Genomic DNA, 42,499 nt, shown 5'->3' with positions numbered 1-42,499 from the left:
CCAGCTAAACCGCCGGCCCCGCAAGCGCCTCGACTGGCAGACACCAGCCGAGGCACTCGACCAACTACTATCCGAACAAGCAGCATAGAGCCGTGTTGCGCTAGCCTCTTGGATCCGCCTGCGGGTTTCCTCTCCATAACGGTGTTCAATTGCGGGAGAAGGCGGCGCGGACCGAGTCCTCGGTGAGGCCGTAATCGGCGAGCGCGTAGGTGTGGTTGGGACGGCGGGCGCCGCTGCGGCTGGCATCGTGCATGGCCGACATCGCCTGCCGCGCATCGTCGGTCAGCTCCAGCCCGAAGGAGTCGTAGATGTTCCCGACGGTGCCGAGCGGATCCGCCACGAGGTCGCGGTAGTCGACGTCGACGAACTGGGAGCCGCGGCCGGCGGCGGTGTGCCGGGCGCGGGACTCGTCGAAGGCCGCGAGCCCGCGCGACCAGGTGTCCAGCTGGTCGGCGCCGATCGTGGCACCGGTGAACGCCGTCGACCAGCCCTCGGTCGCGTGCTCGGCGAGTGAACAGACCGACGCGATGATCGTCCCGGCGGGTCGGTGGCACTGCACGATCAGCGCGTCGGGGTACACCTCGAGCACGGCGTCGAGCGCGAACAGGTGGCTGGGATTCTTGAGCACCCACCGCTTTTCGGGATCGTTCATGCCGATCAGCTGCAGATTCCGCTTGTGCCGACGGTACGCCGGGGTCCAGTCCTGCTCGGCCAGCCAGGCCGCGTACGACGGGACGTGTGCGAGGCACTCGTAGGAGACGGAGTGCACCGACTGGCGCAGCAGCTGCCAGCACTCCTCGACCTCGGAGGCCGACATGTAGTGCAGGCCCATGAATTCGGGGTGCTCGGTGTGGTGCTGCGCGTACTGCTCGTCGAGCATGCGATACACGGGGTTCTCCGCCCAGGTCTCCCGCGGTGGCCGCGGCTGCGGCACCTCCGCCAGCCACATCTGCAGGCCCTGGTTGCCCGGGTCGGCGTCGAGCAGCCGGTGCAGCGCGGTGGTGCCGGACCGCGGCAGACCGGTGACGAAGATCGGTCGCTCGACGGGGGTCTCGGCGGCCCCGGGGTTTGCGGCGAATGCGGCCTCGCTGATCAGCCGCGCCGAGAGCGCCCCGCGCAGGAACACCCGCGAGATCTTCGACCCGAACTCGGTGAGTCCGGCCTCGTCGCGGTAGGCGTCGAGCAGCACCTGCAGTGCCTCGCGGTAGCCGTCCGACGGGTCGCCGAAGTCCGTGAGGCCGGTGCGGCGGATCGCCGATGCGTGCAGGTCGTCGACCGTACCGACGGTCGTGGTGTCAGACATGGAACTCTCCGCAGTTGACGTCGAGCGTCTGGCCGGTGATGCCGGACGCCGTGGGGGAGGCGAGGAACAGGACGGCCGAGGCCACCTCGTCCTCGGTGGGCAGGCGCCGCAGGTCCGAGTTCTTCGCCGCGTCGGCGTAGTCCTCCTCGACCGTGACGCCCTTCGTGCCGGCGCGGTACTCGAAGTAGGCCTTGAGGGTGTCGCCCCAGATCCAGCCGGGTACCACGGAATTGATCCGCACCCCCTCCGGGCCGAGCTCGGTGGCGAGGGACTGCGCGAGCGCGAGCTGCGCGGTCTTGCCGGCCTTGTAGCCGCCGTACCGCAGGTCCGAGTGGCGGATCACCATCGAATTGACGTTCACCACGGCGCCGCCGCCGTCCGCCGACGCCGTGGCGAGGTCCTCCCGGAAGGCGAGGGTGGTCCGCAGGGCGCCGAGCGCCATCAGGTTCACGCTCTCGAGGATGTGCGCCGGGTCGGTCTTCACCAGCCGCTGCATGGAGGGATAGGTGAAGGCGTTGTTGACCACGGCGTCCACCCTGCCGAAGCGATCGCGGACCTGTGCGGCCAGTGCGGCCAGGGACTCCTCGTCGGTGATGTCGGCGACGACGGGGACGGCACCGTCGACCTGCGCCGCGAGGGCCTCGAGCCGTTCGAGGTTCCGGGCGACCACGACGACCCGGGAACCCTCGTCGGCGAACCGTCGGGCCAGGGTGGCGCCGAGCGCCGGCCCCGCGCCCGCGATGACCACGACCCGCTCCTGCAATCCGAACCCGGGCATCAGCCCACCATCCTCTCTCCGACGAGCCGCTGGCGGTCCGCGATCCGGTTCCGCCACGCCTCCGGTTCGATCCTGTTCTGTGCGTGGAAGGGCAGGTGCTGCGCGACCTCGGCGAGGGCCACGACCTGCGCGACCGGGCCATCGGTGGCGGTCAGCGCGGCATCGGTGCGCTGCCAGCGGAACTGCAGGTACCCCCGGCGGTGCCCGAGCGTCTCGATCCAGTTGGTCACGCCGGGATCGTTCTCGGACACCACGATCCGGATCATTCCGTCCGGATCCACCTGCGCCTGACTGCCGTTGAGCGAGGTCTGGTGGTGGATGTAGTCGAGCGAGATGTACCAGAGGCTGCCGAGCTGGAACCCCAGGTACGGCGCGTCGCCGCGCGGAACGGTGATGACGAGCGCCTGGTCCTCGGCGAGATCGTAGTGGCCGACCGACGAGAACTGGGTGGCCAGGCCGCCGGGCGTGAGCCGCGGAGCCGTCAGGGTGTTCACCGGCAGCGGGTCGTAGAACCACTTCGGGAACTGCAGCCAGGTCTTCACGCGGTTGACGAGCTGCTTGCCGGCGGCGGCGTAGCGCTTGGCCATGAGCTCTGCGGTGACGGGCGCCGGGGCGGTGCCGGCCGTGTCGGTGCGGGCGATGGCGAAGGTGCTGCGCTGCGCGGACCAGTCGTCGAAAACCTCACGGATCACCAACTGCGCCTTACCCGGAGGGAGCCGGTAGTAGTCGGGGCCCGGCTCGCCGGGCCCGAAACGGACCGAGAACCGGCCGTCCGCGTCGATGGTCAGCTCGCGGTCGTCGAACGCGACGGTGCTCGCCGGCACGTTGTCGTCGGTGTACTCGCCGCCTCCGAGTACCTGGAAGCTGATGTCGGCGGTGGTGCCGCGACGTCCGGTGACGACGTACTCGTGCGCGCCGTCGACGCGGGCTCCGAAGTACATCGTGTCCGGATTGTCGAGGCCCATCTTGGTGAACGGCCCCGTGCCGCTGAGGAGGAACGGGTGATCCTTGTCGAAGTGGAAGGCCCCGTGCACGCAGGCGGCCACGCCCTGCGCGAGGTACTGCAGCCCCTCGAGCAGGTCTGCCTCCGTCTCGATGTGCGGGGCCGCGGCCACGAGGGACTCGGCCTCGGTGATCGCCGCCGTGAGCGGATCGCTGTACATCTCACCTCCGGTAGTGGTACAAATATGGACCAATGCGGTAGAACCTGTTTCAGACCGTAGGCGGACCGATCGTCGAGTGTCAAGGAGTGCGGATGACGAATGTGGAGCGGGCGTCGGAGGACGGCGCCCCGGCGGCCGGGCGCACGTCGCCGCCCGCGGGGCGCGTGGTCGCGGTCCTGGAGTTCCTGGCCGGTCACGAGAAGGAGCGGTTCGGGCTCTCCGAGCTGGCCCGTCGGGTGGGCCTGAGCAAGCCGACCTGCCTCGGCATCGCGACGACCCTGGTCGAGGCCGGGTATCTGCTGCGTGACGAGCGGGACAAGACCTACCGGCTGGGCCCGGCGCTGATCCCCCTCGGCCGCGCGGCCCGCACCTCACTGCGCGCGGACCCCGCGGGCGGCGACATCCTGGCCGGCCTCTGGGAGGCCTTCGGACATCCGGTCTCGCTCTCCGGCGTCGTCGGGGACCGGGTGACGGTGCTCGACGTGGCCGTCGACCCGGGGCGCCCGGCGATGGTCAAGGTCGGCGACAGCTACCCGTTCACGCCGCCGATCGGGCTGATGTACGTGCTCTGGGACCGGACGGGGCGGCTCGAACGGTGGTTGGCCCGGGACCGGATCCGGGCCGACGGTGACCGGCTCGCGCGGGTGATCGAGGCGTGCCGGGCGGACGGCTATCTCGTGGAGCTCCTCACCCCCGCGGGGCAGCAGCTCTATCGCCTCATGGCCGGCGTTCCGGGCGACATCCCGGCGGAGCTGCGGGCCCTGCTCGGCGAAGTGGTGGCCGGCATCGGCGACCGCGTCCACCTGCGATCCGAGGCGGATGCGCCGGGGGAGAGGCGGAACGTCAGCGTGATCTCCGCGCCCGTCTACGACGCGGACGGCGCGCAGGCGATGGTCGCGAGCCTCTACGTGAGCGACGAGCTCGACGAGCGCGCGATCGACGAGCGCGCCTCGGCGCTGATCGCCGCCGCCGACCGGGTGACCGTCCGGATCGGGGGACGCAAGCCGGGACGGTGACGGTGCGGTCGGTCGCCGGCCGGCGCGGCGGCGGTGTTGACAGTGTGTGAGAACACGTTCTACTCTCCGAGTATCAGAAATGGACCAATGCGGTCCAAATATGAACCGGAGGAGCGCATGTCGTCACCGACGCCCACGACCGCCCGCGACACGGCCGGTCCCGAAGCGCCGCCGGAGGCGGTGGATCACCTGCGACGGCTCGAGGCCGAAGCGGTCCACATCTTCCGCGAGGTGGCGGCCACCTTCGAGCACCCCGTCCTGCTGTTCTCGGGCGGCAAGGACTCGGTGGTCATGCTGCACCTCGCGGCGAAGGCCTTCTGGCCCGCCGCGATCCCGTTCCCGGTGATGCACATCGACACCGGTCACAACTTCGACGAGGTGCTCGCCTTCCGCGACGCGATGGCCGACCGGATGGGGCTGCGCCTCGTGGTCGGGAGCGTGCAGGACGACATCGATTCCGGCGCCGTCGTCGAGGAGACCGGGCCCGGTGCGACCCGGAACCGGCTGCAGACCGCGACATTGCTGCGCAGCATCGGCGAGCACGGCTTCGACGCCGCGTTCGGCGGCGCGCGCCGCGACGAGGACAAGGCGCGGGCCAAGGAGCGGATCTTCAGCTTCCGGGATCGCTTCGGGCAGTGGGATCCCCGCGCCCAGCGGCCCGAGCTGTGGAACATCTTCAACGGCCTGCACGCCAAGGGCGAGCACATCCGCGTGTTCCCGCTGTCGAACTGGACCGAGCTGGACATCTGGCAGTACATCGCCGCCGAGGCGATCGCGCTGCCCCCGCTGTACTACGCGCACGAGCGCGAGGTGGTCGAGCGCGACGGGATGCTGCTCTCGACGGGTCCGCTCGTCGCGGCGCGGCCCGGCGAGACCGTCGAGGTCCGGACGGTGCGGTTCCGCACCGTCGGCGATGCGACGTGCACCGGCGCCGTCGAGTCCCTCGCCGCCACCCCCGAGGCGGTCGTCGCCGAGGTGGCCGCGACCCGGATCACCGAGCGCGGCGCCACTCGTGCCGACGACCGGATCTCGGAGGCGGGCATGGAGGACAGGAAGAAAGAGGGGTACTTCTGATGGAGATCCTGCGCATCGCGACGGCCGGCAGTGTGGACGACGGGAAGTCGACCCTCATCGGGCGCCTGCTCTACGAGTCGAAATCCGTTCTGGAGGACCAGCTCAGCGCCGTCGCGGCGACGACGCGGGCCCGCGGCGAGGAGGGCGTGGATCTCGCGCTGCTCACCGACGGTCTGCGCGCCGAGCGGGAACAGGGCATCACGATCGACGTGGCCCACCGCTACTTCGCCACGGCCACACGCAAGTTCATCCTCGCCGATACCCCCGGACACGAGCAGTACACCCGCAACATGGTGACCGGCGCCTCGACCGCCGACGTGGCACTGATCCTCGTCGACGCCCGGCACGGGCTGACCCGGCAGTCCCGCCGGCACACCTTCCTCACCTCGCTACTCGGCGTGGAGCACGTGGTGCTGTGCGTGAACAAGATGGACCTCGTCGACTGGGACCGCGGCCGGTTCGACGCCATCCGCGCCGAGTTCGCGGAGTTCGCCGCCAAGCTCGAGGTGCACGACGTGGAGGCGATCCCCGTCTCGGCGCTGTTGGGCGACAACGTGACCGAGCGGTCGCCGAACACCCCCTGGTACGACGGGCCGTCGCTGCTCTACCACTTGGAGAACGTGCACGTGGTCAGCGATCGCAACCTCATCGACGCGCGCCTGCCGGTGCAGTACGTGATCCGGCCCCGCGACAGCGACTTCCGGGGCGTCGCGGGCACCGTCGCCTCCGGGGCGTTCGCCGTCGGAGACGAGGTGGTGGCGCTCCCGTCGGGATTCACCACGACGGTGACCGAGCTATACCGGCCCGGCGGCGCGGCCGCGGACCGCCTGGAGGCGGGCGAGGCCGCGTGCGTGCGCCTGGCCGACCACCTCGACGTGGGTCGCGGCGACGTCCTGTGCCGGCCCGCGAACCGGCCGCAGTCCGCGAGCGACCTGGACACCACGATCTGCTGGTTCTCCGACACCGCGCGACTGTCCGTCGGCGCGGAGTACCGGATGCTGCACGCGCACTCCTCGGATCTGGTGCGGGTCGAGGCGCTGGACTACCGGCTCGACACCAGCACGCTGCACCGCGATCAGGACGCGGCCGAGCTCGGGCTCAACGACATCGGGCGGGTGCAGCTCGTCGCCCGCCGGCCCGTGCTGTTCGACCCGTATCGCCGCAACGGCACCATGGGCAGTTTCGTGCTGGTGCACCCGCAGACCAACGAGACGGTGGCCGCGGGGATGATCTCGGGGCCGACCCTCAAGGCCAGCGCCGTGGTCTGGCACGGCGCGGCCGTGACGCGCGAGGAGCGCGCGACCCGGGGCGGCACCGTCTGGCTGACGGGGCTCTCGGCGTCGGGCAAGTCGACGGTGGCGTGCGAGCTCGAGCGGCTCTTCGTCGCCCGGGGGATCCCCGCCTACCGGCTCGACGGTGACAACCTGCGGCACGGCCTCAACGCCGACCTCGGTTTCTCCGCCGCGGACCGGGCCGAGAACGTGCGCCGGGTGGGCGCCGTCGCCCAGTTGCTCGCGGACGCGGGCACCGTCGCCGTCGCGTCGCTGATCAGCCCCTACCGGGAGGATCGCGACCGGATCCGGGCCCAGCACGAGGAGGCGGGCCTGCCCTTCCTGGAGGTCTTCGTCGACACGCCCATCGACCTGTGCGCCGAGCGCGACCCCAAGGGCATGTACGCCAAGGCCCGGGCGGGCGAGATCGCCGACTTCACCGGCGTGAGCGCACCGTACGAGGTGCCGGAGCGACCCGAACTGGTGCTGCGTCCCGAGGACGGTGAGCCCGCGGAACAAGCGCGGACGGTGCTCGATCGCTGGCTGAAACTTCGGCGGTGAATCACCCGTCTAAACTGGGCTGGTGCACGTAGACACGGTGACCCACGCCGCCTCCACGCCCGATGTCGACCAGCCGTACCGCGAGCTCGGACTCAAGGACGACGAGTACCAGCGGATCCGCGAGATCCTCGGTCGGCGTCCCACCGACGCCGAGCTCGCCATGTACTCGGTGATGTGGTCCGAGCACTGCTCCTACAAGAGCTCGAAGGTGCACCTGCGCTACTTCGGCGAGACGACCACCGACGAGATGCGCTCGACCATGCTCGCGGGTATCGGCGAGAACGCGGGCGTCGTGGACATCGGCGACGGCTGGGCCGTCACCTTCAAGGTCGAGTCGCACAACCACCCGTCGTACGTGGAGCCCTACCAGGGCGCCGCGACCGGCGTCGGCGGCATCGTCCGCGACATCATGGCCATGGGCGCCCGCCCCATCGCCGTCATGGACCAGCTGCGCTTCGGCCCGGCCGATGCGCCCGACACCCGGCGCGTGCTCGACGGGGTGGTGCGCGGCGTGGGCGGCTACGGCAACTCCCTCGGCCTGCCCAACGTGGGCGGCGAGACCGTCTTCGACTCCTCGTACGCCGGCAACCCGCTGGTCAATGCGCTGTGCGCCGGCGTGCTGCGCACCGAGGACCTGCACCTGGCCTTCGCCTCGGGGAAGGGCAACAAGATCATCCTGTTCGGCGCCCGCACCGGCCTCGACGGCATCGGCGGCGTGTCCGTGCTGGCGTCGGAGAGCTTCGACGCGGATGAGAAGCCCAAGAAGCTGCCCTCGGTGCAGGTGGGCGACCCGTTCATGGAGAAGGTGCTCATCGAGTGCTGTCTGGACCTCTACCGCGAGAAGCTCGTGGTCGGCATCCAGGACCTCGGCGGAGCGGGCCTGTCCTGCGCCACCTCCGAGCTGGCCGCTGCCGGTGACGGCGGCATGTTCATCGACCTCGACCAGGTCGCCTGCCGCGCGCAGGGCATGAGCGCCGCGGAGATCCTCTCGTCCGAGTCGCAGGAGCGCATGTGCGCCGTGGTGACCCCGGAGAACGTCGACGCCTTCATGGCCGTCTGCGCCAAGTGGGACGTGCTGGCCACCGTGATCGGCGAGGTCACCGACGGTGAGCACCTCGTGATCGCGTGGAACGGCGAGACCGTCGTGGACGCCCCCGCCCGCACCATCGCCCACGAGGGCCCGGTCTACGAGCGCCCCGTCGAGCGTCCCGCGTTCATGGACGCGCTCATCGCCGACACCACCGCCGGCCTGCGCCGCCCCGCCTCCGACGACGAGCTGCGGGCCACCGCGCTGAAGCTGCTCGCCTCGCCCGCGCTGTGCTCGCGCCGATTCATCACCGAGCAGTACGACCGGTACGTGCGCGGCAACACCGTGCTCGCCGAGCACGCCGACGGCGGCGTCATCCGCATCGACGAGAGCACGCAGCGCGGCATCGCCCTCTCGACCGACGCGTCGGGCCGCTACACCTACCTCGATCCGTACGAGGGCGGCCGGCTCGCGCTCGCCGAGGCCTACCGCAATGTCGCCGTCACCGGCGCCACCCCGAAGGCGGTCACCGACTGCCTCAACTTCGGCTCGCCGGAGGATCCGGGCGTGATGTGGCAGTTCCAGCAGGCCGTGCACGGCATCGCCGACGGCTGCGTCGAGCTCGGCATCCCCGTGACCGGTGGCAATGTCAGCTTCTACAACCAGACCGGCTCCACCGCGATCCTGCCGACGCCCGTCATCGGCGTGCTCGGCGTGATCGACGATGTGCGGCGCCGCATCCCGACGGGGCTCGGCACCGAGCCCGGCGAGACGCTCTACCTGCTCGGCGACACCCGCGACGAGTTCGACGGCTCGATCTGGGCGCAGGTCGAGCACGATCACCTCGGCGGCGTGCCGCCGAAGGTGGACCTCGGCCGGGAGAAGCTGCTCGCCGACGTCCTGACCGCCGCGTCGCGCGACGGCCTCGTCTCCGCCGCGCACGACCTCTCCGAGGGCGGCCTGTGGCAGACCGTCGTCGAGGCCGCGCTCGCGGGTGAGACCGGCTGCCGGCTGCTGCTCCCCGAGGGATCCGACCCGTTCGTGCAGCTGTTCTCGGAGTCGGCGGGACGGGTCCTCGTCGCCGTGCCGCGCACCGAGGAGACGCGGTTCGCGGCGATGTGCAACGCCCGGGAACTGCCGGCCGTCCGCATCGGGGTGGTCGACCAGGGCAGCGACTCGGTCGAGGTCCAGGGCCGGTTCAGCGTGACGCTGGCCGACCTGCGCGCCGCGCACGAGGGCACCCTGCCCGCACTGTTCGGCTGATGGCGGCACCGTCGGGCGAGAACACGGAAGCGGCCGCGCCCGCCGGCCCCGGCCTCCACGCGGGCCTGCGCGCCCGGCACCTGATCATGATGAGCCTCGGCTCCGCGATCGGCGCCGGGCTGTTCGTGGGCTCGGGCAAGGGCATCGCGGCGGCCGGCCCGGCGGTGCTCATCGCCTACGCTGTGGCGGGCCTCGTCGTGATCGCCGTGATGCGGATGCTCGGCGAGATGGTCGCGGCGGACCCGAATCCCGGAGCGTTCTCCTACTACGCCGGGCGGGCGCTGGGTCCCGGGGCGGGCTTCGCGGTCGGCTGGCTGTGGTGGGTGCAGCTGTGCCTCGTCGTGGCCGCCGAGGCCGTCGCCGCCGCGGCGATCCTGAACGGGCTGCTGCCCGGCGGACCGCCGGTGTGGGTATGGGCGCTGGTCTTCATGGTCGCGCTGACCGGGCTGAATCTGTCCGGGGTCCGCGGCTTCGGCGAGTTCGAGTTCTGGTTCTCGCTGATCAAGGTCGTGTTCGTGGGCCTCTTCCTCGTCGTCGGGGTGGGCTTTCTGCTGGGGTGGACCTCGGCCCCGTCGCCCGGGGTGAGCAATCTGTCGGACTTCGCGCCCCACGGCATCAGCGGGGTCGTCGCGGCTCTCCTGGTGGTCGCCTTCGCCTTCGGCGGCATCGAGATCGTGGCCGTCGCGGCGGCCGAGACGCGGGACCCGGAGCGCACCGTCGGGCGGGCCATCCGCGCCACGGTGTGGCGGATCCTCATCTTCTACGTGGGTAGCGTGGCCGTCATCCTGCTCGCGCTGCCGTGGAACGACCCCGCGGTCGCCGCGAAGCCCTTCGTCGCCGTCCTCGACGCCGCGGGGCTGCCGGCAGTGGGCACGACGCTCGGCGCGGTCATCGTGATCGCGCTGCTCAGCTCTCTCAACGCGAACGTCTACGGCAGCTCGCGGATGCTCTACTCCCTGGCCGAGCGCGGCATGGCACCCGCCGCGGCGGGGCGGGCGAACTCCTCGGGGGTACCCGTCCTCGCGGTCCTCGCGAGCTCCCTGATCGGGTTCCTGGCGGTGCCCGCGACGTACCTCTGGGGCTCCGAGGTGCTCGACCGCCTCCTGGCCGTCGTCGGGTCCACATTGATCGTCACCTGGCTCGCCACCGTCGCCTCGCAGATCGTGCTGCGTCGCCGCGCCGAGCGCGACGGTACCCGGCTGCCGCTGCGGATGTGGGCCTACCCGTACCTGTCGTGGGCGGTTCTCGTGGTGCTGCTGGGCATCGTGGTGCTGGCCGTCCTCAACGACGATGTCCGTGATCAGGTGCTCTCGACCGCCGTCGTGGTGCTGGTGCTCTGGGGCTTCGGGACGCTGCACGCGCGCCGTCAGGCCCGGCGGGCCTCCTTGGAGCGGTAGAGCCCGGTGTCGGCGGCGGCGATCAGCCCCTCGACGGTGCTCGTCGCCGCCGATGCGACGGTCGTGCCGATACTCGCGCCGATCGCGATCGGCGGACCGTCGATCACCTCGATCGGCCGACGCAGCGTCCGATGGACCAACTGCGCGACATCGCGCGGCTGGAACGGCGACGCGACCAGGACGGCGAACTCGTCGCCACCGACACGGTAGAGCCGCCCGGTTCCGCCCAGTGCTTCCTCCATCCGGCGGGCCACGGCGGCGAGCAGCGCATCGCCGCCGGAGTGTCCGAGCTGGTCGTTGATCCGTTTGAAACCGTCGAGGTCGATGAGGCAGAACCCCGCGGGCGCGGGCAGGGACTGCAGGTCCGCGGTGAGGGAGCGACGGTTAGGCAGGCCGGTGAGCGCATCGTGATGGGCGAGGTGATCGAGCGTCACCTGCCGGGCGTGCAGCTCGGTCACGTCGTGGCCGACCCCGACGATCATCGCCGGACTTCCTTCGCGCACCGGCGTGCGGCTGGTCGCCCAGCGGACCACGCCCCGCCGGTCCCCGATCAGCACGCCGTGCGCCTCGAGGAACACCGTCGCCTTCTCCTCGTCGACGAGGGCCAGCGTGCGCAATGCACGCGCGACCTCGTCCGGATCGTCGGACAGGAGGGGCAGGATCACGTCCTCGCCGGCGCCTCCCATCCGCGCGCGGTTCGCCTCGATGAGATCTCGCATGATCGGGCTCGCGGAGAGCACCACGCCCTGCTCATCGGCGACGAAGACCGCGAGTCGCGCGTGGTCGAACATCATCCGCAGGCGCGCCTCGGCCTGGCGCTCACCCTCCTCGGCGGACCGTCGGGCCCGTTGGGTGGCGCGGTGCACCACGGCCTGCCCGTCGATGATCCGCCCGGTCAGGGCCTCGGCGTAGCCGGCCGCGTACTCCGCGAGGATCAGCGCGCTGCGGCGCCGCGCCTCCGCCGAGGGTTCCCGCGACAGCGCGTCCGGAAGCGCGGCGATCGCCCGGCCGCCCGCGGCGGCGCCCTCGGGCGCGGTGATCTGCAGCGATACCAGCAGACTGCCGACATCGCGGCCCACGGCCGGGTCGAATTCGTCGGCACCGAGCGCGGAGATCATGCGCTGGAAGGCGGTGAGCAGCTCCGCGCGGACCGTCGACACCGGCAGCGGCAGGTAGACATCGTCGGCGATCGCCATCAGGAACTCGTCCACGAGCAGTGCCACGACGGATTCGCCGCGGGCGAGGAACCCCAGTGGCGACGACGAGTGCGGCATTGCCCCTCCTCGTCGACCGACTGCGGTCCCATACTACGCGTGCGATCGGCTAGATTCTTACATCGATGATGGATTCTCAAGCGGGATCGAATTGCACGGCTGTACCGGAAATGCTCGACATGGACAGGCCCAACGGCTCCCGCCTGTACGACTACTTCCTCGGCGGCACGAGCTACCTCCCCGTCGACCGGCAGGCGGGGGAGGAGATCGCCCGAGCTGCGCCGCACTGGGCGCTCGGTGCCCGCCTCACGAGGACCTTCGCGCGCCGCGCGGTGCAGACGATGGCGGCCGCCGGGGTCGACCAGTTCCTCGATCTCGGTTCGGGCATCGGCTCGGGCGGTTCCGTCCATCGACTGGCCCGTCTCGTGAACCCCGATGCCCGCGTCGTCTACATCCACCAGGAGCCGATCGCCTACGAGCTCACGCGTGAACTGATCGGCGACGATCCGTCCGCCGCTGTACTCAAACTCGCCATCAGCGACCCGGACGCCGTCCTGAACGATCCGGTCACGCGCGAGCTGATCGATTTCGACCGTCCCGTCGGTGTGCTCGTGGTGGGCGGCTTCGTCTTCGTCCCCGACGAGGCCGGGCCGGCGGACCTGCTGCGCCGCTACCGCGAGGCCCTGGCGCCGGGCAGCTATCTCGGGTTGTCCCAGGTCTCCGACGATTCCGCGCACGACGAGGTCTCCGCCGAGCTGGACTGGGTGCGAAACAGGTACGCGTCGGTGGCGTCCCCGCTGTACGTGCGCCCACGTTCGGAGATCATGTCGTGGTTCGACGGGATGGAGCTCGTCGAACCGGGTCTGGTGCGCCTCGGCCGGTGGCGTCCCGAGTTCCCGCTGACGGAGGCGCAGGCGCACTGCGACTACGGCTACGTGGGGCTCGCCCGGGTCGTCTGATCGCTGCCGGTCACCGCGGGGCGATCGGTAGGGTCGTCACGATCCGGTCCGACGGGGTGGCCGCGCCGCCAGGTCGCTCGATCGAGATGCCGAAGGACTCCGCGCCGTCGATCGATGTGACGGCCGCCGTCGTCGTCGGGCGCACGTCGGCCTGCGTCATCGTGCCGCGGGAGCGGGCGCCGCCGCCCGGGTCCATCAGCCACATCTGGTAGACGGTGCCGTCTCGCGGCGGCGGAACGTCGTTCATCAGGACCACGCCGGCGTTGCGCTCGCGGGAGTAGATGAACGAGATCGTCGCATCGCCGACCCGCGCCTGGGTGGTCCGGGCGTCGGGCGCCGCGAGCACGATCTCCGTCTCCGACGGTGCCCGCCCGTCCTGTCCGGCGAGGACGGAGCGGCCGAGGACCACGCCGGTCGCGACTGCGACCACCACGACCGCGGCCGCAGCGGCCGCCCGGAGCGCGATCCGGGACGCGCTGCGCCGGCGCAGCGGCGTGACGCCCGGATTCTCGACGAGCCGGGCCAGGACCCGTTCGAAGACCTCCGCGGGCGGCTCGACCCCGTGCTGGGCGGCCTGCGCCGCCATGGTCTCGCGCACCGCGTCGACGCGGGCGTCGAACTCCTCGCGCACGTCGGCGGCGGCCGCATCGCGCGCCGCCTCCACGCCGGCCCGTTCGCCGGGGTCGAGGGCGTGCAGCGCGTAGACCTCCGCGTCGTCGAGGAGCGCGTCTTCGCTCCCGGTCCCTCCGGGCGCGTCGGTCATGGCAGCACTCCGAGGGGGTCGAGGCACCGGCGCAGGCGCGCGATGCCGTCGCGGATCCGGCTCTTCACCGTGGCGAGCGGGGCATCCAGCCGCTCCGAGACCTCGCGGTAGGTGTGGCCGCCGTAGTAGGCCATGGTGAGGGCGTCGCGCTGCGGTCCGCTCAAGGTGTCGAGGCAGTCGACGACGGCGCCGGAGTCCTCCCGCCGCTCGCTGGTCTCGGCCACCACGTCGTGCGGGCGCTGGAAACTCGCCTGGGCGAAGCTGTTCTCGCGGTCCCCGCGGGAGCGTTCTGCGCGCACCCGGTCGACTGACCGGCGGTGCGCGATCGTCACGAGCCAGGACTCGGCCGAGCCGCGGGCGGCGTCGAAATCGGCGGCCTTGCGCCACGCCTCGAGGTACACCTCCTGCGCGACCTCCTCGCCGTAACCGCGGTCGCCGATCACCCGCAGCGCCGTGCCGAAGACCAGGCGACCGGTACGCTCGTACAGTTCGCGGAAGGCCCCGAGGTCACCGGCGGCGGTGCGTTCGAGCAGGTCATCGGCCTCGGTTCGCGCACGAGTCATCGGGGTGCCTCCTTCGTCCCGCGGTACGTTACCGGTTCCCGGCGCACGGGACCGGATTCCGCCCCCGACCGCGGGACGGCACACCGTCAGGGGAGCGCACACAGCGGCGCCATCCGCTCGAATCCCCCGATGGCCGGCGTGCTCAGGATCGTGCACACGGTGTGGCCGAGCCGCTCCGCGGCCGTGCAGGCGATCGCGGCGGAGCGGATCATCGGTTCTCCCCTCGAGGAGGTCTGGGGACGAAGAAGGACGTGCGGTCGGCGTACGCGGCCCAGCCGGGGCGGTCGCTCATGAAGCGCTCCAGGAGCCGGGCACCCGTGGCGTGCACCAAGAAGTAGGTCATCAGGACGGGGGAGAGCACGGTCAGCACACCCGGCCAGGCGCTGGCCGCGATGAGCCAGATCCCCCACCAGGTGCACGAGTCGCCGAAGTAGTTGGGGTGCCGGGTCCAGGCCCACAGGCCGCGGTCCATGATCAGCCCGCGGTGCGCCGGATCGGCCTTGAAGGCGCGGAGCTGATGGTCGCCGACGGCCTCGAAGCCGATCCCGGTGAGCACGAGGAGGAGTCCCGCCGCCAGGACGACGGTCCACGGGCCCGTCGTCGGCCCGGCGGTGGCAGAGACCTGCACGGGGAGTGAGACGAACCACTGGGCCGCGCCCTGGACGGCGAAGACCTTGCGGATCACGGTCCCGGTGCCGCCGCCCGCCCGGTCCAGCATGTCGGTGTAGCGCGGGTCCTCGCCCTTGCCCGCGGATTTCACCCACATGTGCCAGGACAGGCGCACACCCCACACCGATACGAGCGCGGCGAGGAGGAGGGCGCGCGTGGAATCGCCGCCCCCCAGTGTCGCCGCGATCCACGCGACGGCCACGATGCCCGCGCCCCAGGCGACGTCGACCACGTTGTACCGGCCGATGCGGTGCCCCACGACGAACGTGATCGCCTGGACCGCGGCGAGGGCCGCGAGCGAGACGACCGTGACCAGTAGGAAGTTGCTCATCGGGTCGCCTCCGGCGCGAGTACGATCTGCTGCACGTCGAGGTAGCCCGACCGGAACCCGGCCTCGCTGTAGGCGAGGTAGAACTCCCACAGCCGCCGGAACTCCGGCGCGTCCGCCGGCGGCGGCAGGCTGTCGGGTTCGGCGAGGAAGCGCTCGCGCCACAGACGCAGCGTCTCCGCGTAGTGCGGGCCGAAGCGGTGCCGGGCGCGGACGCTGAGGCCGGCGGTTCCGGCGGCGGCGACGACGGCCTCGGTGGAGGGCAGCATCCCGCCGGGGAAGACGTACTTCTGGATCCACGTGTACGTGCGCAGTGTGGCGAGCATCCGGTCGTGCGGCATCGTGATCGCCTGCAACGCGATCCGGCCGTGCGGCGCGACGAGCCGGGCCAGCGTCCCGAAGTACTCGTCCCAGTGCGCGGCGCCGACGGCCTCGATCATCTCGACGGAGACGACCGCGTCGTACTCCCCGTCGACGCGGCGGTAGTCGAGCAGGTCCACTTGCACCCGATCGGCGAGTCCGGCCGCGGCTATCCGCTCCACGGCGAGGGCCCGCTGCTCGGTCGACAGCGTCAGTGAGCGGACCGTCGCACCCCGTGCCGCCGCGCGCAGGCAGAGCTCGCCCCAGCCGGTCCCGATCTCCAGCAGGCGCGTGCCGGGACCGACGCCCGCGGCGTCGAGGAGACGGTCGATCTTGACGTGCTGCGCCTCCGTCAGCGCCGCCCAATGCGGTTCGCCCGCGTCCCCGGCGCGGGTCGTGCCGGGCTCGTCGTCGGGGATCTCCACCCGGGAGAACAGCGCGCTCGAGTAGGTGAGGGTGTCGTCGAGGAACTCCGCGAACAGCTCGTTGGAGAGGTCGTAGTGGTGGGAGACGTTGTCCCGCACGTTGTCGGGCGTGCCGATCTCGGTGCGGGGCCGGGCGGTGGCGGCGAGACGCCGCAGCGACTGCAGCCATCGTGGCACCAGCTCGGGCATGCGTTCCGCGAGGGCGGTGAGTGCCGCGACCGGGTCCGGCGAGTCCCACTCGCCGGCCACGTAGGCCTCGCCGAAGCCGATGAGCCGAGACGTTCCGATCCTGCGGTGCACGGCGTCGGGGTGATGGAGGACGATCGCCGGGCCCGCGGGGACGGGATCGCCGGCGGTTGTGAGGGCGACGCCGCTCCGCCCGACGGCGCGCGCGAGCAGGATGCGGGCCGCGCGGCCGAGGACGCGAGCGCGGAGCCCGGTGGGGACGGGGGCGCCGCAGAGGCCGGCGCGGGAGCTGCGGGGTGCGAGTTCGACGGTCACGGGTGCGCTTTCTGTTCGGTGGTGTCGGGACGGGGGACGAGCGGCAGGCCGGAGGCCCACAATCGGATGCCGTGCCGACGGATCCGGACGGCGACGAGGAGCGGCACGAGCGGGGCGCGCAGCTGCGCCAGGAGGATTCGTCCCGGCGTGGGCGTCCGGCGGGTGCCGCGCCACTCGGCCGTGAAGGGTGCCCGCCCCGGTCGTTCGAGCACGATGTCGATGGCGAGACCGTCGTCCGGTTCGGGCATCCGGAGCCGGTACACGCCGTCCACCGGGTGGAACGGAGACACGTAGAACTCCTTGGCGACCGACGCGCCGGCCTGCGCCCCGGGGCCCAGTACGTACGCGTGCCGCCCGCCGTAGGTGTTGTGCACCTCGGCGACGATCGCGCACACGTCCCCGGCGGCGTCGTGGCACCAGAAGACCGTCAGCGGGTCGAAGACGTAGCCCAGGCAGCGCGCGTTGAGGAGCGCGGTGATCGTGCCGCCGGGAACGTCGACGCCGTTGTCGCGCAAGGTCTCCTCGACCCTGCCGCGCAGGGTATCGGCACCGTCGGCGACGGGGGACAGGTGGTCGGCCGCTCGGAAGGAGACCAGCGGGCGCAGCCACCGCGGCACGGTCGGCGGGGCGTCGACGTCGATCAACCAGCTCGCGCTCCGGTGCCGGAAGCCGTGCTCGACCGGCGAGCGCCGTAGGTGCGCGATCTCGGTGTCGTACATCGCGGGCGGGCGGGTCACGGCGCGACCCCGGCCACGCGGCGGGCCGCGCGCAGGCCCGACGCCGCGCCGTCCTCGTGGAAGCCCCAGCCGTGGTAGGCCCCCGCGAACGCCAGCCCCGGTCCGGAGATCTCGTCCAGGCGCCGGGCCGCGGCCACCGACTCCGAGGTGAAGGCGGGATGCTCGTAGGGCAGCTCGGCGAGCACCCGCGCGGGGTCGACGAGGTCCGCGCCCCCGAGCGTCACCAGCGCGGTCTCGCGGCCGCGCGGCAGGCCCATGAGGCGGGTCAGGTCGTAGGTCACCGAGACCGGCCGCCCGTCGCCGGTGGCGAGGTAGTTCCACGAACCGCGGGCGTTCTCGGTGCGCGGCAGTAGCGAGGTGTCCGTGTGCAACAGAGCGGGATTCGGCGTGTACCGGATCGTACTCAGCAGCTCGCGCTCGAGTGCGGTCGGCCGGTCGAGGAGCGCCAGCGCCTGATGGGGGTGAACCGCGACCACGGCACCGTCGAACTCCTCCGCGGCCCCGGCGTCGTCGACGACCCGCACGCCCCGATCCGTCCGGGTGAGAGCGCGGACCCCGGTACCGGTCCGCACGTCGCCGACGCCCGCAGCGACCTTCTCGACGTACCGGGCTGACCCTCCGACGACGGTGCGCCACTGCAGCGACCGGCCGACGGTGAGCATGCCGTGGTTGTCGAGGAACCGGAACAGATGCCGGGCCGGGTAGGCGTCGACCTCGTCGGGCGGGCACGACCACACTGCCGCCACCAGCGGGCGGAGGAAGCCCTCCACGAGGCGCTCACTGAAGTCCTCGCGCAGGACGAACGCGCCGAGCGGCAGGTCCGCGGCGTCGCCGTGGAGGTGGTGGCGGGCGCGACGGTGGAACCGCGGCACCTCCGCGAGCAGCCGCAGGTGGACGGTGTCGATCAGGTGACGCGGCGTGGGGAGGAGGCCGCGGATCCCCTTGCCGCCGGCGAACTCGACGCCGCGCGCGTCGTCGCGGATCGACATGCTCATCTCGGCGTCTCGCGTGGCGACGCCGAGTTCCTCGAACAAGCCGCACAGCACGGGGTAGGTGTGGTCGTTGTGCACGATGAACCCGGAGTCCACCTGCACCGGATCGTCGAACCCGAGGTCGACCGTGTGGGTGTGGGCGTGCCCGCCCAGTCGGATGTCCCGCTCGTACAGCGTGACCAGCGCCGACCGGCTCAGCTCGTGAGCGGCGACGAGCCCACTGACCCCGCTACCGATCACCGCGAAGCGCTTGTTCGCATCGTTCATGCCCGTCATTCGGAGCCGCGGCGCCGCCGGATGGGAACGGGTGCGGAGAGATTTCCCACCGTGTGCGAGCGATGCGTCGCGGTTAGCGTGGAGCCATGGGAATACACGGATCCGCAGTCGTGGACGCTCCCGTCGGCGAGGTCTTCGACTGGTTCTCCCGCCCCGGCGCGTTCGCCCGCCTCCAGGCGCCCTGGCTGCCGATGCGGCTCCGGTCGCAGGCGACGTCGCTCGCCGACGGGGTGACGGTGATCGACCTACCCGGCGGCCTGCAGTGGCGCGCGGCGCACGACCCGTCGGAGTACGTGGCCGGGCGGCGGTTCGTCGACGAGGTCTCCGTGGACGGCGCCCGGTCCCTGCCCGCGGGCCTGTTCCCGTGGCGGCACTTCCACGGCTTCGAGCCCGTCGACGCGACCCGCACCCGGGTGACCGACGACGTGCACACCCCCGTGCCCGAACGCCTGTTGTCCGAGGTCATCGCGTTCCGCTACCGGCGTCTCGCCGGGGACCTCGCCGCGCACCGTCGGGCCTCGGACGCCGGCCTGCGGCCGTCAACGGTCGCCGTGACCGGCGCGTCCGGCCTGGTCGGAACGGACCTGGTCGCTTTCCTCAGCACGGGCGGGCACCGGGTGCTGCGCCTGGTCCGCGGCGAACCGCAGTCCGACGGCGAACGTCGCTGGGACCCTGCCGCGCCGGACCCCGCCGCGCTGGACGGCGTGGACGCCGTTGTCCACCTCGCCGGGGCGAGCATCGCCGGACGGTTCACTCCCGCGCACAAGGAACGGATCACGGAAAGCCGGATCGAGCCGACCCGGCTGCTGGCCCGCGCCGCAGCCCGGGCCGGCGTGCCCGCCTTCGTCAGTGCGTCCGCCGTCGGCTGGTACGGGCGCGACCGGGGCGACGAGATCCTCACCGAGGAGGCGACGGCGCCCGCGGAACCCGACTTCCTCGCCGACGTGGTGCGCCGGTGGGAGGCCGCCGCGCACGACGGGGCCGGCGATGGGACCCGCGTGGTCACGGTCCGCACGGGGATCGTCCAGGCGCCGCAGGGCGGGACGCTCAAGCTGCTGCTGCCGCTGTTCCGCGCGGGCCTCGGCGGTCGGCTCGGCGACGGCCGCCAGTGGCAGCCGTGGGTGAGCATCGACGACCTCATCGACGTCTACCACCGCGCTCTGTGGGACACCGGCATTTCGGGGCCCGTCAACGCCGTCGCGCCCGGCGTCGTCCGCAATGCCGCGTACACGGGCGCTCTCGGCCGGGCCGTGCACCGGCCGACCCTGCTGCCGGTCCCGGCGTTCGGTCCGGCGCTCCTCCTGGGGCGCGAGGGCGCGGACGACCTCGCCTTCGCCTCTCAGCGGGTGCGTCCCGCCGTGCTGGAGGAATGCGGCCACACCTTCCGGTACCCCGCGGTCGACGACGCGTTGGCGCACCTGCTCGGCGGCTGAGCGCGTACCGTCGGGTCGACCGAGCCGACGAGGAGGACCGATGACCACGACCCCCGGAGCGCCGGCCGCGGAGCTCGCCCGCCTGCAGGCGGCTGGCACCGCGACCGAGGCCCTCGCGCTCTACGACGCGCTCCCGGCCGTGCAGGTGGCCGACATCCTCGGTGACTGGCGCGGCGAGGGCCTCGACACCGGCCACCCCATGGACGGGCTGCTCGAGCTGTACGGCTGGCACGGCAAGCGCTTCGCCTCCGTGAACGACGTGCAGCCGCTCGTCTTCGACGGTCCGCGCGGCCCCTACCCGGTCAACCCCGCCGCCATGCCGCTGGGCGCGGCCATGCGGGTCCCGCGGGCACTGCTCACTGCGACGGCGCCGCTGGCCCGCCGCGGACTGCGACTCGTGCGCACCGCGAAACCCCGTGCGCGGCTGCGAATGATGGAGCACCGCGGTGTCGTCACTGCGACGATGAGCTACGACGCGCTGCCCATCAACGACCACTTCCGCCGCGTGGACGACGTGACCCTGCTGGGAGTCATGGACCTGCGCGACGTGCCGCCCTTCTTCTTCGTGCTGCGCCGATGAGCGCGCGATGAGACCCGAAGAACTCGATATCGTCCGACTTCTCATCCCGTTGCCTGAGCACTGCTTGTCCGACGCGCGACGGATTCAGACCTCCCAGAGGTGCACGGGCCTCCCCTCGTGCATGAGCTGGACGTAGTCGGTGAGCATGCCGCGCAGCGCCTGATGCCGGGTCTCGCCCGCCTCCTCGCGCGCGGCCACCGCGGCGCGCTGCCAGCTCGAACCGGTCTGCCGGGTGATGCAGCGGCCCTCGAGGACCTGCATGTACCGCTCCCGCGAACGGGAGCCCACACCGTAGGCCTTCAGCCCCTCGTCCATGAGCGGCAGCAAGCGACGCAGGACCAGCTCGTCGGGCCGGATCCAGCCGACGTTCGGCCAGTACAGGCCGGCGTCGAAGGCGTCGCGCGCGCCGGAATGCAGGTTCTCCGTCGCGGCGTCGAAGCTCATCTGCGTCCAGATCGGGCGGTCGGCCTCCACCAGCGCCCGGACCACGCCGTAGTAGAAGGCGGCGTTCGCCATGGTGTCCACGACCGTGGGGCCCGCGGGCAGCACACGGTTCTCGACGCGCAGGTGGGCATGGCCGTCGACGACGTCGTAGACGGGGCGGTTCCAGCGGTAGACGGTGCCGTTGTGCATCCGCAGCTCGGGCAGCTCGGGGGATTCGCCGCGCGAGACCACCTCGAGCGGGTCGACATCGCTGCACACGGGCAGCAGCGCCGGGAAGTAGCGGGTGTTCTCCTCGAACAGGTCGAAGGTGGAGGTGATCCACCGTTCGCCGAACCACACGCGCGGCCGCACCCCCTGGTTGCGCAGCTCGATCGGGCGGGTGTCGGTGGCCTGCTCGAACAGCGGGATGCGCGTCTCGTGCCACAGCGCCTTGCCGGCGAGGAAGGGCGAGTTCGCGGCGATCGCGACCTGCACGCCGGCGATCGCCTGCGCCGCGTTCCAGTGCGCCGCGAAGTCCTCCGGCGCCACCCGCAGGTGCAGCTGCAGCGAGGTGCACGCCGCCTCGGGCAGGATCGTGTCGGAGGTGATGTCGAGGCGCTCGCCCACGACGGCGCCGGGGAGCGGCGCGCCCTCGATGTCGATCTCGATGTCCTCGCCGCGGGCGGCGAAGACCTGCTCGTTGAGCAGGTCGTAGCGCGGGTTCGCCGAGAACCACTGCTCGCCGAAGTGCTCCTCATCGAGCGTGGGGAGCATGCCGATCATCACCAGGTTGGAGCCCGCCGAGTGGGCGCGATCGTCCGCGCGGTTGAGCGAATCCCGCAGTGAATCCTCGAGATTGAGCGTGTTCTGGTCCACGAAGGGGCGCGGCGCCACGTTGATCTCGATGTTGAACTGGCCCAGCTCGGTCTGGAAGTCGGGGTCGGCGATGGCCGCCAGCGCGTCCGCGTTCGCCATCGCGGGCTCCATCTCGTCGTCGACGAGGTTCAGCTCGACCTCCATGCCGAGCAGCGGCTCGGGCGGCGCACCGTCGTCCATGAACAGACCCTCGGCGAGCATGCGGGCGATGGCGTCCGTTCCGCGCTGGACCTGGCGACGGAACCGCATGCGGTCCTCGCGCGTGAACACCCTGGCATCGACATCGGCACCCATGGTTCGCAGCTTGGCAGAACCGTCGCGGCATGCGGGTGGAATCGGGACATCCCGGAACCGCACTTCGCGATCGCAACAGGCTTCGCTAGAGTGTGGACACCGACAGTGTTCTTCGACACTGCAAACATGCTAGGAGCTCACGTGCGCACTCTTCGTAACACGCTCGCCGTCGGCACGGCCGTCGTCGCCCTCGTCGCCCCGGCGGCCGTCGCCACGGCGGACCCCGCCGGTGCGCCGACGACCCCCATCGACCAGCTGCTGCTCGCCGATGGTGAGTTCCCGGCCGGCTACGAGGTGATGCCCTTCTCGGTCGCCGACCGGCTCGAGATGATCGCGCCGCTCAACCAGTTCCAGAGCAAGGTCAAGGTCACGCCGGCGGAGTGCGCTCCCAAGGTGTCCGCGCTGCAGCAGCACGCCAGCGACCTCCCGATGGTCAGCGCGTTCAGCGACCGCACCACGACCGGACTCGTCGAGGTGCTCTCCGCCAAGCCGGCCGCGGTCAACGCCGCCGCGCTGCAGAACTGCAGCAACGTCAAGGTCGAGCTGCAGCCGTCCGAGCAGGTCCCGGCCAAGGCGCTCATCAACATCAAGATCTCGCAGGTCTCCGTGGCGGGCGTCCCCGCCGGAACCACCGTCATCGCGACGCAGGGCACCGGCACCGTCACCATCAACGGCAAGGACGGCAAGCCCGGCAAGGAGCGCGCCGTCAACGTCAACCAGATCGAGGGCGTCAACCAGGTTCGCGGCTACACCGTCGTGGTGACCGCCTCCGGTTCGCAGGGCGGCCGCCTCGACCGGGCCGGCTTCGCGCAGACCCTGACCAAGGCGGTCGACAAGGTGCGCACCGCGAAGTAGCACGCAGCGAGTTCGACAGTGCGCATGGGGAATATACTATCCTTGACGGCGAATCGTTCGTCGACCACAGGATGCCCCATGCGCACTTTCCGTCGTCCCACCCTCACCGCGGCCGCCCTCGCCGCTGCCGCCGTGCTGGCCGCCCCCGGCGTCGCGTCCGCCGACCCGGGGACGCCCTCCACCCCGGCCGCGCAGCTACTGCTCGTGCAGGGCGAGTTCCCGGCGGGATACCGAGTCGAGAACGTCTCCGCGAGAGAGTTCGGCGACATCAGCGCGACCGTGGGCGACTCCCTCTCCGCCGCCACGGTGACGCCCGCGCAGTGCATGCCCGTGATCTCGCGCGGCGCGGTCCAACGCGCCGCGGGCACGCCCATGGTGGTCGCGCTGAACGAGGCGAAGCGGACCGGCATCTCGGAGCTGCTGACGCGCAACCGGATCGACAACGCGACCGCCATCCCCGCGGGCTGCGAATCGGTGCACATGGAGTTCCCCGTGCGGTCCGGGGCCGCCGAGGGGCGCGCAGTGATGGACGTCCGGAGCAGCGTGGTCAGCCTGCCCGGGGCTCCGTCGGGCGCGAAGACGGTGCTCGCGCGCTCGACCGGCACCGTGACCGTCCAGGGCAAGGCCCACACCATTGACCAGGAGCAGATCATCGGCGCCCAGCAGGTGCGCGGCTACGGCGTGCTGCTCGTCGGTTCGGCCACGGGCGACGGTGGCCCGGTCACCGTCGACCGCACCGGTTTCGCCCAGGCGCTCACGGCCGCCACGAACAAGGTGCGCGCCGCGAAGTAGCGCTGATCGGGGCGGCGGCTACTCGGCGGCCCAGCGGGTCACCCCCGCGACGACGGTGCGCCGGACCTGAGCGGTGAGCAGCGAGTCGGGACCCGCGGCGAACGGGTCGGTGTCGAGCACGACGAAGTCGGCGGCGAGCCCCGTCGCCAGCACGCCGGCCTCGTGCTCCCAGCGGCACGCGTAGGCGGCGTCGCGGGTGGCGTGGCCCAGCGCCTCCGCGAGCGGAAGCGCGTACTGCGGGAGGTTCGGCGGCAGCGTCGGGTCGATCGCCGAGCGGCGCGTCGAGGCGATGAACAGGTTCGGCAGCGGCGGGTGGGGCGCGGTCGGGGCGTCGGAGCCGAACGCGAGCCGGGCGCCGGCCGCAGTGATCTCGGGCCACGGGTATCCGCGTTCGCAGCGGTGATCGCCGAGGTTCGCGCGCCAGGTCGCCTGGATCGCGGGATCGGCGTGCACGGGCTGCATCGAGGCCACCACGCCGAGCGCGGCCAGCCGGGCGATGCTGTCCTCACCGACCACCTCGAGGTGCTCGAGGCGGTGCCGCCGATCGCGCGGGCCGTTCGCGGCGATCGCGCGCTCGACCGCGGTGAGCGCGATGTCGGAGGCGGCGTCGCCGATGGCGTGCATCGCGACCTGCAGTCCGGCCGCGTCGGCCGCCCGAACCACGGGTTCCAGTTCGGCGAGCGGCCAGATCGGACCGGGGTGGGATCCGTCGGCGAAGGGCGCGCGCATGGCCGCCGTACAACTGTCGATCACCCCGTCGACCATGATCTTGATCCCGGTGATGCGGACCGGCCCGTCCTGCAGTCGTGCCGCGTGCGCCGCGGCCACCCGGACCTGCTCCAGGTCGCGGTCCGTGTCGCCGGACGGGACGATGAGCCAGTGCGCGGCGACCCGGATCGCCGGGCCGTCGACCGTCGCCCGCTCGAGGGCCGCGAGGTCCTCGGCGCGCATCGCCATGTCGACGGCACCCGTCACTCCGGTCCGCAGATAGGCGTCGATCGCGGTCCGCAGCGCCGCGTCGCGATCGGCGTCGGTGACCTGCGCGGCGAGGAAGTCGCTCGCGAGGCCCAGTGCCGCCATCTCGAGGAGCAGTCCGGTCGCGGCCCCATCGGCGTCGCGGACGATGGTCCCGCCCACGGGATCGGGCGTGCCGGCGTCGATGCCCAACTCGGCCAGGGCCGCGCTGTTCACCCACATCGAGTGCATGTCGTTCGAGTGGAGGTAGACGGGCCGGTCCGGGACCGCATCGTCGAGCAGGTGTCGATCGGGCGCGCGGCCCGCCAGCGGCTCGAGCAGCCAACCCCCACCGGTCAGCCGCGCCGCGTCCGAGTGCTCGGCGGCGAAGGCCCGCAACCGATCCCGGAGGTCGGTTGCGTCCCGTACGTCCAGCAGGTCCAGGTTGCTCAGGGACGTCCCCATCTCGACGAGGTGGGTGTGCGCATCGATGAACCCGGGGAGCACCAGGGCCCCGCCCAGGTCCACGACCTCGGCACCCGGCGCGAGGGCGAGGGCACCGTCGTCCGTGCCGACGTAGGCCAGGCGGGCCCCGTCGACCAGGAGGGACTGCGCGTGCGGGTTCGCGGGGTCGACGGTGACCACCCGCCCGTTCCGGTAGTGGATCACCGTGTCGCCTCCTTCGCGGTCGCGCGACGGCCCGGCAGGCCGTAGATCAGGTGCGTGAGCAGCAGGTACAGCCCGGCGGCGACGATCATGCCGACGGGTAGCGACAGGTCGATCCCGCCGAGGGCGGTCGCGATCGGGCCGCTGAACTCGACGGTGTGCGAGGCCAACAGGGCGAGACCGGCCGCGGCGAGCACCGATACCGCGCCCGCGACGTTCACCCCGCCGGTGTACCAGAACGCCGATCGGTGCGACTCGTCGCTGAGGGCCATGCCGTCGTAGCGGTTGCGGCGGATCAGGATGTCGGCGACGTACACCGCCATGATCGGGCCGACGAGCACGACCAGCATCGACAGGGCGCTGCTGACCGCGCCGAGGAAGTCGGAGACGAGCAGCGCGTACAGCGTCAGGAGCGCGGCGATGACGCCGGTCGCGGCGACCGCGCGCGCCCGGGTGGTGCGCACGCCGACCGACTGCAGCGCGAGGCCGGCGCTGTAGGAGGTGAGCGCGTTGTTGCAGACGGTGCTGATGATGACCGCGGTGAGGAAGATCGGGATGAGCCACGACGGGAGCAGCGACGTGATCCCCTTCTGCGGGTCCGACATGTCGACCGCGGTCGCGGCGAGCGCGCCGGTGGACACGAGGAGGAAGCCGGGGAGGGCGCTGCCCACTGCGGTGGCGACGGCCACGGACAGGGGATTGGTGTCGGCGGGGAGGTACCGCGCGAAGTCGGAGCTGATCGTGTACGACAGCGGGCTCGCGGCCACCAGCGTGACGCCGCCGAAGATCGCGATCCACAGGTCGAAGCCGCGCAGTGGCGTCGGCTGGGCGAAACCGAGGTCGGCGTGCGCGACGATGAAGCCCGCCGCGACCACGAAGACGACACCCAGGACCAGGGACAGCAGCGGGTAGAGGCGGCTGATCATGCCCTGACCGAAGATCGCGACCGTCACCGTCGCGGTGGCGATCACCGAGATGACCACGAGCTTGACCGGGATGTTCACGGCGAGCCCGAAGTGCTGCAGCAGTGCATATCCCACGGCCGCGGCGGCGGCCCAGTTGATCGCGATGTAGCAGACCGAGACGAACCAGCCGTTGACCGCGATCGCGACGCGGTTGCCGCGCACGCCGTACATGGCTCGGGTGGTGACCTGGCTGGGGGTGCCGGACGCGGGCCCGGGAACCGCGACGATGCCGGTCACGATCGCGAACAGGGTGCCCGCGAGGGCCACCGCGACGGCCTGCCACAGCTCCAGGCCCATGAGGACCAGCGCGGCGCCGACCACGAAGGCCAGGTAGCTGATGTTGGGCGCGCACCACAGCAGGAAGAGGTCGCGGGCACGGCCGTGCCGCTCGGCATCCGGGATGACGTCGATGCCGTGGGTCTCGACCCGGGGCTGGTTGGCGGGCGCGGGCGCGACGGCCGTGTCGTCGGGAAACGGCGGGGTGGATGTCATCGGGCCTCCAGGGATCGGTCGCGTCGTGAGGGCGGTGACGCGGTGTGGCGTGGATCACGCTAGGTGCCCAAAACGATTTGGACAAGATGTCGGGAAAGTGGATTCCGGGGGGCTAGCCTGCGTCCATGAGCAGACGACCCCGGATCGCGGATGTCGCGCGGCGCGCCGGCGTCTCGGTGACCACGGTCTCGCACACCTTCAGCGGGAACGGCGTCGTCGCTGCGGCGACGCGCGAGCGGGTCCAGGCGGCCGCGCACGAGCTCGGCTACCGGCCCGACGTGCTCGCCCAGGGGCTACGGCGCAACCGCTTGACCGTGTTGGCCCTGGTCGCGCGCCCGCTCGACCGGATCTCGCCGGATCAGCTGCACGGCGTCGACTACTTCCTCCGGTTCGCGGGCGCCGCCGCGATCTCCGCGCTCGACGCCGGTTACTGCCTCATGCTCGTCGGTGATCCCGCCCGGGACGACGCCCCCTCGGCCGCGCTCGCCGCCGAGGGGATCCTGCTCACCGAACCGATTCTGGGAGACCCGCTGATCGCCCTGTGCGAACGTATCGGGACGCCGTGCGTCACCGTCGGACTGCCGCCGCGCGAGGACGGGACCTGGGACGACGACGCGCCCGGCCATGTCGGGATCGAGACCGAGCGGATCACCGTCGACGTGCTCGACCACCTCGCCGCCGCCGGCAGCCGGGCGATCGCGTTCCTGGCCGCCGACGAGCAGGACGAGTGGTCGCTGCGGTCCATCGAGGTCTACCGCCGCTGGTGCTCCGATCGGGGCGTGCCCGAGCGGGTGGTGCTGCACGCCGACGCGGTCGGCGCGGAGGCCGGTCGAGACGCCGTGGACCGGTGGTTCCCGCCGGGCGCCGTCCCCGGTGCCGACGGTGTCCCCGACGCCCTGTTCTGCCTCGCCGCCGCGCCGGCGGTCGGTGCGGCGGAGCGGCTGCGCGAGCGCGGCCTGGCGGTTCCCGGCGCCGTGCGGATCGCGGTGGGCTCGGACGCGGAGGAGGCGCGCGCGGCGGAACTCACCGCGGTCGACCTTCAGCCGGAGGAACTCGCCCGGCGAGCGGTCACGACGCTGGTGGCGATGCTGCGCGGCACCGACGTGCCCGTTCTGTCCAGCGGCGTCGGCCGGCTCGTGGTGCGCGGTTCGACGGTGCGCGGTTCGACGGCGCGCTGAGCCGCACCTACAGCCGCAGGATCGGTAGGTGCCGGGCGATCTCGCCGGCCCGGGAGCCGCTCGCCGCCAGGTCGGCGGCCGCGGTGGCCCCGTCGACGGTGACCAGCCCCGTCGCGAGCCGCAGCCAGACCCGCGGGGAGCACTCGACGACGTTCGGTGGTGTGCCGCGCGTGTGCCGCGGGCCTTCGATGCACTGGACGGCGACGAAGGGCGGCACGCGGACCTCCACCGACCCGCCGGGGGCGTCCTGTGCCAGCGTGCGCGCGGTCGATCGGACCGCTGCGGCGATCGAGGCGCGCGGCGGCGCGGGGGCGTCGTCGTCGGAGATCCAGTCGCGCACGGCGAGCACCGCCGCGCGCATCTCCGCGGGGTCGATCGTCTTCGCCATCACACCGTCCTTCCGGAAGAAACCTACTCGCCGATTCGTTCCAGGTACCGAATCGGTCCTACAATCGAACGAGGCCCGCCCCCCAGCCAGCCCCAGGAGTAGCCGTGCAGCAGCTTCCGCTCACCGTCGTCGATGCCACCGCCCCTCCCCTCGATGACGGGCAGGAGCGCGAGCCCCGGGAGGAGTGCGGCGTCTTCGGCGTCTGGGCCACCGGTGAGGACGTGGCGAAGCTCTCGTACTACGGCCTGTACGCCCTGCAGCACCGCGGCCAGGAGGCCGCGGGCATCGCGGTCGGTGACGGCCAGCAGGTGCTGGTGTTCAAGGACCTGGGCCTCGTGAGCCAGGTGTTCGACGAGCAGACGCTCAGTTCGATGCCCGGCCACGTGGCGATCGGCCACTGCCGCTACTCGACCACCGGCTCCACCACCTGGGAGAACAGCCAGCCGATCTTCCGCACCACCAACGCCGGCAACGGCGTGGCGCTCGGCCACAACGGCAACCTGGTCAACACCGCCGAGCTGGCGGAGCGCGCGGCCGAGCTCGGCGTGGCCGGCGGCCGGAACGCCGCCACCTCCGACTCGGACATCCTGACGGCGCTGCTGGCCCACGCCGCGGCCGACCGCACCTTGGAGCAGGCCGCGATGGAGCTGCTGCCCACGGTGCGCGGCGCCTTCTGCCTGACCTTCATGGATGAGCACACGCTGTACGCGGCGCGCGATCCGCACGGCGTCCGCCCGCTGTCGCTCGGTCGGCTGGACCGCGGCTGGGTCGTCGCGTCCGAGACCGCCGCGTTCGACATCGTCGGCGCGTCCTTCGTGCGCGATATCGAGCCGGGCGAGCTGCTCGCCATCGACGAGGACGGCGTGCGGTCGACCCGCTTCGCCCAGCCGACGCCGAAGACCTGCATCTTCGAGTACGTCTACCTGGCCCGCCCCGACTCGGTGATCCAGGGCCGGTCCGTGCACTCGACCCGCGTCGACATCGGCCGCCGTCTGGCTCGTGAGCACCCCGCCAACGGCGACCTGGTGATCCCCGTGCCCGAGTCGGGCACCCCGGCGGCCGTCGGCTACGCGCAGGAGTCCGGCATCCCCTACGGCCAGGGCCTGATGAAGAACGCCTACGTGGGCCGCACCTTCATCCAGCCCAGCCAGACCATCCGTCAGCTGGGCATCCGGCTCAAGCTCAACCCGCTCAGGGAAGTGATCCGGGGCAAGCGGCTCGTGGTCGTCGACGACTCGATCGTGCGCGGCAACACCCAGCGCGCGCTGATCCGCATGCTTCGCGAGGCGGGCGCTGCGGAGATCCACGTGCGCATCGCGTCCTCCCCGGTCAAGTGGCCGTGCTTCTACGGCATCGACTTCGCCTCCCCGGCGGAGCTCATCGCCAACGGCGGCGGCGCCGACTCCGTGGAGGCGATGGTCGAGTCGGTGCGGGCCGCGATCGGCGCCGATTCGCTGGGCTACATCTCCTTGGACGAGATGACCGCCGCGACGGAGCACGAGGGCGAGTCGATGTGCCGCGCCTGCTTCGACGGGGTCTACCCGATCCCGCTGCCCGAGCCCACCTCGATGGGCAAGGCCGTGCTCGAGAACATGCTCAAGGCGGGCTCGTCGGCGGGCGACCCTCTGCAGGCCGACAACGACAACGCGTCGGCGCTGCGCCGCCCGTAACCCGGGGCCGCGGAATGCGGCGGGGGCCGCTTCGTCGGGAGTCCGGTAGCCTATGCATCCGTGACGGATTCCAACACCCAGCCGCCGCAGGGCGCCTCGTACGCCGCAGCAGGAGTCGACATCGAGGCCGGTGACCGGGCCGTCGAACTCTTCAAGCCGCACGCCAAGCGTGCGACGCGGCCCGAGGTCATGGGCGGCCTGGGCGGCTTCGCCGGCCTGTTCGCCCTCAAGAAGTACCGGGAGCCGGTCCTCGCGGCCTCGACCGACGGCGTCGGCACCAAGATCGCCGTGGCGCAGGCCCTGGGCAAGCACGACACCGTGGGCATCGACCTGGTCGCGATGGTCGTCGACGACCTCGTCGTGACCGGTGCCGAGCCGCTGTTCCTCCAGGACTACATCGCCGTGGGCAAGGTCGTCCCGGAGACGGTCGCCGAGCTCGTCGGCGGCATCGCCGAGGGCTGCGTCCGTGCCGGCTGCGCCCTCCTGGGCGGCGAGACCGCCGAGCACCCCGGCCTGATGGCCGAGGGGGAGTACGACCTGTCCGCGACCGGCGTCGGTGTCGTGGAGGCCGACGAGGTGCTGGGCCCGGACAATGTGCGCGCGGGCGATGTCGTCATCGCGATGAAGAGCTCGGGCCTGCACAGCAACGGCTACAGCCTGGCCCGCAAGGTGCTGCTGGACTGGGGCCACATGGACCTCGGCGGCTACGTCGAGGAGTTCGGCCGCACGCTGGGCGAGGAGCTGCTCGAGCCCACCGCCATCTACGCCCTGGACTGCTTGCGCCTCACCCAGGAGACGCAGGTGCGCACCTTCTGCCACGTGACCGGCGGTGGTCTGGAGGCGAACCTCGGGCGTGTGATCCCGGAGGGCCTGGTCGCGGAGCTGGACCGCAACACGTGGAGCCCGTCGGCGGTGTTCGCGCTGATCGCTCAGCGCGGCCGCGTGGAGCAGGCCGAGATGGAGAAGACCTTCAACATGGGCGTCGGCATGGTCGCGATCGTGGCCCCGGAGGACGTCGACCGCGCGCTGGCCGTGCTCACGGCCCGGCACATCGACAGCTGGGTCCTGGGCACGATCAAGAAGGCCGACGGTGCGGGGGAGCGGGCCGTGCTGAGCGGCTCGCATCCGAAGTTCTGAAGACAACGCCATAGGCACCGTGACCGGTGGTCACGGTGCCTAGAGGCAGGAGTGCGTCGAGGAGGGTGCGGCGCGCGTCAGGCGCGGCGCCACTCGTCCTCGCGGTAGGGATCGCCCGCGACGTCGCTCCACTCGGGGTGCGAGGCGATCACATCGGCCTCCTCGTTCTCACCCGTTGCCAGCTCGTCTTGCAGCCTTTTCAGGTCAGTGCTGGGCGAGCTGTACTTGAGTTCGCGTGCAACCTTGGTCTGCTTCGCCTTTGCCCGGCCGCGGCCCATGGGGGACCCCCTTGCGCAATGAAGGGGCGGCCAGCTACCGGATTGCCCGGCGGGTGGCGGCCCCTTTCTCCGTCTACTAATTCTTCCTGGGGCCCAGTTTAGCGTGCTCGTGCCGATGGTGCTGCCGCCTGGGTGTCAGTCGGCGCGTTGGAGGGCCCGCGCGGCGTCCCGTTCGACCTTCGGGGGCAGGTCATCAGCATCGAGAAGGGTGCGCAACCGCTCGGGCCGTGCCCCCGTGAACAGGTCCCGGATCGTCGCGCCGTGGTCCGGGACGTGGGCGACGGTGACCGGGTCACCCGCCGCGACGGGGCCGGGTGCGAGGACGCGGAAGTAGGCGCCGCTGTCGCCGCGCTCGGTGAACCGCTTGACCCAGCCGTCCTCTCCGGACCACAGCGCGAAGGTGCGGCACGGGGTGCGGGGGATGGTCGCCTCGAGCTCGAGCGTGTTCCCGATGCGGAGCCGGGTGCCGACGACGAGGTCGGTGGTGTCGCCGTCGAGGCGCAGGTTCTCGCCGAACCAGCCGAGCGGGAGCTCGCGGCCCAGCTCCTGCGCCCAGCGCCGCGCCTCGTGGTCCGAGTAGGCGTACACCGCTTGCTCGTGTCCGCCGTGGTGCCGGGTGTCGCAGACGTGGTCGGTGGCGAGGCCGAGCGGGCCGACCTCGACGGGGCCGTCGGCGGGCCGCTTGTCGATCGCGGTCCGCTGGTCCGGCTTGCGCGGGTCGAGCCGGAGTTCCCGATCGACGACGCAGACGGCGAGCACCCGGGTCGGCGGGGCCGGCTGGGGCGCCGTCACCGGCCGCGTAGCCGGTCGACGGCGGACCGTCCGGCCTGTTCGCCCGCGTCCGCCGACGGCGTGACCTCCGTGTCGATCGCTGCTGCGGCGCCGCCCGCGTCGAGCTTCGCGTCGTCGGGGATCGACCGCTTGATCAGTGCGAGGGCGATGGGGCCGTAATCGGCGTGCTCGACGACGGTGCCGAGCCGGCCGACGGTGCGCCCGTCCAGCGTGACGGGGTCGCCCGTCGCGGGCCGCGCGTAGGCGGAACCGTCGAGGTGCAGCAGCACCAGGCGGCGGGGCGGCCGGCCCAGGTTCTGCACCCGGGCGACCGTCTCCTGCCCGCGGTAGCAGCCCTTGTCGAGGTGTACCGCGGTGGCGATCCAGTCCGTCTCGTGCGGGATGGTCTTGACGTCGGTGTCCAGGCCCTGCCGGGCGTGGGCGGCGGCGACCCGTCGGGCCTCGTAGGCCCACGTGCCCGCCGGGCGCGCCCCGGCGGCGACGACCGCGTCGAAGGCGGCGGCCAGTCCCTCCCGCGGCACGATGAGGTTCACCTCCCCGGGCTCGGCGCGGCAGACGCCGTCGACCTCCGCGGTCACGGCCTCGGCGTCTGGGCCGATCACCGTGAGCACCGCCAGGTCCGGGCGCGCCTGCACCTGCACGTCGGAGCGGAACACCATGCGCTGGAGGTAGGTCGCGAGGTCCGGGCTGAGCGGCGCCTCCGCGGGGGCGAGCGCCGCGGGCTCGGTGTCGAGATAGGTGGTGCCGTCGACGTCGATGAGGTGGAAGTGGTCGAGCACGCGGCCGCTGCCGTCCAGGTTGAGGTCCTGGGTCGCGGTGCGGTCGGGCAGGTGCGTGAGGTGCTGGCTGGTGATGGAGTGCAGCCAGCTCAGCCGCTCGGGACCGGTCAGCGTGATCACCCGGCGGTGCGAGCGGTCGATCACCGCCGCGCCGCGCTCGGCGGCCCGCTGCTCCGCGAACGGATCACCGAAATGCCAGGTCACGCCGGCATCGGGGGTGCCGTCGGGATTCATGATGCCGGACGTGGAATGAACGTCGATCGCCACGCCTTCAGCCTACGCGCGCCGCCCGTGCGGGGCTCCGGGGCGTCGAATAGTGTTGCCGCCATGGCATCCGTGGTGGTCACCCTGGACGGTTCGGTACGCGCTTCCGACGCGCCGCTGCTCTACGCCGACGATCTCGGGGCGGTCCGGGGCGACGGGTGCTTCGAGACCGTTCTCGTGCGCGACGGTGCGCCGCTCAAGGGTCGTGCGCACCTCGACCGCCTGGCCCGCTCGGCCGCCGCGCTCGGGCTCCCCGCGATCAACGACGGTGCCTGGTGGGCCGCCATGCAGCGGGCCGCGATGCTCTACGGCGAGGACTCCGGCGGGGCGGAGGGCGCGCTGCGGCTCGTGTACACGCGTGGCCGCGAGTCCGTGCCGGGCACGCCCACGCAGTACGTGTCGGTGTCGCCGCTGCCCGAGCGGACCGTGCGGGCCCGCACGGAGGGCGTTTCGGCGATCACGCTCAGCCGGGGCTACTCGACGGGGCTGGGCGCGGACGCGCCGTGGCTGCTGCTGGGTGCGAAGACGCTGTCCTACGCGGTGAATATGGCCGCCGCGCGGTACGCCGCGGAGCAGGGCGCCGACGACGTGATCTTCACCTCCAGCGAGGGCCGGGTGCTGGAGGCGCCGCGGGCCACCGTCGTGGTCGCCCGCGGGCGCACGCTCGTGACACCGCCCGAGGGACAGGGCATCCTGCCGGGAACCACTGTGCGCGCGCTGTTCGACGCCGCGGAGGACAAGGGCGTCGCCACGGCGATCGAGCCGCTCTTCCCGGCGGACCTGGTGATCAACGACGGGGTGTGGCTCGTGTCCTCGATCACGCTGTGCGCGCGCGTGCACACCCTGGACGGCCGGGCCCTTCCCGAGGCTCCGATGGACGAGACCGTGCGCGCGCTCATCGAGACGGGCATTCAGAACACGCCGTAGGTCTTCCGGACATTTCGGGCACCGGATGCGGAGCTGAGCCAACCGGATTACCGTCCCGCAGATGAGTACGCGCACCGACACCGAGGCGACCGGCCACGAACTGGGGACCAGCCTCAAACCGCGGCACATCACGATGATCTCGATCGCCGGGGTGATCGGGGCCGGCCTGTTCGTGGGCTCGGCCAATGCGATCAAGCTGGCGGGACCGGCGGTGCTGATCTCGTACACCCTGGCCGGGCTGATGGTGATCCTCGTGATGCGGATGCTCGGCGAGATGGCGACGGCGCAGCCGGACACCGGCTCCTTCTCCACCTACGCCGAACGCGCCCTCGGCCGCTGGGCGGGTTCGACGATCGGTTGGTTGTACTGGCTGTTCTGGGTACTCGTCATTCCGGTCGAGGCGACGGCCGCGGCGGTGATCCTGTCCAAGGTGGTGGGCGGGCCCCAGTGGTCGTGGGCGTTGGTCGTGGTGGTTCTGCTCACCGTCACGAACCTGTTCTCGGTCGGCAACTACGGCGAGTTCGAGTTCTGGTTCGCGCTGATCAAGGTGGTGGCGATCGCCGCCTTCCTGGTGTTGGGCGCGCTGGCGATCTTCGGGATCCTGCCGGGGTCGAGCGTGTCGGGTGTGCATCACCTCTGGGACACGGGTGGATTCATGCCGAACGGGATGAAGGCGGTGCTGGCGGCGATGCTCACCACGATGTTCACGTTCATGGGTTCCGAGATCGTGACCATCGCCGCCGCCGAGTCGCCGAACCCCGAGAAGGGGATCACCAAGGCCGTGAACTCGGTGGTGTGGCGGATCTGCCTGTTCTACCTGGGCTCGATCTTCGTGGTGGTCGCCCTCGTCCCGTGGAACACCGTCGACGGTGCGACGGGCTCGTACCAGGCAGTGCTGAAGGCGATGAACATCCCGGCCGCCGCCGGGATCATGGACGTGGTGGTCCTGGTCGCGGTCGCGTCCTGTCTCAACAGTGCGCTCTATACCGCGTCCCGAATGCTGTACTCGCTGGCGCGGCGGGGGGACGCCCCCAGCGCGGCGGGGCGGACGACGGCGCGCGGGGTACCGGCCGTCGCGGTGCTGGCGTCGATGGCGCTCGGGTTCTTGGCGGTGATCGGTAACTACGTGTTGCCGGACAAGCTGTTCGGCTACCTGCTGGCGACGACGGGCGCGGTCGCGCTGTTCGTGTATCTCGTGATCGCCATCAGCCAGATCGCGCTGCGGCGGCGCGCCACGACGCCGGCGCCGATCCGGATGTGGCTGTTCCCCTGGCTGACCTACGCGGTGATCGCCTTCATCGTGTTCGTCATCGTCGCGATGATCCTGGACCCGGACCAGCGCAGCTCCGTCGGGCTGTCGACGGCCCTGGCGGCCATCGTGCTGATCGCGAGCGTCGTGCACCAGAAGCGCACCGAGAAGCGGGGTCGGCCTTCCCGGGTGTGAACTGGGACAAGTGTCTCGACAGTAGGGGCGGCGACCGTCTACTATCCCAATTAGTACTACGGAGTGTAGTAACAGTTCCTCAGCCCACGGAGCACACATGACCGCACTCGACATCGCCCGCTGGCAGTTCGGCATGACCACGGTCATGCACTTCATCCTGGTCCCGCTGACCATCGGCCTCGCGCCGATGGTGGCGGCGATGCAGACGATGTGGCTGATCACCGGCAAGAACGCCTGGCTCAAGGCCACCAACTTCTTCGGCAAGCTCTTCCTCATCAACTTCGCCCTCGGCGTGGCCACCGGCCTCGTCCAGGAGTTCCAGTTCGGGATGGCCTGGAGCGAGTACAGCAAGTTCGTCGGCGATGTCTTCGGTGCGCCGCTCGCGCTCGAGGGCCTCATCGCCTTCTTCATGGAGTCGACCTTCATTGGCCTGTGGATCTTCGGCTGGACCCGACTGCCGCGGCTCGTGCACTTGGGCTGCATCTGGATGGTCGCGCTGGGGGTGAACGCGTCCGCGTACTTCATCATCGCCGCGAACTCGTGGATGCAGCACCCCGTTGGCGCCACCTTCAACCCGGAGAAGAACCGGGCGGAGCTCACCGACATGTGGGCGGTGTTGACCAACTCGACCACGCTGGCCGCGTTCCCGCACACGGTGTTCGGCGCGTGGCTCACGGCCGGGACCTTCGTCGCGGCGATCGGCGGCTGGTGGATGGTGCGCGGCATGCGCCGCGGCGACGCGGACGCGATCGAGCTGGCGCAGTCCTTCCGTCCCGTCACCCGGTTCGGCCTGGGCGTGATGATCGTCTCGGCCGTCGGGCTCGGAATCACCGGTGACGCCCAGGCCAAGCTCATGTTCGAGCAGCAACCGATGAAGATGGCCTCGGCGGAATCGCTGTGCCACACCGAGACCGCCGCCTCGTTCTCGATCCTCACCGTGGGGACGCACAACAACTGCGAGTCCGTGCAGCACCTCATCCAGGTGCCCTATCTGACCTCGTTCCTCGCCAACGGCGACCCCCACTCGACGCTCAAGGGCGTCACTGAACTGCAGCAGGAGTACGTCGAGAAGTTCGGCCCCGGCGACTACCGGCCCAACCTGTTCGTCTCCTACTGGGCCTTCCGGTTCATGATGGGCTGGTCCATCGGCTCCGGCCTCCTGGCCCTGGCCGGCCTGTGGGTCACCCGGCGCGGGCGCGTCCCGTCGTCGAAGTGGTTCAGCAGGCTCTGCCTGATCGCCCTGCCCACCCCGTTCCTCGCCAACAGCTGCGGCTGGGTGTTCACCGAGATGGGCCGCCAGCCGTGGGTGGTGGCGCCGAACCCGAGCGGCGACCCGACGATCCGGCTCATGGTCTCGCAGGCCGTGTCCGGCCACTCGACCGCGATGATGGCCTTCTCGATCATCACCTTCGCCGCCGTCTACGGGGTGCTGTACATCCTGTGGTTCCTGCTGTTGCGCCGGTACGTGATCCAGGGGCCCGACCTGCACAGCCCGCTCGACGGTCACGACGACCACGACGACGGTGCGCCGCCCGGCGGGGGCGAGAACGCCGACGGCCCGGAGGGCGCCGGCGCGAAGAAGTCCTCGTCCGACCAACTGTCGTTCGCGTACTAGGAGACGGTCATGACACTTCCCGACTACTGGTTCCTCGCGATCGGTTTCCTGTTCACCGGCTACTTCGTGCTGGACGGCTTCGACTTCGGCGTGGGCATGCTCATGCCGATCCTCGGTCGCAAGCGCTCCCACCCCGACGCCGAGCAGCGGCGCCGCGTACTGCTCAACACGATCGGTCCCGTCTGGGACGGCAACGAGGTGTGGCTGATCACCGCCGGCGCAGCGATGTTCGCCGCGTTCCCGGTCTGGTACGCCACCGTCTTCTCGGGGTTCTACCTGGTGCTGCTCGCGATCCTGGTGGGGCTCATCGTCCGGGTCTGCGCCATCGAGTGGCGCGGCAAGATCGACGACCCGCGCTGGCGCGGCTGGGCCGACTTCGGCATCGGCCTGGGCTCCTGGATCCCCGCGTTCGCGTGGGGGCTGGTGTTTGCGAACATCGTGCACGGGGTGCACATCGACGGCCGTGGCCGGATGACCTCGGACGTCTGGGACCTGCTCAACCCGTACGGTCTGCTCGGCGGGGTCGCCCTCCTCGGGCTCTTCCTGCTGCACGGAGCCGTCTTCGTCGCACTCAAGTCCGACGGTGACGTCCGGGTGGACGCCCGGCGGTTCGCGGCCCGGATCTGGTTGCCGGTCACGGTGATCGGCGCGGTCTTCGTGGTGTGGACGCAGCTCGCCCATGGCAAGCCCTGGACCTGGGTCATGGTGGTGCTGGCCGCGGCGGCGCTCGTCGCGGTAGGCCTGCTGATCCGTGCCGATCGCGAACTCGCCGCCTTCCTGTCGACCTCGATCGCGGTGATCGGGGTGAGCGTGCTGCTCTTCGGCTCGCTCTTCCCGAACGTGTTGAACGCGACCGATCCGGCGCGCTCGATCACCATCGAGGCCGCGGCGTCCTCGCACTACACGCTCGTCGCGATGTCCTGGTGCACGGTCGTGCTGCTGCCGCTGGTGATGATCTACCAGGCGTGGAGCTATGTCGTGTTCCGCAAGCGGATCTCCGTGGCCCAGATCCCGCCGTCGATCGGGCTCAGCCCGCGTGCCTGACGCCGCGCGGCGTACCGGGCCGATCGACCCGCGGCTGCTCCGGTACGCCCGCAGCTCGCGCGGGCTGATGGCGGTCGTGATCGCGTGCGGCGTCGTCGAGACCGCCGCGATCATCGCCCTGGCCTACGGCGCCGCGATCGTGCTCTCGCGCCTCGTGACGGGCCCGCAGGACCTGCCCGGCCCGATCGCGCTCGTGGCCGGCGCGGTCGCGGTGCGCGTGGCGGTGACGCTCGGGCGGTCGCGGATCGAGCGGCGCGCCGCCGACCGCGTGGTCTCCGAACTGCGGTCCGCCGCGCTGGGCGCGATCGGCCCCGGCCGCCCGGCGGTGGACCGGGAGGAGCTGCGGGTCGCGCTGACCCGCGGCCTCGACGACCTGCCGCCCTACCTCACGGGCTACGTCCCGGCGCTGGCGCTCAGCGTGATCGCGACGCCCGCGCTGGTGATCGCGATGTTCTTCGCCGACCCGATCTCCGGTGCCATCGCGCTCGGCACGCTACCGCTGCTGCCGATCTTCATGGTGCTGATCGGCCTGCTCACGCGTGACCGCACCCGGCGGCGTCTCGCGGCGATGGCACGACTGTCCGCACGCCTGCTCGACCTCGTCGCCGGCCTGCCGACGCTGCGGGCACTGGGGCGCCAGCGCGGACCGGAACGCACTGTGCGGGAGCTGGGGGAGCGCAATGCCGCCGAGACGATGTCCGCGCTGCGTATCGCCTTCCTCTCCTCGATGGCGCTGGAGCTGCTCGCCACACTCTGTGTGGCGCTGGTGGCGGTGGGCATCGGCCTGCGCCTCGTGTTCGGCGAGATGTCCCTGTTCGCCGGGGTGTTCGCTCTGATCCTGGCGCCCGAGGTGTACCAACCGCTGCGCCGGGTGGGAGCGAGCTTCCACGCCGCTGAACAGGGCGTCGAGGCCACCTCGCGGGTCTTCGCCCTGCTCGACGCCCCGGAACCCGCACCGTCGCAGGGCAGCCCGCGGCCGGGCGTGCTGCTCGCGCGGGGCGTCAGCGTGGTCGGGCGGGACGGGGCGGCACCGTCGGGCTTCGACGGGGCCTTCCGGCCGGGCCGCATCACCGTACTGACCGGGCCCAACGGATCCGGCAAGTCCACGCTGCTCACCGTGCTCGCAGGCTTGACCGCGCCGGACGCGGGCACGGTCACCGTCGACGGTGCGCCGCTGGCCGGCGGCCCCGACTGGTGGGCGCACGTCGCGTGGTGTCCGCAGCACCCGTACCTCGAACCGGGCACGCTGGCACACAATTTCACCCTGCTCGGCGCCCCCGCGCCCGAGACCGTGCCGGAGGTCGTGGCGGCCACGGGGCTCGACGAGGTGGTGGCCGAGGCGGGCTGGGATCGTGCGGTGGGCGTCGGCGGTGCCGGACTCTCGGCGGGGCAGCGGCAGCGGCTCGCACTCGCCCGCACCCTCGCGCTCGGCCGCTCCGTGCTCCTGTTCGACGAGCCCACCGCGCACCTCGACGAGGCACTCTCCGCGCGCGTTCTGGCGGAACTGCGTGCGCGGGCCGATTCCGGAGCGGTGGTCGTGGTGGCCGGGCACGACGCGCAGGTGCTCGCCGCGGCCGACGAGGTGCTGGAGGTGGCCCGTGCGTGACCTGCTGATCTGCCTGCGGGCCCTGCGATCCCGCCCGCTCGCAGTCCTGGCCGCGATCGGCGCCGGCGTGCTCACCGCCGGTAGTGCGTTGGCGCTCGCCGGGTTGTCGGCGTGGCTGATCACGATGGCGTGGACCATGCCGCCGGTGCTCACGCTCTCGGTCGCGGTCACCGCGGTGCGCGCACTGGGCATCACGCGGGGCCTGATGCGCTACGTCGAGCGCCTCGCTGCGCACCGGGTGGCACTGTCCGGGCTGACGGAACTGCGGGTCGCGCTGTACACGCGCCTCTCGCGCGCCGCGCCCGCGGAGTCGGTCCGGCTCTCCGACGGTGAGCTGTTGGCCCGCACCGGCGCCGATGTCGACGCGGTGGGCGATGCGCTGGTACGCACCGTGATCCCCGCCACGGTGGCCGCCGTCGTGTCCGGCGCCGCGGTCGGATGGATGTGGTTCGTCGACCCGCGTGCCGGTCTGGTGCTGGCCGGATGCCTGCTGCTGGCGGGGGTTCTCGTGCCCTGGACCGTCGCGCGGGCCACCCGCGCGCGGGCCGCCGCCGAGGCCGCCGGGAGCGAGGCCTTCGGTGCGGCCGCATCCGCGGTCCTGGACCACGCGGGCGAGCTCGCCGTCGCCGGACGACTCGACGATGTGCGGGCCCGTGCCGCCCGGGCGGAGGACGCCCGACGGTCCGCCGTCGACCGGGCCGCGCGGATCGGTGCGCTCGCCGACGCCGCGATACCGCTGGCCGTGGGGCTCGCGGTGATCGCGGCGCTGCTGATCGCCGGTACCCGCGCAGGCCACGTCGACGCAACGACGCTCGGCATCCTGATCCTGCTGCCGCTGAGCGCCTTCGAAGTGGTTGCGGTGCTGCCCGATGCGGCTCGGCAGTACGTCCGCTCCGCCGACGCCGCGAGTCGGATCGCGCCGCTGTTGACGCTGCCGGCGGTGCCCGCCGGAACCGCCTCGGCTCCGCGGCGACCCGCATTGCGCCTCGGTGAGCTCGAGCTCGCGCCGGGCGACCGGCTCGTGGTGCGGGGCGAGTCCGGCGCGGGCAAGACGAAGCTGCTGCTCGCGCTGGCGGGCCTCGATGCTCGTGGCGGCGAGGTCCTCGTCGACGGCGAGCCCGCGTCGGCGTTCGCGGATCTTCCTGCGGCAGTGGCCTTCTTCGGTGAGGCGGCGCACGTCTTCGCGACGACGGTGGCCGAGAACGTGCGGGTGGCGCGCGGGAACGCGTCCGATGCGGAGGTCGACGCGGCGCTGCGGCGAGTCGGGCTGGGCGAGTGGACCGATTCCCTCCCCGACGGCGTGCGGAGCCCGCTCGAGCACGGCGCGGACTCACTGTCCGGCGGCCAGCGGCGGCGCCTGCTGCTCGCCCGCGCGCTGGTGAGTGACGCCACCGTCGTCCTACTGGACGAGCCGACCGAGCATCTGGACCGGGCCGATGCCGCGCGGCTGCTGGCCGAGATCCTCGATCCGGCAGGGCTGTTCCCGAACCGGACGGTGGTGGTGGCGGGGCACGCGGCCCCGCCGGACGGGGTGCGTCAGCTGGTGATCGAGCGACTCAGGTCGGCGTAGCGCTCCGCACCGGCGCGGACCTCGTCCGACTTGTGCGCGATCGCCTGGAGCGCATCGCTTCCCAGGTAGATGCGGGAGGGCGGATCGGGCAGGGCGGCGATCTGCACGAGGGCATCGGCCAGTCGTACCGGGTCGCCACCCTGGTTGTGGTTGAGCCGGTCCAGGGCCGCGAGCGTGCGGGCCACCCCGTCGTAACCCGGGATCGTGACCTCGGGGCGGCGGGTGGACGAGGCGTCGAGGAAGTCGGTGCGCACGCCGCCCGGGCAGATCGCCGTGAGATCCCCTGTGCCGGACCCGTGACGCTCGCGGAGATGGACGAGAGGTTGAGGATCCGGCCGGTGCCCCGGTCCCGCATGCCGGGCAGGACGGCCCGGATCATCGCCAGGACGCCGAAGACGTTGATGTCGAAGTTGGCCCGCACATCCGCGGGCGAGACCTCCTCGACCGCGCCGAGAAGTGAGTACCCGGCGTTGTTGACGAGCACGTCGATGTGCCGGAACTCCGTCTGCACCTGGGCGACGGCGCGGCGCACGTCGTGTTCATCGGTGAGGTCGACGGCGAGTGCCAGCAGGTTCGGGTCACGCAGTTCGGCGGAGAGCTTCTCGGGGCTGCGGGTGGTGGCCGCGACCCGGGCGCCGCTCGCGAGCGCCGCCTTCACCACCTCCAGCCCGATGCCCTTGGACGCTCCGGTCACCAGCCACACGGGGGAATCGGTCACTAGGGCACCATGCTTTCTACGGACCCCTTCGGGGTGTTCGTGTGAGGAACCTGACGGGGATCGAGGTGACGGCCGTTATCGGTCGCCCTTCGAGGGCTTGTATGACACCGCCGCCCTCG

At 71.7% G+C, this 42,499-nt stretch carries 38 protein-coding genes and 1 pseudogene; 19 read left to right on the top strand and 20 right to left on the bottom strand.

The window, feature by feature from the left end; translation table 11 throughout:
• Positions 1-145 precede the first annotated feature (145 nt).
• The 3 genes from HF999_RS19460 to HF999_RS19450 are packed head-to-tail and all read right to left on the bottom strand — an operon-like array spanning position 146 to position 3,244.
• A complete protein-coding gene (locus HF999_RS19460; RefSeq protein ID WP_168547467.1) occupies positions 146-1,303 on the bottom strand; it encodes a sulfotransferase family protein in 1,158 nt (385 codons plus the stop codon).
• Entirely contained in the window at positions 1,296-2,081 is a 786-nt protein-coding gene (locus HF999_RS19455) for an SDR family oxidoreductase (protein WP_168547466.1), read from the bottom strand. The genes HF999_RS19460 and HF999_RS19455 overlap by 8 nt, the downstream gene beginning before the upstream one ends.
• Entirely contained in the window at positions 2,081-3,244 is a 1,164-nt protein-coding gene (locus HF999_RS19450; RefSeq protein ID WP_168547465.1) for a DUF1214 domain-containing protein, read from the bottom strand. Before HF999_RS19450 ends, HF999_RS19455 begins: the two co-directional genes overlap by 1 nt.
• Before the next feature lie 92 nt (positions 3,245-3,336).
• Between HF999_RS19450 and HF999_RS19445 the strand changes: the two genes are divergently transcribed.
• The 5 genes from HF999_RS19445 to HF999_RS19425 all read left to right on the top strand — a co-directional run bounded on the left by HF999_RS19445 (position 3,337) and on the right by HF999_RS19425 (position 10,853).
• Positions 3,337-4,260, top strand: coding sequence for an IclR family transcriptional regulator (locus tag HF999_RS19445; RefSeq protein WP_168547464.1), 924 nt, complete (start codon positions 3,337-3,339; stop codon positions 4,258-4,260).
• 117 nt (positions 4,261-4,377) lie between these two features.
• Positions 4,378-5,334 (top strand): sulfate adenylyltransferase subunit CysD, encoded by a 957-nt coding sequence (gene cysD, locus HF999_RS19440; protein ID WP_168547463.1) that lies wholly within the window; start codon positions 4,378-4,380, stop codon positions 5,332-5,334.
• The gene (cysC, locus tag HF999_RS19435; protein WP_168547462.1) at positions 5,334-7,166 is read left to right on the top strand and encodes an adenylyl-sulfate kinase; all 1,833 of its coding nucleotides are present in this window, start codon (positions 5,334-5,336) and stop codon (positions 7,164-7,166) included. The genes cysD and cysC overlap by 1 nt, the downstream gene beginning before the upstream one ends.
• A gap of 22 nt (positions 7,167-7,188) precedes the next feature.
• Positions 7,189-9,456 carry a phosphoribosylformylglycinamidine synthase subunit PurL gene (gene purL, locus HF999_RS19430; RefSeq protein WP_312854208.1) on the top strand — a complete coding sequence of 756 codons (2,268 nt, stop codon included), beginning with the start codon at positions 7,189-7,191 and terminating at the stop codon, positions 9,454-9,456.
• Positions 9,456-10,853: an amino acid permease gene (locus HF999_RS19425; RefSeq protein WP_168547461.1), complete on the top strand. Its 1,398-nt coding sequence runs from the start codon at positions 9,456-9,458 to the stop codon at positions 10,851-10,853. Before purL ends, HF999_RS19425 begins: the two co-directional genes overlap by 1 nt.
• Here the strand turns inward: HF999_RS19425 and HF999_RS19420 are convergent.
• Positions 10,823-12,127, bottom strand: a complete 1,305-nt coding sequence (locus tag HF999_RS19420) for a sensor domain-containing diguanylate cyclase (RefSeq protein WP_168547460.1) — start codon at positions 12,125-12,127, stop codon at positions 10,823-10,825. The two genes, HF999_RS19425 and HF999_RS19420, sit on opposite strands and share 31 nt — an antisense overlap.
• 65 nt (positions 12,128-12,192) lie before the next feature.
• Here HF999_RS19420 and HF999_RS19415 point away from each other — a divergent pair, with 65 nt between their 5' ends.
• A complete protein-coding gene (locus HF999_RS19415; RefSeq protein ID WP_312854207.1) occupies positions 12,193-13,026 on the top strand; it encodes an SAM-dependent methyltransferase in 834 nt (277 codons plus the stop codon).
• Between the two features lie 10 nt (positions 13,027-13,036).
• Here the strand turns inward: HF999_RS19415 and HF999_RS19410 are convergent, their stop codons facing one another.
• From HF999_RS19410 to HF999_RS19385, 7 genes are all read right to left on the bottom strand, one after another.
• A complete protein-coding gene (locus HF999_RS19410; protein WP_168547458.1) occupies positions 13,037-13,789 on the bottom strand; it encodes an anti-sigma factor in 753 nt (250 codons plus the stop codon).
• Positions 13,786-14,352 (bottom strand): ECF RNA polymerase sigma factor SigK, encoded by a 567-nt coding sequence (gene sigK, locus HF999_RS19405; protein ID WP_168547457.1) that lies wholly within the window; start codon positions 14,350-14,352, stop codon positions 13,786-13,788. The genes HF999_RS19410 and sigK overlap by 4 nt, the downstream gene beginning before the upstream one ends.
• An 86-nt stretch (positions 14,353-14,438) precedes the next feature.
• Positions 14,439-14,564 (bottom strand): hypothetical protein, encoded by a 126-nt coding sequence (locus tag HF999_RS22880; RefSeq protein WP_281347388.1) that lies wholly within the window; start codon positions 14,562-14,564, stop codon positions 14,439-14,441.
• On the bottom strand, positions 14,561-15,352 hold the full coding sequence (locus HF999_RS19400; RefSeq protein WP_168547456.1) for a DUF1295 domain-containing protein: 792 nt from the start codon (positions 15,350-15,352) through the stop codon (positions 14,561-14,563). The genes HF999_RS22880 and HF999_RS19400 overlap by 4 nt, the downstream gene beginning before the upstream one ends.
• Positions 15,349-16,635, bottom strand: coding sequence for a class I SAM-dependent methyltransferase (locus tag HF999_RS19395; protein ID WP_168547455.1), 1,287 nt, complete (start codon positions 16,633-16,635; stop codon positions 15,349-15,351). The genes HF999_RS19400 and HF999_RS19395 overlap by 4 nt, the downstream gene beginning before the upstream one ends.
• Positions 16,632-17,354, bottom strand: coding sequence for a DUF1365 domain-containing protein (locus HF999_RS19390; RefSeq protein WP_168547469.1), 723 nt, complete (start codon positions 17,352-17,354; stop codon positions 16,632-16,634). Before HF999_RS19390 ends, HF999_RS19395 begins: the two co-directional genes overlap by 4 nt.
• A 14-nt stretch (positions 17,355-17,368) precedes the next feature.
• A complete protein-coding gene (locus HF999_RS19385) occupies positions 17,369-18,631 on the bottom strand; it encodes an NAD(P)/FAD-dependent oxidoreductase (protein ID WP_168547454.1) in 1,263 nt (420 codons plus the stop codon).
• Positions 18,632-18,726: 95 nt separating this feature from the next.
• Here HF999_RS19385 and HF999_RS19380 point away from each other — a divergent pair, with 95 nt between their 5' ends.
• Positions 18,727-20,073, top strand: coding sequence for a TIGR01777 family oxidoreductase (locus HF999_RS19380; protein WP_168547453.1), 1,347 nt, complete (start codon positions 18,727-18,729; stop codon positions 20,071-20,073).
• Between the two features lie 40 nt (positions 20,074-20,113).
• The gene (locus HF999_RS19375; RefSeq protein ID WP_168547452.1) at positions 20,114-20,653 is read left to right on the top strand and encodes a DUF4334 domain-containing protein; all 540 of its coding nucleotides are present in this window, start codon (positions 20,114-20,116) and stop codon (positions 20,651-20,653) included.
• Positions 20,654-20,737: 84 nt separating this feature from the next.
• On the opposite strand, the gene HF999_RS19370 is transcribed toward HF999_RS19375, so the two are convergent.
• A complete protein-coding gene (locus HF999_RS19370) occupies positions 20,738-22,246 on the bottom strand; it encodes a glutamate-cysteine ligase family protein (RefSeq protein ID WP_168547451.1) in 1,509 nt (502 codons plus the stop codon).
• A 141-nt stretch (positions 22,247-22,387) separates the two neighbouring features.
• Here HF999_RS19370 and HF999_RS19365 point away from each other — a divergent pair, with 141 nt between their 5' ends.
• Together HF999_RS19365 and HF999_RS19360 are read left to right on the top strand one after the other, a co-directional pair.
• Positions 22,388-23,101 (top strand): hypothetical protein, encoded by a 714-nt coding sequence (locus tag HF999_RS19365; protein ID WP_168547450.1) that lies wholly within the window; start codon positions 22,388-22,390, stop codon positions 23,099-23,101.
• A 78-nt stretch (positions 23,102-23,179) separates the two neighbouring features.
• On the top strand, positions 23,180-23,893 hold the full coding sequence (locus HF999_RS19360; protein ID WP_168547449.1) for a hypothetical protein: 714 nt from the start codon (positions 23,180-23,182) through the stop codon (positions 23,891-23,893).
• An 18-nt stretch (positions 23,894-23,911) separates the two neighbouring features.
• Here HF999_RS19360 and HF999_RS19355 read toward each other — a convergent pair whose 3' ends face one another.
• Positions 23,912-25,516, bottom strand: a complete 1,605-nt coding sequence (locus tag HF999_RS19355) for an amidohydrolase (RefSeq protein ID WP_168547448.1) — start codon at positions 25,514-25,516, stop codon at positions 23,912-23,914.
• Positions 25,513-26,970 carry a purine-cytosine permease family protein gene (locus HF999_RS19350; protein ID WP_168547447.1) on the bottom strand — a complete coding sequence of 486 codons (1,458 nt, stop codon included), beginning with the start codon at positions 26,968-26,970 and terminating at the stop codon, positions 25,513-25,515. Before HF999_RS19350 ends, HF999_RS19355 begins: the two co-directional genes overlap by 4 nt.
• A 125-nt stretch (positions 26,971-27,095) precedes the next feature.
• Between HF999_RS19350 and HF999_RS19345 the strand changes: the two genes are divergently transcribed.
• A complete protein-coding gene (locus HF999_RS19345) occupies positions 27,096-28,148 on the top strand; it encodes a LacI family DNA-binding transcriptional regulator (protein WP_168547446.1) in 1,053 nt (350 codons plus the stop codon).
• A gap of 7 nt (positions 28,149-28,155) precedes the next feature.
• Here HF999_RS19345 and HF999_RS19340 read toward each other — a convergent pair whose 3' ends face one another.
• Positions 28,156-28,536: a sterol carrier family protein gene (locus HF999_RS19340; protein WP_168547445.1), complete on the bottom strand. Its 381-nt coding sequence runs from the start codon at positions 28,534-28,536 to the stop codon at positions 28,156-28,158.
• A gap of 104 nt (positions 28,537-28,640) precedes the next feature.
• Here HF999_RS19340 and purF point away from each other — a divergent pair, with 104 nt between their 5' ends.
• Both purF and purM read left to right on the top strand, forming a co-directional pair.
• A complete protein-coding gene (gene purF, locus HF999_RS19335; RefSeq protein ID WP_168547444.1) occupies positions 28,641-30,206 on the top strand; it encodes an amidophosphoribosyltransferase in 1,566 nt (521 codons plus the stop codon).
• Between the two features lie 60 nt (positions 30,207-30,266).
• Complete coding sequence (gene purM / locus HF999_RS19330) at positions 30,267-31,343, top strand: phosphoribosylformylglycinamidine cyclo-ligase (RefSeq protein WP_168547443.1); 1,077 nt, start codon at positions 30,267-30,269, stop codon at positions 31,341-31,343.
• Between the two features lie 77 nt (positions 31,344-31,420).
• On the opposite strand, the gene HF999_RS19325 is transcribed toward purM, so the two are convergent.
• The 3 genes from HF999_RS19325 to ygfZ form a co-directional block, all read right to left on the bottom strand.
• Positions 31,421-31,621 (bottom strand): DUF3073 domain-containing protein, encoded by a 201-nt coding sequence (locus HF999_RS19325; RefSeq protein ID WP_068573033.1) that lies wholly within the window; start codon positions 31,619-31,621, stop codon positions 31,421-31,423.
• A gap of 135 nt (positions 31,622-31,756) precedes the next feature.
• On the bottom strand, positions 31,757-32,413 hold the full coding sequence (locus tag HF999_RS19320; RefSeq protein ID WP_168547442.1) for an MOSC domain-containing protein: 657 nt from the start codon (positions 32,411-32,413) through the stop codon (positions 31,757-31,759).
• Entirely contained in the window at positions 32,410-33,426 is a 1,017-nt protein-coding gene (ygfZ, locus tag HF999_RS19315; RefSeq protein WP_168547468.1) for a CAF17-like 4Fe-4S cluster assembly/insertion protein YgfZ, read from the bottom strand. The genes HF999_RS19320 and ygfZ overlap by 4 nt, the downstream gene beginning before the upstream one ends.
• A 93-nt stretch (positions 33,427-33,519) precedes the next feature.
• Between ygfZ and HF999_RS19310 the strand changes: the two genes are divergently transcribed.
• From HF999_RS19310 to cydC, 6 genes are all read left to right on the top strand, one after another.
• Positions 33,520-34,383 carry an aminodeoxychorismate lyase gene (locus HF999_RS19310; RefSeq protein WP_168547441.1) on the top strand — a complete coding sequence of 288 codons (864 nt, stop codon included), beginning with the start codon at positions 33,520-33,522 and terminating at the stop codon, positions 34,381-34,383.
• Between the two features lie 61 nt (positions 34,384-34,444).
• Positions 34,445-35,827, top strand: coding sequence for an amino acid permease (locus HF999_RS19305; protein ID WP_168547440.1), 1,383 nt, complete (start codon positions 34,445-34,447; stop codon positions 35,825-35,827).
• 97 nt (positions 35,828-35,924) lie between these two features.
• A complete protein-coding gene (locus HF999_RS19300) occupies positions 35,925-37,442 on the top strand; it encodes a cytochrome ubiquinol oxidase subunit I (RefSeq protein WP_168547439.1) in 1,518 nt (505 codons plus the stop codon).
• Between the two features lie 9 nt (positions 37,443-37,451).
• The gene (gene cydB, locus HF999_RS19295; protein WP_168547438.1) at positions 37,452-38,486 is read left to right on the top strand and encodes a cytochrome d ubiquinol oxidase subunit II; all 1,035 of its coding nucleotides are present in this window, start codon (positions 37,452-37,454) and stop codon (positions 38,484-38,486) included.
• Positions 38,416-40,092, top strand: a complete 1,677-nt coding sequence (gene cydD, locus HF999_RS19290) for a thiol reductant ABC exporter subunit CydD (protein WP_168547437.1) — start codon at positions 38,416-38,418, stop codon at positions 40,090-40,092. The genes cydB and cydD overlap by 71 nt, the downstream gene beginning before the upstream one ends.
• Positions 40,085-41,662, top strand: coding sequence for a thiol reductant ABC exporter subunit CydC (gene cydC, locus HF999_RS19285; RefSeq protein WP_168547436.1), 1,578 nt, complete (start codon positions 40,085-40,087; stop codon positions 41,660-41,662). The genes cydD and cydC overlap by 8 nt, the downstream gene beginning before the upstream one ends.
• Here the strand turns inward: cydC and HF999_RS22690 are convergent.
• Together HF999_RS22690 and HF999_RS23190 are read right to left on the bottom strand one after the other, a co-directional pair.
• Positions 41,629-41,916 carry a Rossmann-fold NAD(P)-binding domain-containing protein gene (locus HF999_RS22690; RefSeq protein WP_246208159.1) on the bottom strand — a complete coding sequence of 96 codons (288 nt, stop codon included), beginning with the start codon at positions 41,914-41,916 and terminating at the stop codon, positions 41,629-41,631. The two genes, cydC and HF999_RS22690, sit on opposite strands and share 34 nt — an antisense overlap.
• A 26-nt stretch (positions 41,917-41,942) precedes the next feature.
• Positions 41,943-42,356, bottom strand: a pseudogene (locus HF999_RS23190) (SDR family NAD(P)-dependent oxidoreductase); the annotation flags it as partial.
• Positions 42,357-42,499: the final 143 nt, after the last annotated feature.

Source organism: Tsukamurella spumae (assembly GCF_012396015.1).
In the GTDB taxonomy this organism is placed as follows: domain Bacteria; phylum Actinomycetota; class Actinomycetes; order Mycobacteriales; family Mycobacteriaceae; genus Tsukamurella; species Tsukamurella spumae.
The sequence above is the reverse complement of the archived record's forward strand: the minus strand, read 5'-3'. Positions and strand labels throughout refer to the sequence as shown.

Excerpts from the sequence above, each read along its gene's own strand:
- cydB (WP_168547438.1), top strand. The coding sequence starts at position 37,452 with ATGACACTTCCCGACTACTGGTTCCTCGCGATCGGTTTCCTGTTCACC.
- HF999_RS19370 (WP_168547451.1), bottom strand. The coding sequence starts at position 22,246 with ATGGGTGCCGATGTCGATGCCAGGGTGTTCACGCGCGAGGACCGCATG.
- HF999_RS19350 (WP_168547447.1), bottom strand. The coding sequence starts at position 26,970 with ATGACATCCACCCCGCCGTTTCCCGACGACACGGCCGTCGCGCCCGCG.
- HF999_RS19385 (WP_168547454.1), bottom strand. The coding sequence starts at position 18,631 with ATGAACGATGCGAACAAGCGCTTCGCGGTGATCGGTAGCGGGGTCAGT.
- HF999_RS19340 (WP_168547445.1), bottom strand. The coding sequence starts at position 28,536 with ATGGCGAAGACGATCGACCCCGCGGAGATGCGCGCGGCGGTGCTCGCC.
- HF999_RS19345 (WP_168547446.1), top strand. The coding sequence starts at position 27,096 with ATGAGCAGACGACCCCGGATCGCGGATGTCGCGCGGCGCGCCGGCGTC.
- HF999_RS19310 (WP_168547441.1), top strand. The coding sequence starts at position 33,520 with ATGGCATCCGTGGTGGTCACCCTGGACGGTTCGGTACGCGCTTCCGAC.
- HF999_RS19460 (WP_168547467.1), bottom strand. The coding sequence starts at position 1,303 with ATGTCTGACACCACGACCGTCGGTACGGTCGACGACCTGCACGCATCG.
- HF999_RS19450 (WP_168547465.1), bottom strand. The coding sequence starts at position 3,244 with ATGTACAGCGATCCGCTCACGGCGGCGATCACCGAGGCCGAGTCCCTC.
- HF999_RS19410 (WP_168547458.1), bottom strand. The coding sequence starts at position 13,789 with ATGACCGACGCGCCCGGAGGGACCGGGAGCGAAGACGCGCTCCTCGAC.
- ygfZ (WP_168547468.1), bottom strand. The coding sequence starts at position 33,426 with ATGAATCCCGACGGCACCCCCGATGCCGGCGTGACCTGGCATTTCGGT.
- sigK (WP_168547457.1), bottom strand. The coding sequence starts at position 14,352 with ATGACTCGTGCGCGAACCGAGGCCGATGACCTGCTCGAACGCACCGCC.
- HF999_RS19425 (WP_168547461.1), top strand. The coding sequence starts at position 9,456 with ATGGCGGCACCGTCGGGCGAGAACACGGAAGCGGCCGCGCCCGCCGGC.
- HF999_RS19305 (WP_168547440.1), top strand. The coding sequence starts at position 34,445 with ATGAGTACGCGCACCGACACCGAGGCGACCGGCCACGAACTGGGGACC.
- HF999_RS19300 (WP_168547439.1), top strand. The coding sequence starts at position 35,925 with ATGACCGCACTCGACATCGCCCGCTGGCAGTTCGGCATGACCACGGTC.
- HF999_RS19420 (WP_168547460.1), bottom strand. The coding sequence starts at position 12,127 with ATGCCGCACTCGTCGTCGCCACTGGGGTTCCTCGCCCGCGGCGAATCC.
- cydD (WP_168547437.1), top strand. The coding sequence starts at position 38,416 with ATGTCGTGTTCCGCAAGCGGATCTCCGTGGCCCAGATCCCGCCGTCGA.
- HF999_RS19445 (WP_168547464.1), top strand. The coding sequence starts at position 3,337 with ATGACGAATGTGGAGCGGGCGTCGGAGGACGGCGCCCCGGCGGCCGGG.
- HF999_RS19415 (WP_312854207.1), top strand. The coding sequence starts at position 12,193 with ATGATGGATTCTCAAGCGGGATCGAATTGCACGGCTGTACCGGAAATG.
- HF999_RS19375 (WP_168547452.1), top strand. The coding sequence starts at position 20,114 with ATGACCACGACCCCCGGAGCGCCGGCCGCGGAGCTCGCCCGCCTGCAG.
- HF999_RS19390 (WP_168547469.1), bottom strand. The coding sequence starts at position 17,354 with ATGTACGACACCGAGATCGCGCACCTACGGCGCTCGCCGGTCGAGCAC.
- cysD (WP_168547463.1), top strand. The coding sequence starts at position 4,378 with ATGTCGTCACCGACGCCCACGACCGCCCGCGACACGGCCGGTCCCGAA.
- HF999_RS19380 (WP_168547453.1), top strand. The coding sequence starts at position 18,727 with ATGGGAATACACGGATCCGCAGTCGTGGACGCTCCCGTCGGCGAGGTC.
- cysC (WP_168547462.1), top strand. The coding sequence starts at position 5,334 with ATGGAGATCCTGCGCATCGCGACGGCCGGCAGTGTGGACGACGGGAAG.
- HF999_RS19400 (WP_168547456.1), bottom strand. The coding sequence starts at position 15,352 with ATGAGCAACTTCCTACTGGTCACGGTCGTCTCGCTCGCGGCCCTCGCC.
- HF999_RS19360 (WP_168547449.1), top strand. The coding sequence starts at position 23,180 with ATGCGCACTTTCCGTCGTCCCACCCTCACCGCGGCCGCCCTCGCCGCT.
- HF999_RS22880 (WP_281347388.1), bottom strand. The coding sequence starts at position 14,564 with ATGATCCGCTCCGCCGCGATCGCCTGCACGGCCGCGGAGCGGCTCGGC.
- HF999_RS19455 (WP_168547466.1), bottom strand. The coding sequence starts at position 2,081 with ATGCCCGGGTTCGGATTGCAGGAGCGGGTCGTGGTCATCGCGGGCGCG.
- HF999_RS19325 (WP_068573033.1), bottom strand. The coding sequence starts at position 31,621 with ATGGGCCGCGGCCGGGCAAAGGCGAAGCAGACCAAGGTTGCACGCGAA.